This window comes from Oribacterium sp. P6A1 (assembly GCF_000702885.1).
In the GTDB taxonomy this organism is placed as follows: domain Bacteria; phylum Bacillota; class Clostridia; order Lachnospirales; family Lachnospiraceae; genus Oribacterium.
In genome coordinates, this window is sequence record NZ_JNKO01000006.1 from 115,343 (window position 1) to 173,013 (window position 57,671).

60 protein-coding genes and 1 pseudogene (2 of these 61 running past the window's edge) are annotated in these 57,671 nt (G+C 41.1%); 55 read left to right on the top strand and 6 right to left on the bottom strand.

What is annotated here, in order from left to right; all coding sequences use genetic code 11:
- The 51 genes and pseudogenes from T515_RS06040 to T515_RS16490 form a co-directional block, all read left to right on the top strand.
- Positions 1–68, top strand: the final stretch of a protein-coding gene (locus T515_RS06040) for an SGNH/GDSL hydrolase family protein (protein ID WP_036608805.1). The gene continues 523 nt to the left of window position 1, outside the view; only the last 68 of its 591 coding nucleotides appear in the window; the start codon falls outside the window, past its left edge; the stop codon is at positions 66–68.
- A 7-nt stretch (positions 69–75) separates the two neighbouring features.
- Entirely contained in the window at positions 76–1,398 is a 1,323-nt protein-coding gene (locus T515_RS06045; protein WP_036608808.1) for a glycosyltransferase, read from the top strand.
- Positions 1,399–1,426: 28 nt separating this feature from the next.
- Positions 1,427–2,608 carry a glycosyltransferase family 2 protein gene (locus T515_RS06050; RefSeq protein ID WP_036608811.1) on the top strand — a complete coding sequence of 394 codons (1,182 nt, stop codon included), beginning with the start codon at positions 1,427–1,429 and terminating at the stop codon, positions 2,606–2,608.
- A gap of 81 nt (positions 2,609–2,689) precedes the next feature.
- Positions 2,690–3,412: an acylneuraminate cytidylyltransferase family protein gene (locus T515_RS06055; RefSeq protein WP_036608815.1), complete on the top strand. Its 723-nt coding sequence runs from the start codon at positions 2,690–2,692 to the stop codon at positions 3,410–3,412.
- A gap of 15 nt (positions 3,413–3,427) precedes the next feature.
- Positions 3,428–4,111, top strand: a complete 684-nt coding sequence (locus tag T515_RS06060) for a class I SAM-dependent methyltransferase (RefSeq protein ID WP_330372645.1) — start codon at positions 3,428–3,430, stop codon at positions 4,109–4,111.
- A 3-nt stretch (positions 4,112–4,114) separates the two neighbouring features.
- Positions 4,115–5,245, top strand: coding sequence for an N-acetyl sugar amidotransferase (locus T515_RS06065; RefSeq protein WP_036608817.1), 1,131 nt, complete (start codon positions 4,115–4,117; stop codon positions 5,243–5,245).
- Between the two features lie 43 nt (positions 5,246–5,288).
- Complete coding sequence (locus T515_RS06070) at positions 5,289–6,341, top strand: sugar phosphate nucleotidyltransferase (protein WP_036608819.1); 1,053 nt, start codon at positions 5,289–5,291, stop codon at positions 6,339–6,341.
- Complete coding sequence (gene neuC / locus T515_RS06075) at positions 6,341–7,522, top strand: UDP-N-acetylglucosamine 2-epimerase (RefSeq protein ID WP_036608822.1); 1,182 nt, start codon at positions 6,341–6,343, stop codon at positions 7,520–7,522. Before T515_RS06070 ends, neuC begins: the two co-directional genes overlap by 1 nt.
- A 4-nt stretch (positions 7,523–7,526) precedes the next feature.
- A complete protein-coding gene (locus T515_RS06080; RefSeq protein WP_155988293.1) occupies positions 7,527–8,570 on the top strand; it encodes an N-acetylneuraminate synthase family protein in 1,044 nt (347 codons plus the stop codon).
- 55 nt (positions 8,571–8,625) lie between these two features.
- Positions 8,626–9,579 (top strand): NAD-dependent epimerase/dehydratase family protein, encoded by a 954-nt coding sequence (locus tag T515_RS06085; protein WP_197026401.1) that lies wholly within the window; start codon positions 8,626–8,628, stop codon positions 9,577–9,579.
- The gene (locus T515_RS06090; protein ID WP_036608829.1) at positions 9,572–10,777 is read left to right on the top strand and encodes a polysaccharide biosynthesis protein; all 1,206 of its coding nucleotides are present in this window, start codon (positions 9,572–9,574) and stop codon (positions 10,775–10,777) included. Before T515_RS06085 ends, T515_RS06090 begins: the two co-directional genes overlap by 8 nt.
- Before the next feature lie 194 nt (positions 10,778–10,971).
- A complete protein-coding gene (locus T515_RS06095) occupies positions 10,972–11,187 on the top strand; it encodes a hypothetical protein (protein ID WP_155988294.1) in 216 nt (71 codons plus the stop codon).
- Positions 11,188–11,202: 15 nt separating this feature from the next.
- Positions 11,203–11,958, top strand: coding sequence for a DUF4422 domain-containing protein (locus tag T515_RS06100; RefSeq protein ID WP_036608835.1), 756 nt, complete (start codon positions 11,203–11,205; stop codon positions 11,956–11,958).
- Between the two features lie 92 nt (positions 11,959–12,050).
- Positions 12,051–12,878 carry a HipA domain-containing protein gene (locus tag T515_RS06105; protein WP_036608836.1) on the top strand — a complete coding sequence of 276 codons (828 nt, stop codon included), beginning with the start codon at positions 12,051–12,053 and terminating at the stop codon, positions 12,876–12,878.
- Entirely contained in the window at positions 12,853–13,194 is a 342-nt protein-coding gene (locus T515_RS06110; RefSeq protein WP_036608838.1) for a hypothetical protein, read from the top strand. Before T515_RS06105 ends, T515_RS06110 begins: the two co-directional genes overlap by 26 nt.
- 357 nt (positions 13,195–13,551) lie before the next feature.
- Positions 13,552–15,237 carry a methyl-accepting chemotaxis protein gene (locus T515_RS06115; protein WP_036608840.1) on the top strand — a complete coding sequence of 562 codons (1,686 nt, stop codon included), beginning with the start codon at positions 13,552–13,554 and terminating at the stop codon, positions 15,235–15,237.
- Between the two features lie 465 nt (positions 15,238–15,702).
- On the top strand, positions 15,703–16,020 hold the full coding sequence (gene fliE, locus T515_RS06120) for a flagellar hook-basal body complex protein FliE (protein WP_036608842.1): 318 nt from the start codon (positions 15,703–15,705) through the stop codon (positions 16,018–16,020).
- Positions 16,021–16,082: 62 nt separating this feature from the next.
- On the top strand, positions 16,083–17,759 hold the full coding sequence (gene fliF, locus T515_RS06125; RefSeq protein ID WP_155988296.1) for a flagellar basal-body MS-ring/collar protein FliF: 1,677 nt from the start codon (positions 16,083–16,085) through the stop codon (positions 17,757–17,759).
- On the top strand, positions 17,725–18,840 hold the full coding sequence (fliG, locus tag T515_RS06130) for a flagellar motor switch protein FliG (RefSeq protein WP_036608843.1): 1,116 nt from the start codon (positions 17,725–17,727) through the stop codon (positions 18,838–18,840). Before fliF ends, fliG begins: the two co-directional genes overlap by 35 nt.
- On the top strand, positions 18,833–19,714 hold the full coding sequence (locus tag T515_RS06135; protein WP_051671500.1) for a FliH/SctL family protein: 882 nt from the start codon (positions 18,833–18,835) through the stop codon (positions 19,712–19,714). The genes fliG and T515_RS06135 overlap by 8 nt, the downstream gene beginning before the upstream one ends.
- The gene (locus T515_RS06140) at positions 19,714–21,018 is read left to right on the top strand and encodes a FliI/YscN family ATPase (RefSeq protein WP_036608846.1); all 1,305 of its coding nucleotides are present in this window, start codon (positions 19,714–19,716) and stop codon (positions 21,016–21,018) included. The genes T515_RS06135 and T515_RS06140 overlap by 1 nt, the downstream gene beginning before the upstream one ends.
- Before the next feature lie 91 nt (positions 21,019–21,109).
- Positions 21,110–21,562 carry a flagellar export protein FliJ gene (fliJ, locus tag T515_RS06145; protein WP_051671501.1) on the top strand — a complete coding sequence of 151 codons (453 nt, stop codon included), beginning with the start codon at positions 21,110–21,112 and terminating at the stop codon, positions 21,560–21,562.
- A gap of 80 nt (positions 21,563–21,642) precedes the next feature.
- The gene (locus T515_RS06150; RefSeq protein WP_036608848.1) at positions 21,643–23,307 is read left to right on the top strand and encodes a flagellar hook-length control protein FliK; all 1,665 of its coding nucleotides are present in this window, start codon (positions 21,643–21,645) and stop codon (positions 23,305–23,307) included.
- A gap of 21 nt (positions 23,308–23,328) precedes the next feature.
- Positions 23,329–23,550: pseudogene (locus T515_RS18560) on the top strand (flagellar hook capping FlgD N-terminal domain-containing protein); the annotation flags it as partial.
- Between the two features lie 479 nt (positions 23,551–24,029).
- Positions 24,030–24,425, top strand: a complete 396-nt coding sequence (locus T515_RS17060; RefSeq protein ID WP_081832694.1) for a TIGR02530 family flagellar biosynthesis protein — start codon at positions 24,030–24,032, stop codon at positions 24,423–24,425.
- A gap of 157 nt (positions 24,426–24,582) precedes the next feature.
- Positions 24,583–25,602, top strand: coding sequence for a flagellar hook-basal body complex protein (locus T515_RS06165; RefSeq protein WP_036608851.1), 1,020 nt, complete (start codon positions 24,583–24,585; stop codon positions 25,600–25,602).
- Between the two features lie 93 nt (positions 25,603–25,695).
- Entirely contained in the window at positions 25,696–25,911 is a 216-nt protein-coding gene (locus T515_RS06170; protein ID WP_036608853.1) for a flagellar FlbD family protein, read from the top strand.
- Positions 25,912–25,929: 18 nt separating this feature from the next.
- Positions 25,930–26,730 carry a motility protein A gene (locus tag T515_RS06175; RefSeq protein ID WP_036608855.1) on the top strand — a complete coding sequence of 267 codons (801 nt, stop codon included), beginning with the start codon at positions 25,930–25,932 and terminating at the stop codon, positions 26,728–26,730.
- Positions 26,731–26,733: 3 nt separating this feature from the next.
- Positions 26,734–27,783 (top strand): OmpA/MotB family protein, encoded by a 1,050-nt coding sequence (locus T515_RS06180; protein ID WP_081832695.1) that lies wholly within the window; start codon positions 26,734–26,736, stop codon positions 27,781–27,783.
- A 67-nt stretch (positions 27,784–27,850) separates the two neighbouring features.
- On the top strand, positions 27,851–28,960 hold the full coding sequence (locus T515_RS06185; RefSeq protein WP_036608857.1) for a flagellar motor switch protein FliM: 1,110 nt from the start codon (positions 27,851–27,853) through the stop codon (positions 28,958–28,960).
- A 64-nt stretch (positions 28,961–29,024) separates the two neighbouring features.
- Positions 29,025–29,393 carry a response regulator gene (locus tag T515_RS06190; protein ID WP_036608859.1) on the top strand — a complete coding sequence of 123 codons (369 nt, stop codon included), beginning with the start codon at positions 29,025–29,027 and terminating at the stop codon, positions 29,391–29,393.
- 52 nt (positions 29,394–29,445) lie between these two features.
- On the top strand, positions 29,446–29,898 hold the full coding sequence (gene flgC, locus T515_RS06195) for a flagellar basal body rod protein FlgC (protein WP_036608861.1): 453 nt from the start codon (positions 29,446–29,448) through the stop codon (positions 29,896–29,898).
- A 33-nt stretch (positions 29,899–29,931) separates the two neighbouring features.
- Positions 29,932–31,362: a flagellar motor switch protein FliN gene (fliN, locus tag T515_RS06200; protein ID WP_036608862.1), complete on the top strand. Its 1,431-nt coding sequence runs from the start codon at positions 29,932–29,934 to the stop codon at positions 31,360–31,362.
- A gap of 4 nt (positions 31,363–31,366) precedes the next feature.
- Positions 31,367–31,720, top strand: a complete 354-nt coding sequence (gene fliO / locus T515_RS06205) for a flagellar biosynthetic protein FliO (RefSeq protein ID WP_051671503.1) — start codon at positions 31,367–31,369, stop codon at positions 31,718–31,720.
- Entirely contained in the window at positions 31,720–32,376 is a 657-nt protein-coding gene (gene fliP / locus T515_RS06210; protein ID WP_036608996.1) for a flagellar type III secretion system pore protein FliP, read from the top strand. The genes fliO and fliP overlap by 1 nt, the downstream gene beginning before the upstream one ends.
- 57 nt (positions 32,377–32,433) lie before the next feature.
- Entirely contained in the window at positions 32,434–32,700 is a 267-nt protein-coding gene (locus tag T515_RS06215; protein ID WP_036608864.1) for a flagellar biosynthetic protein FliQ, read from the top strand.
- A 1-nt stretch (position 32,701) separates the two neighbouring features.
- The gene (locus tag T515_RS06220) at positions 32,702–33,457 is read left to right on the top strand and encodes a flagellar biosynthetic protein FliR (RefSeq protein WP_036608865.1); all 756 of its coding nucleotides are present in this window, start codon (positions 32,702–32,704) and stop codon (positions 33,455–33,457) included.
- Positions 33,458–33,514: 57 nt separating this feature from the next.
- The gene (gene flhB / locus T515_RS06225; protein WP_036608868.1) at positions 33,515–34,582 is read left to right on the top strand and encodes a flagellar biosynthesis protein FlhB; all 1,068 of its coding nucleotides are present in this window, start codon (positions 33,515–33,517) and stop codon (positions 34,580–34,582) included.
- 295 nt (positions 34,583–34,877) lie between these two features.
- Entirely contained in the window at positions 34,878–37,043 is a 2,166-nt protein-coding gene (gene flhA, locus T515_RS06230; RefSeq protein ID WP_036608871.1) for a flagellar biosynthesis protein FlhA, read from the top strand.
- Between the two features lie 62 nt (positions 37,044–37,105).
- Positions 37,106–37,891, top strand: a complete 786-nt coding sequence (locus tag T515_RS06235) for a sigma-70 family RNA polymerase sigma factor (RefSeq protein WP_155988298.1) — start codon at positions 37,106–37,108, stop codon at positions 37,889–37,891.
- Between the two features lie 80 nt (positions 37,892–37,971).
- Positions 37,972–38,805 (top strand): flagellar hook-basal body protein, encoded by an 834-nt coding sequence (locus tag T515_RS06240; protein ID WP_036608873.1) that lies wholly within the window; start codon positions 37,972–37,974, stop codon positions 38,803–38,805.
- A gap of 49 nt (positions 38,806–38,854) precedes the next feature.
- Positions 38,855–39,643, top strand: a complete 789-nt coding sequence (locus T515_RS06245) for a flagellar hook-basal body protein (RefSeq protein ID WP_036608875.1) — start codon at positions 38,855–38,857, stop codon at positions 39,641–39,643.
- 21 nt (positions 39,644–39,664) lie between these two features.
- A complete protein-coding gene (locus tag T515_RS06250; protein WP_036608877.1) occupies positions 39,665–40,288 on the top strand; it encodes a chemotaxis protein CheC in 624 nt (207 codons plus the stop codon).
- Positions 40,289–40,291: 3 nt separating this feature from the next.
- Positions 40,292–40,774, top strand: coding sequence for a chemotaxis protein CheD (locus T515_RS06255; RefSeq protein ID WP_036608879.1), 483 nt, complete (start codon positions 40,292–40,294; stop codon positions 40,772–40,774).
- An 87-nt stretch (positions 40,775–40,861) separates the two neighbouring features.
- Positions 40,862–41,752 (top strand): chemotaxis protein, encoded by an 891-nt coding sequence (locus tag T515_RS06260; RefSeq protein ID WP_081832700.1) that lies wholly within the window; start codon positions 40,862–40,864, stop codon positions 41,750–41,752.
- A gap of 66 nt (positions 41,753–41,818) precedes the next feature.
- Positions 41,819–42,787 (top strand): hypothetical protein, encoded by a 969-nt coding sequence (locus T515_RS06265; RefSeq protein WP_036608883.1) that lies wholly within the window; start codon positions 41,819–41,821, stop codon positions 42,785–42,787.
- Positions 42,787–43,515 (top strand): late competence development ComFB family protein, encoded by a 729-nt coding sequence (locus T515_RS16485; RefSeq protein ID WP_051671504.1) that lies wholly within the window; start codon positions 42,787–42,789, stop codon positions 43,513–43,515. Before T515_RS06265 ends, T515_RS16485 begins: the two co-directional genes overlap by 1 nt.
- Before the next feature lie 166 nt (positions 43,516–43,681).
- Positions 43,682–45,301, top strand: a complete 1,620-nt coding sequence (gene fliD / locus T515_RS06275; protein WP_051671505.1) for a flagellar filament capping protein FliD — start codon at positions 43,682–43,684, stop codon at positions 45,299–45,301.
- Positions 45,302–45,368: 67 nt separating this feature from the next.
- Positions 45,369–45,770, top strand: coding sequence for a flagellar export chaperone FliS (locus T515_RS06280; RefSeq protein ID WP_036608885.1), 402 nt, complete (start codon positions 45,369–45,371; stop codon positions 45,768–45,770).
- Positions 45,771–45,793: 23 nt separating this feature from the next.
- On the top strand, positions 45,794–46,195 hold the full coding sequence (locus T515_RS06285) for a hypothetical protein (RefSeq protein ID WP_036608887.1): 402 nt from the start codon (positions 45,794–45,796) through the stop codon (positions 46,193–46,195).
- A 175-nt stretch (positions 46,196–46,370) separates the two neighbouring features.
- The gene (locus T515_RS16490) at positions 46,371–48,254 is read left to right on the top strand and encodes a nucleotidyltransferase family protein (protein ID WP_051671506.1); all 1,884 of its coding nucleotides are present in this window, start codon (positions 46,371–46,373) and stop codon (positions 48,252–48,254) included.
- A 120-nt stretch (positions 48,255–48,374) separates the two neighbouring features.
- On the opposite strand, the gene T515_RS06295 is transcribed toward T515_RS16490, so the two are convergent.
- The 6 genes from T515_RS06295 to flgM all read right to left on the bottom strand — a co-directional run bounded on the left by T515_RS06295 (position 48,375) and on the right by flgM (position 53,617).
- A complete protein-coding gene (locus tag T515_RS06295) occupies positions 48,375–48,671 on the bottom strand; it encodes a carbon storage regulator (protein WP_036608889.1) in 297 nt (98 codons plus the stop codon).
- Between the two features lie 44 nt (positions 48,672–48,715).
- On the bottom strand, positions 48,716–49,192 hold the full coding sequence (fliW, locus tag T515_RS06300; protein WP_242839340.1) for a flagellar assembly protein FliW: 477 nt from the start codon (positions 49,190–49,192) through the stop codon (positions 48,716–48,718).
- 70 nt (positions 49,193–49,262) lie between these two features.
- Positions 49,263–50,843: a flagellin hook IN motif-containing protein gene (locus T515_RS16495; protein ID WP_051671507.1), complete on the bottom strand. Its 1,581-nt coding sequence runs from the start codon at positions 50,841–50,843 to the stop codon at positions 49,263–49,265.
- 21 nt (positions 50,844–50,864) lie between these two features.
- A complete protein-coding gene (locus T515_RS06310) occupies positions 50,865–52,679 on the bottom strand; it encodes a flagellar hook-associated protein FlgK (protein ID WP_036608891.1) in 1,815 nt (604 codons plus the stop codon).
- A gap of 172 nt (positions 52,680–52,851) precedes the next feature.
- Complete coding sequence (locus tag T515_RS06315) at positions 52,852–53,283, bottom strand: hypothetical protein (RefSeq protein ID WP_036608893.1); 432 nt, start codon at positions 53,281–53,283, stop codon at positions 52,852–52,854.
- 19 nt (positions 53,284–53,302) lie between these two features.
- The gene (flgM, locus tag T515_RS16500) at positions 53,303–53,617 is read right to left on the bottom strand and encodes a flagellar biosynthesis anti-sigma factor FlgM (protein ID WP_051671508.1); all 315 of its coding nucleotides are present in this window, start codon (positions 53,615–53,617) and stop codon (positions 53,303–53,305) included.
- A 395-nt stretch (positions 53,618–54,012) separates the two neighbouring features.
- On the opposite strand from flgM, the gene T515_RS06325 reads away from it, so the two are divergent.
- From T515_RS06325 to T515_RS06340, 4 genes are all read left to right on the top strand, one after another.
- Entirely contained in the window at positions 54,013–55,428 is a 1,416-nt protein-coding gene (locus T515_RS06325) for a hypothetical protein (RefSeq protein WP_036608895.1), read from the top strand.
- The gene (locus T515_RS06330; RefSeq protein WP_036608897.1) at positions 55,415–55,750 is read left to right on the top strand and encodes an EscU/YscU/HrcU family type III secretion system export apparatus switch protein; all 336 of its coding nucleotides are present in this window, start codon (positions 55,415–55,417) and stop codon (positions 55,748–55,750) included. The genes T515_RS06325 and T515_RS06330 overlap by 14 nt, the downstream gene beginning before the upstream one ends.
- Before the next feature lie 93 nt (positions 55,751–55,843).
- Positions 55,844–57,253, top strand: coding sequence for a hypothetical protein (locus T515_RS06335; protein WP_051671509.1), 1,410 nt, complete (start codon positions 55,844–55,846; stop codon positions 57,251–57,253).
- A gap of 75 nt (positions 57,254–57,328) precedes the next feature.
- Positions 57,329–57,671, top strand: partial view of a hypothetical protein gene (locus tag T515_RS06340; protein WP_036608899.1) — the 5' portion only. The gene runs 854 nt beyond the window's last position; 343 of the gene's 1,197 nt are visible here — the first part of the coding sequence; the start codon lies at positions 57,329–57,331; the stop codon falls past the right edge of the window.

Genomic DNA, 57,671 nt, shown 5'->3' on the forward strand with positions numbered 1-57,671 from the left:
ATACTGATAAAGGAAGAATGGTTCTTGCTGATGCAGTAGCAATGTTCATAAAACAAAGGTTAATATAAATATAATATGAAAAAATTAGAGAATCGGATTCCAGTTGTTTTTACACCTGATGAGAAGTTTGTTATTCCAACATGTGTTGCGATAGCCAGTATGATGGAAAGTAGAAGAGAAGCATATTATTTTTTTTATTTGGTATTGGATAGTAGTTTAAAATGGGCTGAAAGCTATTTTAGCGCAATAAAAGATGTATATAATGAATTTGAATATAAAATAATCTGGATAGAAGAAGCTACCTTTAAACAAGGTGTAATAAAAACAGAACATTTATCTCAAAGTGCTTTTTATAGATTGTTTTTGCCGGATCTGATTAAAACGGAAAATAAGATCATGTATCATGATGGAGATATTTTGGTGTGCGATGATCTAAAAAAAATGTATGACGTTGATTTAAAGGATAATTACATTGGAGGGATACCATCAATATATGCTGCACAAGAGGATGAATGGAGTAAAGCGAAAATAGATAAGTGGGGATTCGCTAGTACAGAAGGATATGTGTTTTCAGGAGATTTGATAATTAATTTACAGAAGTTAAGGACAGATAACATTACAAAGATTTTTTCTTCAGAAATAATGAAAGGATATCCATCAGAAGATCAAGATATAATAAATAAAGTTTGTTATGGACATATAGCATTACTTCCTCTCAGATACTGTATGTTAAATAGATGGACAGAGAATGATACTTTGGAACTGTTTACTAATCCAGTCTATTCATATCAAGAGATATGTGATGCCAAAAACAATCCAGCTATAATTCATTTTGCAGGTGCAGATGCAAAACCATGGTTGAATCTCAGAGTGAGTTATGGTGAATTGTGGTGGAATACTTTAAAAAGAATTGTTGGTGATGAAGTATATAAAAGAATGAGAGATATTGCTCAGGAGAATACAGAATGCAGAGATTGGAGTTATTTATGGTGGAAATTACAACTCTGTATGAATAAAGCTAAGGAGGTTGTTATCTATGGTGCCGGTAAAAATGGTAAGGAACTATTGGAGTCATTGAACAATAATGGTATTTCTGTGAGCGGATTTTTAGACATGAATAGTGAGAAATGTGGTACTTTTGTGGATGGAGTAGAAATTTTCCACGTCAATACTGATAGTTTTAGTAAAAGAAATACTATAGTGATAGTATCTGTAACAAATGGTTTTGATGAGATTAAGAAATATCTAATTCAAAAGGGATACGAAAATGAATTAATTTTAAGATATTATCATAAAAGTAACTTCTATTACCAGTCAATAGCCGCTGAGTATCAAGAATATGAACAGCAGGACGCGTGCCTAAGATGTGGCAAACAAATAGATCAAAAAGTAATATAGAAAGTATAACCATGTAATATGAGGGGTAGTGAACAAATTGCTAAAGATTTCTGTTGTGGTTCCTATATACAATATAGAGAGATATTTGGAAAGATGTATAGAAAGCATTTGCAATCAAACTTATAAAAAATTGCAAATAATACTTGTTAATGATGGTTCTTCGGACAGTTGTGAGAATATAGTTCGAAAATGGCAGTTAATTGATACAAGGATAATCAGCATCACAAAATCAAATGGTGGACTGGTAAGTGCCAGAAAAGCCGGAATCAGACTGGCAGATGGAGATTATATAACTTTTGTGGACGGAGATGATTGGATAGATGATGACTGGATAGAAAAGCTTACAAAAGCCATATGTAATGACAGTATAGATGTGGTTTGTGGGGGGAATTATATTGATTATACAAGTGGAGTAATCAAGGAGAATAGAAACAGATTTGATACGGGGGTATATGATTCCGAAGATATAATTCCAAATATGATTCATAGAAGCGATGGCGCGGAGTTTTCAATTACGCAGTATGTGTGGTCAAAACTGTTTAAAAATAATATCATCAAAGATGTTATAGAAATAGTACCTGAGAGTATAAGCACAGGTGAAGATGTTGCAATAACCTACAACTGTATCCTCAAATCAAAGAAATTATATGTAACTAACGAACTGGGTTACCACTATATGAAAAGAGAGGATTCCATGTGTGCAGTCTATCCGAAGGATGAGCGCAGAAGATGTAATGACCTAATAAATTTTCTGCGAAAACGTTTTTCGGAAGATGTACAGGCAAAAGTACTTTTGCCTCAGCTTAACTGGTATGAAAAAATGATAAGACTTACCAGAGATATATCTTATTTTGATGAAAATAAATGTGAAATTCTCTCAATAATGGGGGGGCTGAAGATTCCATGTGATGTTGTTATATATGGTGCAGGTGCTATGGGAAAGTGTCTGCTCAACTATCTTCAGAATATTTCAGTAGTAAAGATATCAGGATGGTTGGACAGAGAAAAGAATGAAATATGCGCATCGGGGATAAAGATTGAAGACCCTGAAACATATGAATATAAGAAATTTTCAGACAGATACTATGTAATAGCAATAGTTAACACAGAAACAGTAAAACGGATAATAGAATTTCTAGTGAATAATGGTGTAGGCAGAAATAAAATAATATCTATTCCGGAAGAATTTTTTTATGCTGAAAGTACCTGATGACTCGTGAAAATGCAGAGTAAAATAAACATAGTTTTAACTAATGGTTAATGTTAATTAGACTGAAAGGAACATTGCAGTATGTTTGCTGATAAAAAAATTCTGGCTTTAATTCCGGCAAGAGGTGGAAGTAAGGGAATAAAGAATAAGAATATCGTTGATCTGTGCGGAAAACCACTGATTGCACATACTATAGCTTCAGCAAAAAAAAGTTCATATATAGACAGAGTCATTATTTCAACAGACAGCGTAGATATAGCAAGAGTTTCAAAAGACTATGGAGCAGAAGTACCATTTATGAGACCGGATGAACTTGCTTCTGATATAGCCAGAACAGTCGATGTAGTTATGCATGCCGTTAAATATTTTCTAGATATAGGTGATTTGTTTGATGTTTTGATCCTTTTGCAACCAACACAGCCATTGAGAACGGAAACGGACATAGATGGAGCTATAGAGCTGTTTTTTGAAAAGGGAGAAAAGGGATTGGTGTCGGTCTCTCCGGTAGATGATAATCCTATTCTGATAAGGACTATAGGTGATAATGGAGAGCTGAAAGGTATTCTTGAGATGAACAGCACATGTCGTCGTCAGGATATGCCGTCGTATTACAAGGTGAATGGATGTATATATATAAACAGAGTTGAAGATTTAACTCGTCAAACAAGTTTTAATGATAATCCAATAGGATATGTCATGGAATCCTCACATTCCGTGGATATAGATGAACCAAAAGATTTGGTGATGGCGGAGTTTTTTTTGAGAAAGGGGAAAGAAAATGGAGTGCAAGAGAACTCAAGTTAAGTTTTATTTAAAAGAATAGTACAAAAAAATTCAAAAGAGTATTTCAAACTAATTGAAAGTGAGGCAAGAACTGACAGTAAATTAGATAGGATGTCAGAGATATCATGGCTTGATATTGGATGTGAAACCGGAAGTTTTCTGTATTACTTAAGAAATAAGTATCCTGATATGAAACTAACCGGAATGGATGTTATTCCAGAACTATTAGAACATCTCAATGATGGAATTGATGGTAAAAAAATAATTCCATTTTTGGGGGATATAACAAATGAGCAGAAGTTACCAAAAGGGACATTTGATATTGTATCGATGACTGGAGTTATTCAGATATTCGATGAGTGGGAAGGTGTATTGAGAAACGCATTATCATTATTAAATGATAAAGGTGTCATGTATATGCTATCAGTATTTAATCCTGAACCATATGATGTATTTGTTAAATATAAGCCTTCTAATCAGAGTGGTGGGGTGCTTGAAGCAGGCTGGAATATGATTTCTTTAGACAGTATAAAACGATATTGCGAAGAAACTGATTTCGTGGCTGAGGTGATTCCATTTGAGATAAATATCGATATTCCGAAGAACAAAGATGATACAGTTAGAAGTTGGACAATAAAAAAGGATGATGGAAAACGAATGATAATTAATGGACTTCAACTTGTTAACAACCATTATATTTTTAGGATACGAAGGAGATAATATATGAAATTCTGTAAGAAATGTATCATGCCTGATACCAGGCCGCATATTTCCTTTGACAAAGATGGGGTTTGTATAGCCTGCCAAAACAATGAAAAGAAAAAGAGTGTGGATTGGGATCTTAGATATAAGGAATTAGAAAAACTGTGTGACAAGTATCGCAGAAAGGAAAATGGGGTATATGATTGTATCATAGCCGTATCTGGAGGTAAGGATTCGCATTATCAGGTTCATGTTATGAAAGAGCAGATGGGTATGAATCCTCTTCTGATTACTGTTGAAGATTTCTTCACAATGACAGAAGCCGGTAAACATAACATTCAGAATATATCAGAGGCTTTCGGCTGTAATATTATCTCTTTTAAACCAAATCGCAGAGCGGCGAAGGTGATTTCACGGTACATGTTTGAAAAATACGGAAGACCGTTGTGGTATGTAGACAGATTACTGTATACCGTCCCTTTATATTATGCTGCAGCATTAAATATTCCACTTCTTGTATATGGTGAAAATGTATCTTATGAGTATGGGGGAATAAATGATATTGAAACATATTCTGCAAGAGAGCAAGTTTTCAATGGGGTCGCACCGGATGTTGATTTGGAGGAACTTGTTGAAGCTGGGGTTCCAAGAGATGAACTGACTTATCTTGAAGCACCATCCAGAGTACTACTTGAAAAGTTGGATCCAATATATATGTCGTATTTCTTGGAATGGAATAGCGTTAGAAATTATGAATTTGCAAAACGACGTGGATTTAAAGATTTAACACACGAATGGGATAGAACAAATCATATAGAAAACTTTAATCAAATAGACAGCTATGGATATCTTTTGAATGCATGGATGAAATTCCCTAAATATGGGCATGCATATGCGACTGATTATGGTGCTAGATGGGTTAGATATGGATTATTAACACGCGAAGAAGCTGTAAAACTTGCCGAAGAAAGAGATCATGCAGTTGATCCTAAGATAATAGAGGATTTCTGCAACTTTACAGGGATGACTATAGAGGAATTCTATAATGCTCTGGATAAACTATATAATAAAGATTTATTTGAAGTGAATGCTCTTGGACAGTGGAGATTAAAGCAGGAGAATATAGAGGAGAGAAGAAATCCACATTGGTAAATTAGTATGCCGCCAGTACAATCAAAAGAAGATGAGGATATTTATGAATATTGAGAAAATATCAAAATTCATAGGAAATGATTCATTGAGCATCATTGAAGCGATGCGAATGATAGATCTTAATTGTAATGGGATTTTATTTTTAGCTAATCAAGAAGGTAAAATTCTGGCCAGTGTTACAGATGGTGACATAAGACGTTTTTTAATAGATGGTGGAAAAGTAACCGATAAGGTTTCATTGGCTGCAAACAAAGATGTGCTTGTTGTTCATTCACTTAAGGATGCTAAGAGATTCTATCATTCAAAGGATTGTGTTGCAGTACCTGTAGTGGATGATAAAGGAATAGGGATTGATATTTATACAGGAGAAGATTATGAACCGGAAGAAAAAGCCAAACTTAATATTCCTGTTGTTATTAATTCCGGAGGTAAGGGAACGAGATTAGATCCCTTTACAAGAGTATTGCCGAAACCACTGATACCTGTTGGAAAATATCCGATTTTAGAGTTGATCATACAAAAGTTTATGTCATATGGGTGTGATAAATTTCATGTAATTGTCAACTACAAAAAAGATATTATAAAGGCATATTTCTATGATAATGAACTGTCGTATGATATCAGCTGGTATGACGAAGAAAAACCTCTGGGAACAGGTGGTGGGTTAAGTCTTCTTAAAGGAAAGATGTGCGAAACTTTCTTTTTTGCAACATGTGATACTCTTCTTGCTGTGGATTATGAGGAAATAATAAAATTTCATAAAGAAACCCATGATTCTATAACCATGATATGTGCTGATAAGAACATCAAAATACCGTATGGGATCGTTGAAATTAATGCCGATGGTACGGTCAGTAGTATGAAAGAAAAACCGACATTATCCTATTTGACTAATACAGGAATGTATGTTGTCGAACCACATGTGTTGGATAATTTGAAGGAGGATGAACCTGTTGATTTTCCGGATATTATTGAGGATGAAATGAAAAAGGGTAATAAGGTATCCGTTTATGTAATCAATGAAAGAGAATGGATGGACATGGGAGAACTACCAGAGTTGGAAAAAATGAGAAGAAGATTGTTTGGGGATGTTTGATGAAAAAAATAAAAATTTGCATCGTGACAGCAACTAGAGCTGAATTTGGCCTATTAAGACCGATAATAGAAAAAATGAAATCTGTAGAAGAGTTTGAAATCATAATTGTTGCTACAGGAATGCATTTATCACCGGAGTTTGGTCTTACATATAAAGAAATTGAAGAGTGTGGGTTTACGGTTGATAAAAAGATAGAGATGCAGCTCAGCTCAGATTCCACTGTTTCCGTAGCAAAGACAATGGGATTAACTATGATCAGCTTTGCGGATTATTTTGATGAAGAGAAACCGGACTACGTTATTGTTACAGCTGATAGGTATGAAGCTATGGCTGTTGCTTCAACGGCTATGGTCATGCGTATTCCTATTATTCACCTTTTTGGAGGAGAGACAACTGAGGGAGCAATTGATGAAAGTATACGTCACTCAATTTCAAAAATGAGTTATCTGCATTTCACAACGCTTGAAGAATATAGAAAGAGAGTGATACAGCTAGGTGAGGATCCGGAGAGAGTTTTTGCTGTAGGTGGAACCGGTTCTGAAAATATAAGGAATCTAAAACTGTTGTCTTTAGAACAGCTAGAGGCTCAGCTGGATTTTGATCTTACAGGTGATTATGCAGTCGTTACTCTTCATCCCGTGACATTGGAGAATAATAGCGCCGAAAAGCAGGTAAGAGAGTTGTTACTTGCTTGTGATAAGCACCCTGAAATTAAATATATATTCACAAAAGCAAATTCAGACGCAGATGGAAGAATCATTAATAACGCACTTATTCAATACTGTAAGGAACATAAAAATGCAAAAGTATATGATTCTTTAGGGTATATGAGATATTTAAGTGCTGTTAAGTATAGTGCCTTTGTTTTGGGGAATTCATCAAGCGGTATTATGGAAGTTCCTAGTTTTGGAGTTCCTACTGTTGATATAGGAGATAGAGAACGTGGACGACTAAGAGCTGCCAGCGTAATAAATTGTGCGCCGAATCATGAAAGCATAGTTGAAGCGATGGATAAGGCATTGGATTCTGAATTCAGAAATTTTTGTAGAACAGTTGATAATCCATATAGCGGAAAGAATACATCTTCGGAAATTGTACGTATTATAAAAGAACACGTAATAAAATCCGATGTAGATTTGAAAAAGAAATTTTATGATGTTGATTTTGAGGTAAAGAGGTAATATTGTGCCATATAAAACTTTTGAAATCGGAAAAATATCTGTTGGAGAAGGATATGATCCTTTGGTGATTCCGGAGATAGGTATCAATCATAATGGAGATTTGAGTGTAGCCAAAGAAATGGTTTATTCAGCCTATAGAGCAGGTGCTAAACTAATAAAGCATCAAACGCATGTTGTTGAGGATGAGATGAGCCAGGTGGCAAAAAAAGTAATCCCGGGTAATGCAGATATTTCAATTTATGAAATCATGGAAAAGGCGGCATTATCTGAGGAAGAGGAATATGAGCTAATGAAGTACACGGAATCCTTAGGTATGGAATTTCTTAGTACTCCTTTTTCCAGAACAGCTGCGGATAGACTAAATAAGTTTGGCGTTAAGGCCTATAAAATCGGTTCGGGAGAAATGAATAACTATCCGTTGTTAAAGCATGTTGCTTCTTTTGGAAAACCGATGATCGTATCCACAGGAATGAATGCACTTGATGATATAAGAAAAGCAGTTGCGATATTGGAAGAGTACAATGTTCCATATGCACTACTTCACACAACAAATCTTTATCCTACACGACCAGAGCAAGTCAGACTTGGTGCGATGCAGCAGATGATGAAAGCTTTTCCTGAGACTATAATCGGCCTATCTGATCATACAGTTAATAATAATTCCTGTATTGCGGCTATTGCCATGGGGGCAAAGGTTGTTGAAAGACATTTTACAGATAAAATGGATAGAACAGGACCGGATATAGTGTGCTCTATGGATGAGGAAATGCTTAGGCAACTGCTACAGGCAAGCCATGAAGTAACACTTATGTTAGGCGGAGAAAAGCGTGCTCTTAAAGAAGAACAGGTTACGATTGATTTTGCATTTGCGACACTTGTGACAATAAAACCTGTAAAAAAAGGAGAGACGTTCACTAAGGATAATTTATGGGTAAAAAGACCTGGAACAGGTGAAATTTTAGCTGAAGAATATGAAAAGGTGCTTGGAAGGAGAGCTACTGTAGATATTGAAACAGATACTCAGCTTTCTTATAAAATGATTGAATAAAATATAATTTGCCGTGTACAAAAATGAATATGAGATAGAGGATGTGCATATGCATATGCAAAATAAGAAGAAGCTGTTGATATTTGGTGCAAAAGGATTTGTAGGGTCTACCTTATGTGATTATGTTGATCGTTCACGATATGATTTGATTAAAGCTGTACATGGTAAAGAGATTGATAGTGACTCGATTTCAGTAGATATAAGTAAAGCTGATGAAGTAAAAAAAACAGTTGAGGCAGTAAGACCTGATTATATTATTAATTTAGCAGGAATTCATAGTATCGCTGACACTGAAAAAGACATTAAAAACGCTATAGATATTAATGTATGTGGATCTGTGAATATCATGGAAGCAATAAAAATCTATTCACCAAATTCAAAGCTGCTATTGATTGGATCGAGTGAAGAGTATGATTCAAAGCAGGACTTACTTTCGGAATCGGATTTATTAAAGCCTCGAAATATGTATGGGATGACGAAACTATGGCAAGAATATGCTGCAGAGCTTTACGCTAGAATGGATGGTGTAAAGGTTATATGTACGAGATCTTTCAACCATACAGGGATAAATCAAAAAACAAATACAGTAATATCTTCATTTTGCCAACAAGCCGCAGAAATAGCACTAGGAATTAAAGAACCTTATTTATTTACGGGAAATCTGGATGTTGAAAGAGATTTTTTGGATGTAAGAGATGTTGTTGCTGCATATATTAAATTGCTGGAATCGGATATAAATACAGGAATATTTAATGTATGCAGTGGTCGAAAGATCAGATTATCTGATTTGTTAGGAATAATAGTTGGATTTACAGGCAAAAATGTGGAAATCTGCACAGATCCAGCGAGAGTCAGAAGAAACGATATTCCAATAATCGTTGGAAATAATGATAAGTTAAAACATGCTGTATCATGGATGCCAAACTGCTCGTTAGAAGGTACGCTAAAAGAGATATATGAGTTGAAAATAAAGAATTTGATTCAAAAAATGGAGAATTCTAATGTTTAATTTGAAAAAGTTTGTTGCTGAGCATGTGGTAATGCGCACACAATCCATGTTTTTTTCTGATATAGAAGAAAATAGAGATATATTACTAGAGCGAATTAATGGAAAAAAAGTATTAGTGATTGGAGGAGCGGGATCTATAGGTTCTTCTTTTATAAAGGCAATCTTATGCTTTAAACCTGGTGCACTTGTGGTAGTAGATTACAATGAAAATGCACTTGCAGAGCTTACAAGAGATTTGAGATCAACGAACGGAATGTATATACCTAAAGACTATGTGACTTATCCTATGGATTTTTCGTCAAGGGTATTTGAGAAGATGTTTAGGGCACGTGGCGGGTTTGATATAATAGCAAATTTTTCTGCTCATAAGCATGTTAGAAGTGAGAAGGATGTATTTTCTATTGAGGCTATGTTACAAAACAATGTTCTTCATGCAAAAGATTTGCTGGATCTTATCTCTGAATATCCGCCGGAAGTTTACTTTTGCGTATCTACCGACAAAGCAGCAAATCCAGTAAATATCATGGGGGCCAGTAAGCGAATTATGGAGGATGTTATTTTTAGTTATTCTGATAGATTTCCTGTTAAAACAGCTCGGTTTGCGAACGTCGCATTCTCAAACGGATCTCTTCCGGCAGGTTTCATTGAAAGGATACAAAAATTACAGCCATTATCGGCACCGTCGGATATCAAACGTTATTTTGTCAGCCAAGAGGAGTCAGGACAAATTTGCTTATTGGCTGCGATTCTAGGAGGGAATAGGGAGATTTTTTTTCCCAAACTAGGAGAAGCTCAAATGATGTCTTTTGATTCGATAGGTACGGAATTACTCAAAGCTCACGGATATGATGTATTGCAATGTATGACCGATGAAGAAGCTATAGAAAAGGCAGAAGAATTAAAAAGGGGAGCTAATTTATACCCGGTCCATTATTCTAAATCGGATACTTCCGGTGAAAAATTATTTGAAGAATTCGTTACTAATGACGAGCGTACGGATATTGATAGGTATAATTCACTTGGAGTAATAATAAATAAAGAAATTCCCGATAAGAGTAGGCTGGATATTTTTATAAATAAGCTTTATGAATTATTAATGACAAATTTTTTAAAGGAAGAAATTATAGAAATAATTAGAGAGTATCTTCCAGATTTTCGACATATTGAAACCGGAAAATCTCTTGATGGAAAAATGTGAGTGAAAATATTTATCTGGTAATGAAAAATAGCCGAGCTAAAATCTATTTTATAGTCTATGTTCTCTGATGAGGTTATAATATGATAAATGAACCAAAGGGTAATATATATATTTTTGGTGCACATTCACGTTAACAAACTTTGGGTGTATATCTCAAAACTATTTATCCGGACATAAAAATTCAGGCATATCTGGTGGATAATGATGAAATAAATCCTACGACTGTTGATGGTATTCCAGTTATTCGGCTTGACTGTAAATCGTGTGAAGAAAAATTGGATTATATATTAGATTATTCATTGCCTGTATATCTGGGAACCAGAGGTGTATATCATAGTGATATTATTTCGAGAATGAAAGAAAAAGGATTTAAAGAATTTGTTCCTGTGACAGTTGATATGGACAGCTAACTAAGGAACATATTTGTGGGTCGATATTTCAAGAATATCGGTAGAAATTTTTCGAGATTATCAGATAAATGTGATCCTCAAACAAATTGTTGTATTTATGTGGTTAAATCAGTTTATGATAAACAAACAACAGAATCATATGATGAAAAAAAGTGGGAGAGGTATATTCAGGTTGGATGTACACTTACAGATGAGAGACTCGCAGAATGTACTGAGTATGACAATATAGGGGATAATATATCTAATCTTAACCGACAGTTTTGTGAATTAACAGGATTGTATTGGATATGGAAAAATTCTAAGGAAGATATAGTTGGGCTGGAACATTATAGAAGACATTTTACATTGGAAGATGATTGGTTCGATAAGATGCTGGAAAGAAATATTGATGTTATTTTGCCTGTTCTGCTGTATGTTCATCCATCTATTGCGGAGAATTATCGTGGACGACATGAAAAGAAGGTGTGGGATGCGATGATGTCTGTATTACGTCGTCAACCTGAGGTATATGACTCTGCGATGGATTTTTTTGAGAATACCGGTTGTTACTCACCTTGTAATATGATAATAGCCAGGCGGGATGTGCTGAATGATTTATGTGAGTGGTTATTTCCTATAGTATTTGAAGTGGCGGGACGTATCGGTCAAATCGATAATATATATCAAAACAGGTATCCGGGGTTCTTGTCAGAAAGACTCATTACATTCTTTTTTTACCACAATGCGAATAAGTATAAAGTTGTATATGCGGATAAGAATTTTAGCCAATGAGATTTATTGTTGATATGTGATTTAAACAATATCTGTGATAAGCTGATGTATGAAGATGTTATATGGTTTGTAGATACAGAAGGTATTTGGATATGTCATTAAAAGAAAAGAATGATATCATATATAAATTGCAGGATTATACACATCTTGAATGGAATGACAGAACGAGAATATCACAGGGAACACCCGGAAGTTTTTTAAAAACTTATGAAGGTGATGGAGTAGACAGAATATACTATAAGCTTTCAAATTCTGATTATAGAGGGATTTATGGACATGAATCCGTAAATGAGTTGATTGCATCACGTTTGTTAGATGTTTTGGGAATTGATCATGTTTCTTATCGACTTATTCATTCGAGAGTGAAAATTGACAATTCTGAATATGAAACATGGATGTGCTCTTCAAGGAATTTTAGAAAAGAAGGCCAAGAAAAAATGGCCTTTGATGCATACTTTGAACTGATGCGAGAGGATGATGAGCTTCCCATAGATTTTTGCCAAAAAAGAGGGTGGGCTGAGCAGATATATAGAATGATGGTTTTCGACTACCTTATATGTAATAGAGATCGTCATGGAGCAAATATTGAGTTACTTCAGACAGGAGATGAAGTGATGCTGGCACCTCTTTTTGATCATGGACTCTCCCTGATCTTTTCATGCTATGATGATGAAGATGCTGTTCGTGATTTTGATGTCATGAAGGATTATCCTGTAAATAATTACTTTTTCAGCAGGTCGTTGGAATACAATTTGAGATATGTCCCTAAGACATTGGAAATAAATCATCTTCATGAAGATGATTTCGATTACATAATGCACGGAATAGATATGGTTCTTCCAAGGGTGTATGTTGATAAGATATGGAAAATGATAATAGGCAGATGGGAAAAGTATGAAAAGATACAGAATAGCAAATAAGAGATCAAAAAATAAGTCTGTAGCTACACTTCTATATGATGAAGATAAACAAGAGTTTAAGATAGAGATTCCTAAGGAGCAGGATGAACGTAAATTACCTATGCTGCTACGGGCCAGTGTCAGTAAAGGTGAATATGTTATGAATCCTAAATTTAGTTTGTTATGGGTAAGGAACAGACTGGTCCCGAGCGAAAGACAAAACATAGGACAGTTTTTAAAATCTTATGGATTAAATAATTATAGGGAGGATTTGATTCTTGAAAAAACTGAGGGTCGTTCCATTCAGGATGATTTTGTTGTTATCAGGGAGCAGTAGATCACTGACAACTACCTTGACAAACAGCGATATAGTAATATGTAATTTAATATATATTGGTGATATACTGCTGAAGGACCCCCAAAAATAAGTAACGCATAATAAAACTATAAATAAGCCGATAGAATCAGTGTTAGTCACCGGTTCTGTCGGCTTATTTGTATGATGGGGCGGACTGTGGGCGTGCCTATGATTTTTTATTCTCAAATCTCAAATTTTCACTAATAGAACCCCTATTTCATGACGAATAAGTAAATAGAGATGTCAACCGGCACCTCTATAGAAGATATTTAAGTTTCGGGTTCCGGGGGTTCGGCATCCGCTGATTGGTTTAGCCTGTTTAAAGGGGGCAGCACTATGCAAGGTTTTAAGAACATGAAGATCAGAACCAAATTCACAACGACTGTGGTAGTCATCGCATTGGCGATAATCATCCTTGTCGGTACGTCGTTTTTCGCATTCCTCAGGATGAGTGGAATGATGGAAAGTTTTTCCAGAGTACAGTATTCCAACACGAAAGCTCAGATGAATATGCGTAAGGATATTCAGACTGTCAATAAACGTATCCTTCTTGCAATTATGGATCCTGAGGGCAATTCTGTAGCGGATCAGAAGGCTGATTTTGATGAACGTTTCGGTGATATGCAGGGAGATATAGACTCCATAAGCAAGACTCTTGGTGACGATGCCCTCATTAATACTCTCCAGCAGAAGTTTGATGCCCTGAAGAAAGGCTCCTATGAACTTCTGGATGTGATAGACAGCGGAGACAGGGAAGCAGCCATGGAACACTATAAGAGCGGATTCAACGTTGTGACCTCCGAAGAGTTTGTATCAGCACTTAGTGCGGTTGGAAAGCTCTCCGATCAGCAGGCTGCAGATCTTATTGCGGAATCGGATTCCTTTAAGACGAAGGTTACATTCACGCTGGTAATCCTTGCAGTGGTTGTTATCGTATGCGTGGTTATCGTATTCCTTTTCCTTGCGAACACCATCGTGAGCACTGTGGACGTTGCAAACGATACCATGGACAGGATGGCGAACGGAGACTTCCAGATAGATATAGATGTATCAAAGCTGTCAGAGGATGAGTTGGGAAGCATGGTGAGAAACATGTCCGGTATGACATTCAAACTCCGTACTCTTGTTGAGGATGTCAGCTCCATGCTTTCAGCCATGAGTGAAGGAAATTTTGCCGTAAGGATGGAACATCCCGAAATCTATGTTAAGGATACCATGCCCATAAGGCTGGGATTTGAAAAGATTTCCGAGAATCTTTCCGATATGTTCTCTAACATGAACGATGTAGCCACACAGGTTAAGAACGGATCAGAGAAGATCGCCAACGGTTCCATGGCCCTCAGTCAGGGTGCTACAGAACAGGCATCAACACTTGAAGAGCTTTCGGCTACCATCAATGTTTTGAACGACAAGGTAAAGAACAGCGCGAAGTCAGCCAGAGACGTGGAAGAGTTCTCTGCCGGTGTTGCGGATAAGATCACCATACAGAATGAACAGATGAGCAAGGTTCAGGAAGCTATGGATGAGATCGAGAGCAAGTCAAATCAGATTGAAAACATTATCAAGGCTATCGATGATATCGCTTTCCAGACAAACATCCTTGCTCTCAATGCTGCAGTAGAGGCAGCCCGTGCAGGCTCAGCAGGTAAGGGATTTGCGGTAGTTGCAGATGAGGTAAGAAACCTTGCAGGAAAGTCTGCCGCAGCAGCTTCGGAAACTTCAACACTTATTGAATCAACCATTTCAGCGGTACGTAACGGTTCCAAGATGATCGGTGAAGCCGCATCGGAACTCAATGCGGTTAAGGACGATTCCATCAAGTCCAAGGAGCTGGTTGCCACTATAGCATCAGAGATGCAGGAAGAATCCCAGTCAATCTCCGAGATTACCACAGGTCTTGAGCAGATATCCGAAGTTGTTCAGCAGAACAGTGCAACAGCGGAGCAGAGTTCAACCTCCAGCAGTGAGCTCAATGATAACGCCAGTGTTCTTAAGGGAATGGTTGACAAGATCATTTACTGATAATTATTTATTCCGGATTTGCCGGTCTATTTAAGATTTTTGGCATAAGTGCATAGGAATATGTTCATGATGCTAATAATATAGGATTTTTTGTCGATAAATATATCATGGATTTAATAACGATTATCAAGACTAACTTTGACTCTCGTACGTTACATGCTATGTGGTATGTACGTCCATGATATATTTACGACACTTTTGATTAAGCTATTTTTTTAGTTTTAGGGGTAGAGAGTATTTTAAAACGTCAACTGCAGGGAAGCGGTTGAGATCATCTAAAAAGAGAGGGACGATTCAAAATCATAGGCATTCAGCCTCAGGAATCGGTATAACACTCCATGAAAAGTTAGTTTCCAGGGAAGGGCAAACGTTACTAAACGCTATTTATAAAATTTAGCGTGCTATTTGCTGAATTTAAAAATAAGGAGCTTTTGATTATTTTTAAGAAGATAGAGGGCCTAAGAAATGGAAATTAATAATCAATTTATCACACCTATGAGATCATGGACTCTGGAGGATTTGAGAACCCAGAGAAATCAGAGACCACAGGAGTCTGAGGGAGCCACTTTGTTCAAGGACATCTTTGACAATGTGGTGAATAACGTAAAGGTAACTCAGGCAGACGTGGAAAACAAGCAGTACCTTTTGGCTACAGGGCAGCTTGAGGACGCACATTCGCTTCCGATCGCTGAGTCAAAGGCGGCTATCAGTCTGAACATGATGATCACATTGAGGAACAAGGCGCTTAGCGCCTACTCAGAGCTTATCAAGATGAACACCTGATGACCGGCTTTACTGATAAAGATTAGTAGCAATTGGGGATGGGTTTCAGAGTGGAGTGAACTTTGGATAACTTTAAAGAATCATGGGGAAAGATGCCAAAAAAGAGCAGAATTGCGATTATTGGCATCATTGCTGCAACGGTCATTGCCGCTGCAGCTGCAATCATATACTTAAATCTAATCAGTCAAACTAAATACAGTACATTGTTCACCGGCTTAAGTACCGAGGAAGCATCCCAGGTGGCAAATCTTCTGCAGGATGAGGGCATAGTATATACCTACAATGCAACGGACGGTTCCATCAGGGTACCGGAGGACAAGGTAGAGTCTACCAGAGTATCGCTTCTCAGCAAGGGATATCCTAAAAGTGGTTTTACTTATGACATGTACATAAGTAATGCAGGTCTCATGACCACAGAGTCTGATAAAGAGCTGTATACACTTTATGATCTTCAGGATCGTCTGGGGGCCACTATACGTATCTTTGACGGGGTCATGGATGCGAAGGTGACCATAGCCAAGGGTTCAAATGAGAAATTTGCTCTCAGCACTACAAAGACTATAGATGCTTCCGCATCGGTAGTGGTCACCATGAAGGAAGGGGCAACCCTCAGTGATGCCAATGCCAACGCCATCAGGAATCTTATTTCCAGATCCGTAAAGGGTGTGAACTTTACCAATGTTTCCGTATTTGATGCAGGAACCATGGAAGAAGTGGGCGGTGACAACGGAGGGGATACCAGTAAGGTTATTCAGGATCTCACCACTCAGGTAGAGAACAGTATTGCTGCTAACATTAAACGTGTTCTTGCAAAGCTCTACGGAGCGGAGAACATAGCGGTTTCTGTTAAGGGTACTCTGGATATGACCAAGCTCATATCCGAGAACACTGAGTATACGGTTCCGGAGCAGGTGGAAGAGACAGAACGTTCAGGACTTCTCAATCATGAAGATTTCAACAACGAGAATTCCGGTTCCACAACAGACGGGGCAGCAGGCGTGGTTGGTACTGATGCCAATGCAGACACACCGAGATATACAAATCTGAACGGGGCAAATGGAACCACAAACGGATATTCGGCCAATGCCTACTCCAGAGACTGGTTGTTTAACGTACTTAAGGAACAGAGGGAGATATCTCCGGGAGTTCTTAAGGATGCGACGGTAGCAGTCGTTATCATGACTGATGACAGATCTGTACAGCAGCAGGATCTTGTAAATCTTGTTGCTGACGCAGGCGGAATAGGAAGAGCGGATGCGGCGGAAAAAATAACCATCATTCGTTCTACACCGGCAGAAGAGGCACCTCAGGTTGAAACTGAGACACAGCCTGAGCCTGAACCTGAATTCCCGCTTGTTACACTTATCATAGCTATAGCAGCAGGAGTACTTCTTCTCCTTATACTTTTACTTATTATTCTCAGAAAGAAAAAGAAGAAGAGACTTGCGGCACAGAAAGCAGCGGAAGAAGCTGCAGCAGCAGAGGCAGCTGCGGCGGAGGCAGCGGCAGCACAGACGGAGACGGCTGCCGAGAAGAGACAGAGAAACGAAGAGATGGAACTCGGAGCAGAAGAAGATACAAATGCATCAATGCAGCATGGTATGCGCCTGAAGCAGAATATCGGAGAGTTCATAGACAACAATCCTCAGGTAGTTGCAAAGCTGATTCAGGGATGGCTGCGTGAAGAAGAAGAGGAGAGCACCAATGGCAGGAGAAGAGAACGTTCAGGTAGAAAATAAGACAGCAACAGGAGGTGCCGCAGCGGCGGCTCCTGCACCCGCTCCTGCTATAGCTCCGGAGCCAGCTTCCTCAGGCCGGAAGCTTAGTTTTAAGCAGAAAGCAGCGCTGGTAGTGGTTTCCATAGGAGCTGACAGAGCTTCACAGCTTTATAAGTATCTTAACGAAGCCGATATAGAAGATCTGACTTATGAGGTGGCAAGGGTAGGAAAGACCACAAACCAGGAAGTGGAGGACACTCTTGATGAGTTTTACAAGCTTTGTCTCACTCATAAGATGATGACAGATGGTGGTATTGACTACGCCAAGTCGGTACTTGAAAAGGCCTTCGGTGAGTCAACTGCCAAAAACCTTTTGGACAAGGTATCAAAAACCCTTGCATCCAAACCTTTCAATTTCTTTGCAAAGGGAGATCCGAAAGCGCTGTTGTCCCTGCTTGCAACCGAGAGACCCCAGGTTATCGCGCTTATCATGTCATATATGGAAGCTGAGCAGTCGGCAAAGGTTCTTGAGAATCTTCCGGAAGAGAAGCGTATTCCTACCGTTACAGCCATGGCAAACATGGATCGTGTATCCCCGGATGCCATTCAGATCATTGAAAATGAGATGAAGCGTAAGTTCAGCTCTATCATTACCAGTGAGGACAATATGAACCTTGGCGGTATCGATTATGTAGCTGACGTAATGAACCATATCGACAGAAGTTCCGAGAAGAAGATCTTCGACGAACTGGACGTATCGAATCCGAATCTTTCCAAGGATATCAGGGACAAGATGTTCGTATTCGAAGACATTCTTTCCATGGACAACCGTTCCTGCCAGAGATTTATACGAGATTGCGATACCAAGGATATCGTATTTGCTATGAAGACTGCAAGCGACGAGATGAAGGATATCTTCTTCGGAAATATGTCCAAGCGTCAGGCAGAGACAGTTCGTGCAGATATCGAAACTACAAGCAATGTACGTCTCAAGGATGTTGAGGAAGCTCAGCAGCGTATCGTCAACCTCATCCGTAAGCTGGAAGAGCAGGGCGAGCTTGTAATCAACAAGGGAGGTGGAGAAGATACAATCATTGTATAAGAGAAAATCCTCTCGTTCCATCATTAAGGGTGGGAACAATGTGGGTATCCAGCAGTATATCTCTACCATAGAGAAGTTCAGCAAGGGGGAAGATGAACCGGAGGAAACAGAGGTTCAAAGCACCCGCCCGGAAAATACAGAATCCTATCAGTCATACCGGGATATGCCCATACAGCGTCCCGAACAGATTATGCAGAACGGCGAGATCAAGTCAGATGAAGAGATAGCCATCATGCAGAGAAAGATGCTCAGGGATGCGGCGGACAGAGCAGAGAAAATCATCAATATAGCAAAGATGGAGGCTGAACAGATAAAGACGGATGCCTATGAAGAGGGTTACAACAGCGGTCATCAGGAGGGAATGCAGGATGGTCATGAGGCAGCCCGTCAGAAGGCTGAAGCAGAATTTAAGGAAACAGTAGAAAAATATCAGACAGCGGTGGCACATTCCATCATTCAGATAGGAGAGGAAAGGGAAGAGAGTTTTCACAGGTATCTGGATGAACTTAAGAATGTGGCCATAGCCGTGGCTGAAAAGGTTATACATATAAGTCTTGAAACATCGGGAGAGGTCATCAAGCGCATGATCATAGCCGAAGTGGAAAAGATGAAGAAAACCGAGTGGATCAAGATTTATATAGATAAATTTGATTACGAACAGCTTATATCTGTGGATGAGGATGTGGCGGCGGATCTTGCAAGAATTTCCGACAATGTAAAGTTCGTTGTTCAGGATAAGGAGAAGCTTGGTTATACGGTCATAGAAACACCCAGTGAGATGATAGATATAGGCGTTGATTCCCAGATAGACAACATAAGAGAGAACCTGAACGGCGTGGACTTAAATGAAAATAGCGAAGAGGGAATGGAGTAATGTTTGAAAAACTTCCGGAAATTATCAGGAAGACAGAAACCGTCGGACGTGTAGGTAAGATCGAAAATATCGTCGGTATGGCTATAGAAGCTTCCGGAGATAAGGCGAGTATCGGTGATATCTGCATGATCCATAACGAAGAACTGAATAAGAGTATTCCGGCGGAGGTGGTAGGATTCAAGGGGGACAAGATCCAGCTCATGACCTATGAGGCTACATCGGGTATCACCTCGGGAAGCTTTGTAAGAAATACAAAGCACAGGCTGAGGGTTCCGGTAGGAAACTTCCTTAAGGGCAGGATCATCAATGCTTTAGGCCAGCCCATGGATGGCGGAACACCTTTTCCTGTCAATGCCACTACATACACAGTAAACAGTGCGTATACAAATCCGCTGGACAGGCCTCCTATTCGTTCAAGACTGGATTTTGGCATAAAAGCGATAGATGGACTTAATACCATAGGAAAAGGACAACGTATAGGGATCTTTGCAGGTTCCGGTGTAGGTAAGTCCACTCTTATGGGTATGATCGCTAAAAACGTAAAAACAGACATAAATGTTATAGCACTGGTAGGCGAAAGAGGTCGAGAGGTTCTGGAGTTCGCTCAGAGAGATCTCGGAGAGGAAGGGATGAAGAGATCGGTCCTTGTAGTGGCCACCTCGGATCAGCCCGCCATGCTGAGACTTAAGTGTCCGTTAGTTGCAACAACCATAGCGGAGTATTTCCGCGACAGGGGGATGGATGTACTGCTTATGATGGATTCCCTTACACGATATGCCATGGCGCAGCGTGAAATAGGACTTGCTACTGGAGAGCCTCCCATAGCAAGAGGATATACTCCTTCCATTTACGCGGAGTTCCCGAGACTCCTTGAGAGAGCAGGACAGTTTACAAAGGGCTCCATAACCGGCGTTTATACAGTGCTTGTAGAAGGTGATGATACCAATGAACCCATTGCCGATACTGTAAGAGGTATTCTTGATGGACATATAGTTCTTTCGAGAGCCCTGGCGGCGGAGAATCATTACCCGGCCATAAACATTGGCGCCAGCGTCAGCCGACTGATGGTTGAGATAGTATCTCCGGAGCATAACAAATATGCTTCTAAGATGCGTAATCTTTTGGGACTTTATCAGAAGAATGCCGATCTTATATCTATAGGCGCTTATAAAAAGGGTACCAATGCAGCACTTGATGAGGCAATAAGTAAGTATCCGGATATAAATAAGTTCCTGATACAGGGTACAAAGGAAGCTTTTTCCTATGACGAGGTATTGGGACAGATAAAAAGCATTGTCGGGTAGATGGGGTTAACGGGTTTTAGGAAAATCCGTAGTACTAATACCGGTATGGCGGTTTTAACGGGGCTGACATCCCGGGGAAAGGTGGCAACGTATGAAGAGGTTTCAATATAATCTTCAGTCTGTGCTTGAGTACAAACAGAGAGTTCTTGACGATCTGAAGGAACAGTACGCGCTCAGAATGAAGTTTGTAGAGGAAAAGAAGCAGGAGATAGCCGGTCTCAGAGCAAAGGCAGATGCATTGAACCGGGAGTTCGATGAGGTCAAGCAGCAGGGAGCGGTTATCGAGAAGTTTCTGATGTATTCTTCCATGATTGACAATCTTGACAAACAGGTAGAAGTTGAAAAAGAGACACTTAAGATTTTGCAGGCAAATGCCGATAAAAAGAAAGAGGAGGTAATTGCGGCGAACATCGACGTCAACAAATTCGAAAAGCTTAAAGAGAAAAAGCAGGAGATCTTCAAAGCCCAGGAGCAAAAGGATCAGGAAGCTTTCATCGATGAGTTCGTCTCAAATCAGCAAAACTCCATAATCAGATCTGCCTGAGTGAGGAGGACAGAGAAGAGTGATCCCGTGCTATGCATGGATTACATATTTATATCCCAATGAGGAAAGGAGGAAAAAAATTGGAAGCAGTAAACAACTACTTTACAGGTTCTGTTAAAACAGTTTCCTGGGGGGCAGGAACCTCCGGAAGCGGCTATGGTTCTGAAACCGCCGCGACAGGAGGAATTCAGTTCTCAAGTTTGATGAAAGACAGTAAGCCTGTGAAGGGAAAAGACAATTCCGGTAAAGGAACAGTACAGTTCAGTGACAGTTCCGGAGACGGCAGAATGAAGAGCTTAGTCGATAACAAGACAGAAAGAGCAGAGACTCAGGTGACAAATAAGCTAAGTTCTGACGGGCCCGGGGGCCAGGACACAGGAAAGGCAGTCGAAGAAGCAGGACAGACTGATGTGAACTATAATGCCGAAGAGATGGCAGCTATGCTTGCTCTTATAAACAGTCTTCAGGCTGACCGTATCACAACAGTAAGTGATGGCACAGAGACTTTGACAGAAGAAATAAGCACCATTGATGCATCTGATAAAGACGCACACATTTCAGTAAGCATCGGCCAGGAAACTGTGACAAAAGATGCAGGTATCATTGATGCATTACAGGGAGACCGTATCACTACAGCAAGTGAAGGAACAGAGCCGGAGACAGAAGAAACAGGTATCTTTGAAGCACTACAGGCTGATCGAATGACTACCGCCAGTAATGGAGTGGAGCTTGTTACAGAAAGGACAAGCACAATGGCGGCCCCACCGAGTGTGGATGTAAGTGGATTAAACAGTGCAGCGTCTACGGTAGCAGCATCAGAGCTGGTTTCGGCTTCAGGCAGTGAATCGTCCGAAGGAAAGGTAAGAAGTGAGGCAGCATCAAAGACAACAGCACTTGAGACAGAAAGAAACGGTGGAGAAGAGACAGCAACGAAGAGTTCTAATGAAGTGACATCAAGTAAGTATGATCCTGTGGAGGTATTAAAGAGTCTTGAAGGACAGGGACATATGGTTGTAAACAGCAGCAACAGTCCCAGCGGTACTCCATCAACGGATACAAACGGCCCTACAGGAAGAGATCCGGGAGAGAAGAGAAATCCTGAGGAAATTGCAAAAGGTCCTGTTGCAGCAACGACTAACGAAAAGACTGAGACTTCCGAAGAAAGCAAAGAAACTGACCCGATGGAAGGTTTCACAGAGATTCAGGCTTCAGCGCCTACGCCTTTTGCGAACCAGTCCAATCAGGGAGTTCAAACTACACAGACGGCTGAGACAGCTAAATCAACAAAGACAGAAACAGTCGTAAACGAATCTATGATGATGAGAACTTCTGAGACCAGCATGGCTTCGGATCTTACAAATCTTCTTTCATCCAGATTCCCGTCGAAAAACGGTCAGCTTACCATAGAGCTAGATCCCGAGAACCTCGGAAAGATAACTATCAATGTAAGCTACGACAGCGGACATGCAGCAGTTTCCATAAGTGCCACAAACCAGAAGACAGTAGAGATACTTACACAGAACGCTTCTGCCATGGCAAACATCATACAGCAGAAAACAGGGCAGGAGACGCAGGTCTACATACCGAACGCACAAGAGAGCAATACAAAACAGGATATGGCAAGCGGCAGAGAATCCAACGAGAATGCGGAGCAGCAGCAGGCGAGACAGCAGGCTCAGCAGTCAGAGAGAAGCGAGCAAAGCAGTTCGGCATTCTTACAACAGATGAGACTCGGACTTGTCTGATAATCAGAAAGGAGCGTACATATGGCGGATGTATCAAGCATATCAAGTTCGACCAATCCTTATGTTTCGAAGACAGCTAGTCCGGAATCCAATGAAAAGAATACCTTGACTATAAGCAGTTACTTCAAGCTTCTTGCAGCACAGCTTGCAAATCAGGATTATACGAATCCTATGGATAACAGTGAACTTTTGGCACAGATGTCACAGATGGCCATGGTTCAGTCTCTGACATCCATGACAGAATCCGTAGAAAGTCAGATAGCATTTGCACAGCAGAACTATTCTGTTGGCATGATAGGCAAGGAAGTAACAGTACTTACTGAACCGGATGCGGGAAGCGGACAGACGGCGGAAGCAAGGACGGGAATCGTTGAAGCGGTGTATGTTACCGATGATGAACCTGTGCTTAGGTTAAAGGGTGATACAACGGATTATAAGATATCCCAGATTGCAAGTATCAGGAATTCAGGAACATCGTCAGGGATAGCATCAGGTACAGGACCCGGAAGCACCACATCATCAGGTTCAGTAGCATCAAGTGACGGGCCAGTAACAGTGGATAACGGAAGTGACGGACCTGTAATTAACGATACCTACAGTGGCGGACCGGGAACGCAAATCTGATGACGTACAATGAAAACTTATGATGGTTCATACCTGCAAAGTCAGATATAAATCGGAAAATTATAAAAACTAAATATGGAATTTGGAAAGGAACAGCAATGGATTTTGATCTTACCTCGAGAAAGATTCAGTCCGTGCAGTATCAGAACTTAGTTGATAAATCGGCTAAGGCTACAGGTATTAGTACCGAAGGAACTTCCTTTCAGGAACAGTTAGATAAACTGCAGCATGAAGTAAAATCTGAACTCAGTTTCAGCAAGCATGCGGCAAAACGTCTTGAGGAGAGACACATAGAGATGAACGAAAGTCTCATGGACAATCTCCGGGATGCAGTTTCAGAGGCGAGAAAGAAAGGCGCCAGAGATGTAGCGGTGATAGGCCGGCAGGGAATTTTTATAGTTAATGTACCAAACAATGTTGTGGTGACTACCATGGCAGAGGATGATATGAAGAACAGGACACTTACAAATATAGACAGTGCGGTATTTATGTAGGCAGGACCTTTAAAGGATGCCTGAGGCGCGCCCTGAAGTGACGCGTCCGGTATCGCACTATTCTATCTAATATTGGTCAGGATCAGTCATGAAGGACCGGGATGAAGTTATCCCCTGAGTAGTTCTTTGGGACATCCGGATAGAAAGGAATATAAATATGTTAAGAGCAATGGATTCAGCAGTAGCAGGTTTGAGATCACACCAGAACAAGCTCGATGTAATCAGTAACAACATCGCCAATGTTAACACCTATGGTTTCAAGTCACAGTCATACAGCTTTAAAGATACCATGTATCAGACTTCCACGGCATCAGCTCAGGGCAAGCAATCAACTACCACAGCCGGTCAAGCGGTTGAAGGTGGTCTCAACGGTGCCCAGTATGGTTATGGCTCTCTTACAGGAAGTATAGCGACTGATTTTACCTCATCGACACCCTCATACATAGGAGGATTTAATGCATGCATCAATGGCTCAGGATTTTTTATTACAAATTCATCTAACGAAACAGCTGGGATAACCATTAAACCTAAGGATGATAGTACAACTACCACAAATATGAAAGATAAAGATTTTGCATATACCAGAGTCGGACAATTTAAGGTAGATTCTAACGGTTATATCGTTGACAGTAACGGGAACTTTGTTTATGGTTACAGGCCAAATACATTGGTTGATCCTACAGCTTATGGTGCTGCAGACGAAAACACTGCAAAGGAAACAAGATTACTATACGCATTAAGAGCACCGAACGAAACAATTACTGATTTTACTCAAACATCTGGCTTTTCATGGGAAGGTACTGCTATACAACTTAAGAGCATTGAGATAGGAAATGACGGTATAATTAAGGGTGTTATTGAACATAACAGTGAAGAGAAACATATCGTTATAGGAAAGGTCGCAATTGCTTCTTTCCAGAATCAGGAAGGACTCATGAAGGCAGGTAACAATACCTTCAATGCTGCTCCAGGTGATAATACAGGTAAAGTTACCGTTACACTGCCGAAAGAAGGAGCCACTCCTTCACTTATGGCAGGTTATCTGGAAGGTTCCAATGTGGATCTCGCTAAGGAGTTCTCGGATATGATCACCACCCAGAGAGGCTTCCAGGCCAATTCAAAAATCATTACGGTTTCTGACGAAGTATTACAAGAACTTGTAAATATGAAGAGATAAACTTATAATAGTTCTTAAATAATTAAAAATATTTGATAGCGGCGTTATACATAGCGCCGCTATAGCCGATAAAATGGAAGGGTGTATAAATTTATGATTGAACTCATCCGACTGAACGGGGAACCGTTATATGTGAGTTATCTTCAGATTTTGACTATAGAGAAAATTCCGGAGACGAAAGTAAAGCTCACCAGCGGGGACTACTATATCGTCAGGAACACCCTGGAAGACATAGAAGCCCAGATAGTCAGGTTTCTTCATGATGTTGTTGTATTCAAGGGCTTTGCAAAATCGGACGAGAGTAGTTGAGGGTTACAGGAGGCATAAATGGATTTCACGATTCTGATCGGTTGGATTATAGCTGCGGCACTAATCGTTAATGGTATCGGAACAGATAAACTTGGAAACTTTGTAGATATACCGTCACTGGTCATCGTAGTAGGTGGTACCATAGCCTGTCTTATAGCTTGTTACCCTTTCAGGATGCTTAAGGATATACCGAAGCATATCGGAACCTGTTTAAGAGGCAGCAAAAAGTATGATGTTCCCAAAACTGTAGAGCAGCTGGTGGATCTCGCCATGATAGCGAGACAGAGCGGACTCCTTGCACTGGAAGAAAAAGCAGGTGAGATCAAGGAACCTTTTTTCAAATCCGCTGTTCTTATGATTGTAGATGCCAACGATCCTGATAAGGTCAGGTTCATACTTGAACGTCAGGTTGAGGATATGATGACTCGTCATGATGAGGCGAGAGGAATGTATGTTAAGGGTTCGGCTCTTGCACCAGCCTTCGGAATGATCGGAACCCTTGTAGGACTTGTAAACATGCTTAGAGGTATGGATCTTTCCGGTTCGGGAGGCGCCAGTACACTTGGACAGGATATGGGTGTCGCCATGATCACAACATTCTATGGTTCGGCACTTGCGAACGTTATCTTCCATCCTATAGCACAGAAGCTGGCTGTACGTGAGGGAGAAGAAGTCCTCTACTGTTCTACAGTCATAGAGGGTGTTATCTCCATACAGGCGGGAGAGAACCCCAAGTATATAAGAGAGCATCTGCTTGCATCACTGCAGCGTGGTCAGCAGACCAAGCTTCTCAAGAAAGCCGACGGAGGAGGTAAGTAAAAGATGAAAAAGAAAGGCGGAGGAGGGGACGAAGGCGGAAGCTGGATGGACACATATGGTGACCTCGTAACCCTGCTACTATGCTTTTTCGTTCTTTTGTATTCCATGTCAAGCGTGGACAGCGCCAAGTGGGATCTTTTCGTAAGAAGTATTTATCCCGATGGCAAGACCCCCAGTGAACGTGCTGCGGAAGCTAACAAAGATACGGCACTCATAAACGCCCAGGTAGTAGAGGATGGTGTGGAGCCTGAGGGTATCATAGGTAATCCTGAGATCGAACAGAACCAGCTTATGGAATCGGACCTTTCCCAGATTTATCTCCAGATCGCCCGGGCTCTGAACGAAGCCGGAGTTGAAGGTGTAACTGTTACAAGAGGTGAAGACTATACCTTCGTTGTTTTTAAGGATAAGGCGTTCTTTGCCGGCGACAGCGCGGTGCTGACAGAACAGGGACAGAAAACCCTTGATATTTTCTGTGATGTCATTAGCGGTGATAACGAACTTATATCCCAGGTTAATGTAATGGGTCATACGGCACAGGCTGACCCGAATCATATAAACAGTGCAAGAAATGACCGTATGCTGAGCTCTATGAGAGCCGCAGAGGTTTGTATATATGTACAAAATAAAAATTTCCTTGATCCTGACAAGCTGGTAAGTATCGGATACGGACAGTTCAGACCTTTGGAGGATAACAGCACCAGTGAGGGACGTGCTGCCAACCGAAGAGTTGAAATCCTTATCATTGATAAGGACGGCGAAGTGAGAGATATGGATCAGTACTATAAGGAACTTAATGAAGGTGTGAACGCTGACACCACCATCATCACTACAGGTGAAAGCGTTACAACGGCAGATGAAGGAGTATCTGCCGGAATAAGTGAAGATACGGTTGTACTTACTCCTACAGGAGATACAGATACATCCAACATTAGCTCATCTGTCGAAGGAGTGGCGGGGCAGGCTGAATATCAGGAATATGCAGAAAAAGCAGTGGAGGATATGAATTCACTGGATGCAGCTTTACAGGCCGGTCAATCCGCTACAGGATAGTACCCGCCGGATAGTAAAGAAGAGGGTTGTTGAGCAGAGTGTGAGAATGATGTGGGGTGTTTAACATATGGCAGACGTACTATCGCAAAGTCAGATTGACGAACTCCTTAAATCTATGGCTGGCGGTGGCGGAGGAGGTTCTGCACCGGCAGAAGAGAAAGCGGCAGAAACCAAAACGGTGGTTGCCGAAGTAGAAAAGAAGGAAGAAGAAAACTATAACAAATATGATTTCTACAGTCCTCGTAAGTTCACGAAGGAGAAGATAAAGCTCCTCAGAAGTATATATGAGAACTATGCAAGAATCCTTACATCCCAGGTAAACGGTGTGTTCCGTGTCATGACGGATATAACGGTTATAGAATTAAGGGAGAGCCGTTACTATGAATATGTGAACATGTTCCATGAGAACGACTGTATGTCCATAGTTGATGCCCACTTCACCGATAAGGGAAAAAGTAACGTTCCGCTGATGGTCTATGCTACTCCGGGACTGATCATTACCCTTGTAAACCATATGCTGGGAGGCGGAGATTCGGTTATCCGTGTAGAAGAGAACTATCGTTACACAGATGTCGAGATGGCACTTTACAGACGTGTTCTGGATTATATCATCCATTCCATGGATGACGGATTCTCAAACTATATAAACATCAATTTCAAGATGCAGAGAGTTGAAGAGAACCCTTCCATGACCCAGGAAATCGGTCTTGATGAGACAGTGGTTATCATAGTTTTGAATGTTGACGTATCCGGACTTGCAGCAGAGAAGATAAGGCTCTGTATTCCGGGAACTCTTTTGGAACACATCTTCAAGATTATTGATAATCGTAAGCACATCGCAAGAGGATTCTCATACGAGAACAATTCTGATGTGATCATGAACCACATCAAGGATACGAGATTCCCGATTACAGGACAGCTTGGAATCATAAGACTTGATATAAGTGATATTTATCATTTGCAGGTCGGTGATGTTATAGATATGAATAAGTCCTCAAAAAGTCAGGTAAAGCTTTTCGTAGGCAAACAGCCATGGTTTATGGGAACCATGGGGGTTTACAAAAAGAATATAGCTGTACGCATTGATGACCGCATAAGGCCGACAGGCAAAGAGAAAAATACGGATGAGGATATAGAAACACTGTTGGATGAATCTGTGGAACAGAAGACAGGATAGAGTCTCTCTACACAGTTCATAATATAAATGTAAACTATTAAATAAAAGCTAGGAGAAAAAAAGTATGGCAAAGATTATGCTGGTTGATGACGCTGCATTCATGCGCATGATGGTTAAGAATTCACTTACAAAGGGTGGCTTTGCTGACTGTGAATATGTTGAGGCACAGGATGGCGCAGAAGCAGTAAAGAAGTTTGATGAGGAGAATCCGGATCTTGTTATCATGGATATTACCATGCCTAACATGGATGGTCTCCAGGCACTTAAGAAGATCAAGGAGAATCATCCTGATGCAAAGATCGTTATGTGTACAGCCATGGGACAGGAATCAATGGTAGTTGATGCTATAAAGTCCGGCGCAAGGGATTTCGTTGTTAAGCCATTTAATGCAGAAAGAATTACTTCCACTGTAAAGAATATTCTTGGCGCTTAAATGAAACGGCACGGCATCGTCCTTTGTGTCTTAATAAGAAAGAGGGATGAAGATGTCTTATTTGAGCTCTTTTGATATTTGTGCATCCGGAATGAGCGCCCAGCGTATCAGGATGGATGTGGCTGCAGAGAATATTGCCAATGTTGATACGACGCGTACCGAAAACGGTGGCGCGTATCAACGTAAGGATGTTGTGTTTGAAAGCTATGGTGAGGGATCTTTTGCTGAAGCATTCAGAAATGCTCAGCTGGGAAAAGGCTTTCATACAGCAAAAAAATCGGGAGTCAGGGTGTCTCAGATTATTGCTGATACACGCGAGATGAAACGAGTATACAATCCGTCACATCCGGATGCCGATGCAGATGGATATGTGGAAATGCCCAATGTTGATGTACTGAAGGAAACAGTAGACAGTATGTCCGCTACCAGATCTTATGAAGCGAACGTTACTGCACTTAATGCTATGAAGGCGATGGCACAGAAGGCACTTGAGATAAAGGTATAACTTGTAGTATGAAGGGGTAAAGGAGAGTAGCTAATGGGTGCTGGTCGCTTCAATAACATGGAAATAGACGCCATAGGCGAGATAATGAATATCAGCCTTGGCTCATCGGCAACAGCATTATCAACAATGCTCGGCACAAAAGTAAATATCACTACGCCTGTTGTAAAGGTACAGAACAGGACAGAGTTTGAGTATAGGGAACTTGAACCTGCAGTAGGAGTAGAGATCTCTTATGTAAAGGGACTTGATGGAAGAAACGTCATGATGTTCAGCAGGAATGACGTGCGTATCATCGTTAGTATGATGATGGGTATGGATATTCCCGAGGATGAGTTCGTGATGGACGAGATGAATGCATCTGCCATCAGAGAAGTCATGAACCAGATGATGGGTTCCTCTGCAACAGCTCTTTCAGAGTTTCTTGGGGTAACTGTCGATATATCTACACCGGTATCTTTTGAAGTTCCAAATGAAGAGGAATTCAAGGATAAGTATTTTCCGGGAGATGAAGAACAGGTAGTTGTCTGCTTTACTCTTGAGATTGAGGATAAAGAACTGGAAAGTGAGTTCCTCAATATCATGTCTGTATCCCTGGTAAGGCGTTTGCTTCAGCCTTTTGCAGAGCAGTTTGGCATAGAACTAAGCGAAGATGCGGATAATGCCGGGGCAGCTTCTGCTGAAGCACCCGCACCGGCACCTGAGCCTGCACCCGCAGCTGCTTCATCCGGCGGACAGCTTGATCAGTCAGCTGTAGATGCACTTTTGAACGGAGGAGCTTCGGCAGCACCTGAGCCTGCACCTGCTTCATCCGGTGGACCACTTGATCAGTCAGCTGTAGATGCACTTTTGAACGGAGGGGCTTCGGCTTCACCGGCACCTGCAGCGGCAGCACCAACTCCTGCACCTGCACCGGCCCCTGCAGCACCGCCGCCAACTCCTGCACCTGCACCCGCTCCTGCACCGGCAGTTGCAGCGGTACCTCCACAGCCTGCAGCAGCACCTCAGTATGTACCCGGTGTTGCGGCAGCACCGGATCCGATGACCTTGCAGCTTCTTAATCAGATGCAGCAGTCTCAGACACAGATGATGCAGCTTATCAAGGACATAGAAGAGGACAGAAAGGCCGGAAGAAATCAAAGACAGGGAGTAAAGGTTCAGTCTTTAAATTCTCCGGAATATGGTGAGAGTGAGGATAACGGCGAGCAGGAAGAAAATAAAGAGATGCTCATGAAGGTTCCTTTGGAAATCTCCGTAGAGATAGGAAGAACCAAGAAACTTGTTAAGGATATCCTTGAGTTCACACAGGGTTCTCTTGTTGTTTTGGACAAGATGGCCGGTGAACAGGCAGACCTTTATGTAAACGGTGAATGTATCGCCCGGGGTGATATCGTTGTAGTTGAAGATAACTTCGGTATTCGTATCACTGAAATAGTTAGCAAGGAAATAAATCCGGAAAGTCTGTGAGCTTATGCATAGCACTATTTCACTTGTATCCGGATTTCTGGTATTTGTTCTTATCCTGCTGCTGGCTTATGCCTGCAGCAGGTTTCTGGGCAAAACCTGGCGGATGAGAAGTTCCGCAAAATATATGGAAGTCATTGATCAGCTGGCAGTTGGACAGGATCGTCTGCTTCTGATCGTTAAGATAGATAAAAAGTACTATCTTATGAGCTCAAGTTCTCAGGGGGTTTCTTTCCTCAAAGAGCTCGATGGCGATTTCTCGCTGGAAAGGAGTATCGAGGCTCCGGTTCAAAGCGATTTTTCTCAGTATCTGAACAGATATTGGAAGCAGTTCAGAGACGGAAAGGATAGCAGTAAATGATAGGGGATTTACTGACCGGCTTAAATGGCGGCAATGTGCCGACTCTTGATCTGATATTCATGCTGACGATGGTGGCTATGGTGCCATCCATTGTTGTCATGATGACGTCGTTCACTCGGACAATCATCATTTTATCTTTTACACGTACTGCAATGGGTGTCCAGAATACACCTCCCAATATGGTCATCGCAGGCATAACTCTGTTCCTTACCCTGTTCATCATGAGCCCCACCATAGCACAGATCAATGAAGTTGCCTACCAGCCCTATCGTGCCGGACGCATAAATCAGGAAGAGTGTATAAAAAGGATGGCAGGACCTGCCAAGGAGTTTATGCTTAGAAATACGGAAAAGGAAACTCTTGACCGCTTTGTGGAGATGGCGGATATTGCTGTACAGGATGATGTCAGGGATTATCCTCTTACTGTAATCACACCTGCTTTTATGACCTCTGAGTTAAAGAGAGGTTTCACAGCAGGATTTCTTCTTTATCTTCCGTTTCTTTTGATAGATATCGTAGTTTCCACGACACTTATGGCCATGGGTATGGTTATGCTGCCGCCCACCATGGTATCTATGCCCTTTAAGCTTTTGCTTTTTATCAGCATAAACGGATGGGAACTCTTGTTCTCTACCATCATAAACAGTTTCCGTTAGAAAAAAGCTGACATAAGGCATAGATTCAGGCTGTAATAAGGTTTGGAGGATAAAAAGATGACTACAGAACTAGCCCTTGATACATTGAGACAGACATTTCAGCTTGCGTTGGAGATAGCGCTGCCGCTTCTCCTTATAAGTATGATCGTTGGTATCGTACTTGCCATATTCAGTGCTGCCACCTCTATAAGTGAACAGACATTGACATTCGTTCCTAAGCTTTTATCCATACTTACGGTTCTGGCACTTCTGGGAAGTACCATCCTTGTTAAGATGCAGGAATTTACGATAGAGATATTTCATTTGATCGCATCCGGAGGTTGAAATGATTATTCTGTTCAGCTTTATCTTTATGCGAGTCACAGGGATAATCGAGTTGAATTCTGTTTTGTCCAGGTCAGAGCTTCCCAGAACTGTAAAAGGAATGCTGATTTTTATGATTTCTGCCCTTATATTCATCTGGACAGACGGTCACTTTATGGCAGAGCCTGAGACATTGTTGGAATATGCGTTTATGCTCGTGAAGGAGCTTGCAATAGGTGCCTGTATCGGATTCGGTATGGAGCTTACATTGGCGGTAATTCGCTTCGGCGGTACCGTCATTGATTTTATGATGGGTCTTAACATGGCACAGATGTATGATCCCTCCACTCATCAGCAGACTACTCCCAATGCAAACAGATTCGCGATTTTTATGTGCCTTGTGTTCTTCACTACAGGAGCGCATCTCAGATATTTTGAGATTCTTTTCAATTCCATAAAGCTCATTCCCTTTGGAATGGTGAAGCTTGATTACAACATTGCGGTATATATGCTGGAACTGTTCAATGGCTGCATGGTGCTGGGACTTGAATTTGCCTTCCCCATCATTGCCATAGAACTATTGACCCAGATATGCCTGGGAATACTTATGAGAGTCATCCCGCAGATTAATATCTTTTCTGTGAATTTTCAGTTAAAGATAATTGCAGGAATGGTGATGCTTCTCATACTTTATACTCCCATGTCGGAGATGATCATCAGAATTCTGGATAACATGTTTACACATCTCGACGAGATAACCATGATACTTGCGGGATAGATGCAGAAATAAACATTATGCCAGTAAATAGCATATCATCTTGAGAGGAGAAAACCTATGGGTAATGATGGCGCCGATAAAACCGAGGAGCCTACATCGCATAAGATAAGTGAGGCAAGAAAAGAAGGTAACGTCTGTCAGAGCAAAGATGTTGCCACAGTAGTAATGTTGCTTGGAGTCTTTGTGATGGTGAGGCTCATGCTTCCGACTATATATAATTACATAGTCAGTATGTTCAGATATGTTCTTGATTGCATAGCCCATTCCGAATATGACCCTATAAGCGGTACCCTGTTTTACAGATTTCTGGTATATGCCCTGGTATGTTCCCTGCCAATTCTATTGGTGGCAGTTGTGCTGGCCGTCCTTTCTCATGGGGTTCAGACCAGATTCAATTATTCGAAGAAGGCTACAAAAGTAAAATTCAGTAAGCTTAATCCGATCTCGGGAGTAAAGAAGTTATTCTCACTCAATAAAGTTGTTGAGGTGATTAAAAATCTGCTGAAGATAAGTATCCTGATTATACTGTTGTATTTTGTGATAAATGAAAAGCTTTTGCCTATTGCAAGGACACTGGATATGCTTCCATTTAACTCGACACTTATGCTTCTCGGATTTGTCTGGGATCTGATAATCAGGGTGGTGATAGCCTTTTCACTTATAGCTTTCCTGGATTATCTGTATCAAAAATGGAAGTATCATAAAGACCTCATGATGACAAAGCAGGAAGTAAAGGATGAAATGAAGATGCTTGACGGAGATCCTCAGGTAAAAAACAAAATGAAGCAGAAGCACAGAGAGATGACCAATCGTCGTATGATGCAGGAAGTTCCTCAGGCGGATGTCATCATCAGAAACCCGACCCATGTTGCTGTTGCTTTAAAGTATGATCCGGACAGGCACGGTGCTCCTTATGTGGTGGCAAAGGGACTGGATTTTATCGCACTTAAGATCGTGGAGACGGGTGAAGAGCATGATGTGCCGTGGATAGAGAATAAGCCACTGGCCAGAGCACTTTATGCTTCCTGCGAGATAGGTCAGGAAATCCCCGTAGACTATTACAGCGCGGTGGCTGAACTTCTTGTATTTATCTACAGGCAGAAAAACGGAGAACTGCCGGCATAAATCCCTATTCCGAAGGAATAGGGATGCCGCCCAGCCGGCGAGGCTGGTTTTGGCTTTAGCCAAAATCAAACGAAAATGCCGGAGCGAAGCGACTTCAAATGGCATTTTCTCATTTTTTATCCTTAAAATTTATCACATTTTACAGAAATTAAAGAAAATTTTAAAAAAATTAATAGAATTTATAATTTTATCGAGACAAGTTGATAAAAAGCAATTATAATAAACATATATCTAATTTATGTACGTAAGGTATAGAGAGTAGAATAAAAAAGAATAAGAAAACAGATCACAGACTATGAAATGGACGAAATTTATTGCAGATAATTCCATAGTTGTTATGGCACTGGTTATCATATTGCTGCTGATCATCCCGCTTCCGCCGTTTATGGCAGATATGTGTATAGTCCTGAATATGGCTATATCCATGATGATTCTGGTCATCACTATGACGATCCACAGCCCGTTGGAATTTTCGATTTATCCGTCATTGCTTCTGTTAACTACACTGTTCCGTCTTGGCATCAATGTTTCTACAACCAGAAACATCCTGTCCACTGGCGGTTTCTCTGGACAGGTCATTAAGTCATTTGGTGACTTCGTTCTGCAGGGAAATGTTGTTGTCGGTCTTGTAATCTATATCGTCATCGTTCTCATGAACTTCACGGTCATCACGAAGGGTGCTGAACGTGTAGCAGAGGTTTCCGCAAGATTTAACCTCGATGCTATGCCGGGAAAGCAGATGGCTATCGACTCGGATCTTAACGCCGGTCTCATCGACGAGCAGGAAGCTGCCCGCCGAAGGATGAATGTTCAAAGAGAATCCGATTTTTACGGCTCCATGGATGGTGCTACGAAAATCGTAAAAGGTGACGGAGTCATGTCACTGATCACCACCGCTATCAATCTTATAGGCGGTAGTATCATAGGTATCGTTCAGTCCGGACAGGACATAGGTACCGTATTAAACACATACACTATTGCAACCGTTGGTGATGGTCTTGTGGGACAAATCCCATCACTTCTTATTTCTACCGCAACCGGCATGATCGTAACCCGTGCCGTGGCAGAGGGATCACTTAACGAGGACATATCAAAGGAGTTTTTGGCACAGCCAAGATCGTTTATGATCGCAGGCGGTGTCATTTGTGTACTCTGCATCATTCCGGGCATGCCTCTTTTCCAGATTCTTTTAATCGGATTTGGATTTATGCTGGCAGGATATATGATGCAGCGCAGGATACTTGAAGCCCCTGAGGCAGTTAGAGCTGAAGCTTACAGAGCGGCCAGTCACGGCGCAAGACAGAGAATCGGAAATGTTGGCGTAGAAGAGCCGTCAGCTGAGGAACTTGAAGAAAAAACCGAAAAAGCACCTGCTCAGACTCAGGAGGAGTACTTCAAGGATGTAAACAATGTTTACCACTTACTTCAGGTGGAGCCTATCGAGGTTGACTTTGGATACAGCCTTATACCTTTGGCGGATGAGACCGTAGGAGGAAGACTCATAAGCCGAATAGTGGTATTCAGAAGACAGTATGCTCAGGATATGGGATATGTTATTCCTTCCGTAAGACTGAGAGACAGTGCAAAACTCGGCACAAATGAATATGTGATAAAGATAAAAGGAGAAGCTGTTGCGGTTGGAGAGATCCTGACGGATTTCTATCTGGCCCTTGAACCGGAGAATGTTGAGAGGGAAATCGATGGAATAGAGACTATCGAGCCCGCATACGGCATCCCCAGCAAGTGGATAAAACCGGAACAGAGGGAGAGGGCTGAGATGTACGGATATACAGTCATTGATCCTTTGTCGGTGCTTGTATCACATATGAGTGAAGTCATAAAGCAGCACAGCTATGAACTGATCACAAGGCAGGAAGTGTTCAGACTTGTTGAAAACTTAAAGAAATCGGCACCGGAACTGGTAAGTGAGGCCTTTCCGGCACTGGTATCATACAATCTTTTACAGAAGGTACTCACCCTTCTTCTCAAGGAGGGAGTATCCATTAAGGATCTTGAGACCATAGTTGAGACCATGGTTGACTCCATTACAGAGAACGGACTTCCGGTTAAGGATATAGATTCTCTGGTGGAACAGGTCAGAATATCACTCAAGAGAACCATCACCAGAATGTACTGTGAGGATGGAAACATGAAGGTTGTTACGCTGGATGCAGACCTGGAAAGGTCTATGGTCAGCTCACTTTCAAAGGGAGAAAGCGGATATTATCTGGCTTTGAGCCCTGAGATATTACAGAGTCTTGTAAGACAGGTTTCCGAGGAGATGAAGAAATTCAAGGATCTGTCACAGACGCCGGTTATTTTGACATCGGAGGTCATGAGAGCTCATTTTTATCATCTTATAGAGCAGTTCTATCCTCAGGTAAGAGTCCTTTCATTCAACGAAGTCGCAAACAATGTTCAGATTCAAGCTATAGGGAGTCTGAAGCTGGAAAACAAATAATAAGTAACAGGGGAAAGAAGATAAGTAAGAGAGTATAAGAATAGTTAGAGGGGATGAGTTTTATGATGGATACAATTTATAGGGAGCAGGTTGAAGATCTCGAAACAAGAAGCAATGAAGATTTGTTTTTGATCTACAAGAGAACAAGGGACAATAGTGTTAAACAGGAACTTACCATGCGCTACATTTACATAGTTAAAAGTGTAGCGTATCAGATGAGGGATGTTTATAACGATACGATGCAGCCTGAAGATATCATCAATGAAGGCGTAATTGAGATCATGAAGGCCATCGACCGTTATGATGTGGAGAAGGATAACAAGTTCGAGACATTCATCTCCAGACGTATAAGAGGCATGGTCATAGATCTGATACGAAAGAATGACTGGATGCCCAGAAATTATCACAGGGACCGCAAGAACATCGAGGATGCAAGGGACGAGCTTCAGAGAAAGCTGGGACATTCTCCCAGTGATGAGGAGATTTCCAAGTATTACAAAATGGATGTTAAGAAGATCAAAAAAGTTGATCGTATGCGGACCATGGTCAATGTCCTTTCACTGGACATGACCTATGATGATAATGATGAGACGCTGTTCCAGGTAGCGTCGGACGATTTAAATACACAACCGGAGGGAAGTTTCTTGCAGGGCGAAACAGTAGCAACCTTGGCCAGAGCCATCGATTCTTTAAAAGATAGTGAGAAAAAGGTTATATCTTTGTACTATGTTGACGAATTAAATATGAACCAGATTGCAGAGGTTATGAATATTAGTCAGCCAAGAGTGTCTCAGCTTCACTCTATAGCAATTGAGAAGCTGAAGAATTACATGGCAAAGATGTCATAACTCTGAATCAAGTTTTTTGACATCCGCTATTTAAAAAATTAAGTGCGGAATTTAAAGGGTGTTGCCCGGACAGGAGTATTATGTATCAGGGATTTTACAATCTGACATCCGGTATGCTGACACAGCAGAGAAGATTGAATGTTGTCAGCAACAACATGGTCAATGTACAGACGGCAGGTTATAAAAAAGACACTATGACCCAAAAGACGTTTCAGGAGGAGATGCTTGTCCGCACAGGAAAATACAATAAAGACAATCCTTCAGATCTTACAACTACATCAAAGATAGTGACTGCGGAGCAGACCTATACAAATTATGATCAGGGTGCCTTTGAGCAGACTGATGATATCTATGATTTTGCAATAGGCGGGAACGGCTGGTTCTCCATACAGACGACTGCCGGAACCAGATATACGAGAGATGGTTCCTTTTCAGTTGACAGTGAGGGGTATCTGGAACTGAACGGTCTCGGAAGAGTGCTGGGCTCCGACGATCAGCCTATTCAGATTCCGACGGAAAACTTTACTGTTGATTCAGCGGGAAATATCCTGGTGAATACTTCTGCGGCTGCGCTTGAAACCGGAAAGCCGGGAGATAACACAGCAGAAACCACGACAGAAACAGCCACTCAGCCGGAGTCCTACGGACAGATAAAGCTTGTGGATTTTCAGGATCTTACACAGCTTCATAAAGAGGATAACGGGCTTTACTCCACCAATCAGGCAGCTACTGTTGTAAACGGTGCAAACGGTACCCAGCTTATGTGGACCATGCTTGAAAAAGCCAATGTGGATCTGGTGGATGAGATGACCTTGATGATTTCTTCCCAAAGAGCCCTTCAGGGAGCTGCTCAGATGCTTAAGATGTATGACACGGTTATGGCAAAAGCTTCTTCAGATGTAGGAAAACTTTAATAAAAAGCTTTTTTTGAACTAATCGTGCTGATGTTTTGGAGGATTGGATATGAATATGTCATTTTGGACAGGGGCGGTAGGTGCCGACAATTTCACCAAGAAGCTGGCTATCACTTCCAACAATTTAGCAAATATAAATACTACGGGATTTAAGGCAAAAAGTGCGCCATTCAGAGAACTTATAAATTATAATATAAATGACTCCAGAGAGGCTGTTACAGAGCTTCAGGCAGGGGCAGGTGCAGTAGTGCATCAGACCAATATGAATTTCAAGTTATCCGGTCTCAATATCACCAATATGGAATCGGATTATGCCCTTATGGATGACAATGCTTTCTTCATGCTCCAGGATCCCGGAGATGACTCTATTACATATACAAGAAACGGTCATTTTCACAGTGGCCTTATGCCGGATGGCGAATTTTATCTTATGACTGAGGCAGGCAAATATGTTCTCGATCAGAATGGACAGAAGCTGAAGGCATCGGTTCTTGATCTTAAAACACTTGTGGAAAAAGATGAGAATGAAGAGGAAAATACCGAGACAAATACTGAAGAAAAGGAAGAAAAACCTACGATTGGAGTTTATACTTTTCCGCATCCCAGCCGATTATTAAGTAAAGGAGACAATGAGTTTATCGTGCAGGAGGGTGATACTCAGAACACGGCAGCTCTTATAAAGACTCCGCATATTCAGCAGGGGGCTTTGGAAAGTTCAGGTACGGATCTTGCAAAGGAAATGACAAAGGTCATAGAGAGTCAGAGAGCTTTTCAGTATGCATTAAAGATGGTTACAACATCTGATGAGATAGAATCGACTATCAACAGTTTAAGATAAATATAAAGTGGGGAATGGGTAATGAGGATAAAAGACTATAGTGAGATGAACCTTCAGGATCTGGATGTCATGAGGGAGATTGGAAGTATCGGAACGGGGCATGCAGCAACATCGCTGTCACAGATGCTCCAGAAAGAAGTCCGTATTACTATTCCGCAGGTAAAGATACTTGGTTATGATGAAGCCATAGAGGCCATCGGAGGAGATATAGAACAGATCGTCGGTGCAACACTTGTTAAGATGGACGGCGATATAAACGGTCTGATGCTGTTCCTTTTTAATCTTGAGTTCGCTAATACCATTTTTGACAAGATGATGGGCATTTCCTATGCGGGTTTCGAGCAGATGGATGCCATGGCACATTCGGCCCTGACAGAGATTGGCAACATTATCATCTGTTCTTATGTCAATGCATTTACGGAACTTGTGGATATGAATATCTCACTTTCGGTTCCCAGTGCTGCTGTGAATATGCTTGGAGCTATCCTTACGGTGCCTATAGCCGAATACGGATATGAGACAGATAAGCTTATGTACTGTAATGCAGACTTTGTTATGGACGGTAAGACATACAATGACTGGCTGCTTATGCTGCCGGATATTGCATCCCTGAATCGTATATTGGAAAAGTTAGGGGTTTCATAATTTATGGATAGACAACTGAAAGTCGGGATCGGCGACATGAAGCTGACACGCGGACAGGGTGAGATAATCACCTATGCGCTTGGCTCGTGTATAGGAATAGCCTTTTATGATCCTGTTTTGAAATTAGGAGCATTGCTTCATATCATGCTTCCTATACGACAAAACAAAGATGATGCTAATTTACTGAAATATGCAGATACCGGTCTTGCAGAGACTATTCGTAAGCTGACAGCCTTTGGGATGGTCAAAAGCAGAGCCATCGTTAAGATTGCAGGTGGAGCCAAGATGTTCGAGATCAGCGGTAATGCCAGTTTTGGTAATATTGGAGAGAGGAACGCGCAGACTGTACGACAGATACTGCAGAGAGAAGGATTCCATATACGCGCAGAGGATTGCGGCGCAAATTACGCTAGAACTATGAGCCTGGATGTGGCAACAGGTGACGTCGTGATAAAAACCTTTGGTCATCCGGAGAAACATTTATAATTTTTACCCGTTAGGAGGAAACCTGAATTGAAGAACAATAAAAAGGACGGAATTCTGCTTGAGTCCGGTACAAATGAAATTGAGATCATGAAGTTCAAGGTCATGAATGAGTACTATGGTATCAACGTTGCCAAGGTAGTTGAGATCATGATGACCGAAAAAGTAAAGCCGATGCCACATTCCCATCCTGCTGTTGAAGGCTTTTTCAAACCAAGAGATGTTCTTATTACAGTTATAAATCTCGGGCAGTATCTTACGGGAGAGCGTAAGGACTACGGAGACAGAGACCTCTTCATCATCACCGGTTTTAATAAGATGATGGTTGCTTTCAGAGTTGACAGCATCGAGGGTATCAGCCGTATTTCATGGAAGAGCATTCAGAAGCCTGACAAGACCCTTGGGTCAGGTGATGAGTCTGTAGCAACAGGTATCGCACAGTGCGATGACCAGCTGGTAACAGTTCTGGATTTCGAGAAGATCGTAGCAGAGATCTCTCCGGAAACAACGATTCAGGTATCCGAAATTGATGAGATGGGTGACAGACCTATCAACCAGGCTCCAGTTGTTATCGCTGAGGATTCTGTTCTTCTCCAGAAGATGATTCTTGATTCTCTTCAGAGAGCAGGTTTCACTGATATAAGCATGTTCAATAACGGACAGGAATGCTGGAATTATCTTGATGGAATAAAGGATGACCCGCATGTTTATGAGAAGGTCAGCATGGTCATCACGGACCTTGAGATGCCTATGATGGACGGTCACAGATTAACGAAGCTTATCAAATCGGATCCTCATCTTCGTCATCTCCCTGTAGTTATCTTCTCATCTCTTATCGATGAGCAGATGCGTGCCAAGGGCAAGGAGCTTGGCGCTGATGAACAGCTTTCCAAGCCTGAGATCGGTCATCTCGTACATATCATGGATACTCTTATCGGACGATATGAGGAACAAAGAAAATCGAATTTTAAGGGAATGTAAATTCTCAGGTAGTTAAAGGCAGGCATGGTATGCCTGCCTTTAACTGATAAAAGGAGGGGCGCCTTCATGATGAGAGCAAAAAGCCGGGATGCGAGATTTACTGCAGGAGCTGTCATTAGCCTGTTATTTATATTGATAATCCAAGTAAAAGGATATGCAAACAACTGGCTGTTTAAAGACGGTAAATGGTACTATTACTATACATACGACGATCCGGTTGAGAATGAGTGGATAACCGATGGCGGTAATGAATATTACATCGGAAGCAAAGGTCTCATGTCTACCGATAAGTGGGTTAGTGATAAATCTACTGGAGAAAAGTACTACGTTGGTCTTGACGGGATAAAAAAGAAAAATTCCTATACTGCCAGCAAAGATAAGTTTGTGGGACCTGACGGTACGGAACTTGAATCCTTTGACGAGTGGAGAAAAAGTGCTAAAAAGAACCTGAAAAAGGTTATTTCGGCATTGAACAGGAAAGTAACCGTCTCATCGGAACAGACGGCCTATCTTAGCACGTTAAACGCGTCAAATGCTGCTTTTACATTATATGATCTGAATGGTGACGGATATAAGGACTTTATAGTCATTAATAAGGAATCTGACGCAGCACAGGTTCTGGATATCCAGCTTTGGAATCCGGAGGAAGAAGAGTTTTATGCATTAATGGAGCTTGATTTCACTTCTGATGAAACTGCGGTACTGAGACGTGAAGAGAACTATGGAGATGCGTGGCTTATCATTTCACGTGATATCAACGATTTTGATTTCCAGAGACTCCCCAGAGAGGAATATTATTTTCAGGATGTGGAGCATTATCATTTCGGTTATAATGAATACGGTGATGTGATTTACTACATAAATAATGATAAGGCGGATCCTGAGGAATGGAATTCATCGCTTATTTACAGAAGAAACAGCACGGGTTCCGGAATCTTTGCAGTATATCATGACCTTAATGAGAGTACAGTGGACGAACAGGTAGATATGTATCCATCAGAGGAAGAGATCGCACTGTTCAGTGAAAAAGGATAATGGGTATAGAATCAATGGAAGAGAATAATGATCGTAAAGATATGTTTGACACAGCGGGTGATGCTGCGGATTTTGCGGAGAACATCGCCGCCACCATCAGGAAGGGACTGAAAGAGGCGTCGGAATCTGTAAAGAAGGAAGATTTGGAAGCCATCAGTGTCATGCTCGGAAGAGGGACAGATGAAGATCATGACGAGCCGGAAGCTGAAGATATGCAGGAAGAAAAATATGTGAAAAACCAGAAGAAGTCAAAAAAGGTGGTTGGTTCAAAATATGGAAATGCACATGCCTATGGTATAGACAATATCGAACTTCGAAACGAGGTGGTTCAGGATAAGAGAAGGGCCATAAGAGTTGAGTCTGCAGAGGAAAGCAATGTTCTGTCTGATGCCATCCAGAAGCATCTGGAGGAGAGTGTTTTCGGAGAAGCCAAGATACAGGAAGGTTTCCATATCGTAAACATAATGCAGGAATGTCTGAAGAGTGAGAATATCCTGGAGTATATGCAGAATATGTCCTGCTGCACCTGTGAGCGCTGTCAGGCGGATGTACTTGCAGCTACTCTGTCTCATCTTCCGGCCAAGTATGTTGTTATGTATAAAAAGTCTACAAATGCACGTATAAGCTTTTATCATGACAACTATAAAATGGACATCCTTTCTTCCATAATGAGGGCTATAAGAGATGTAAAGGAGCATCCTCATCACGGAAACGACCGTATACAATAATTAGTGATATTTATATAATGTCAGCACTATCGGGATAGTATTTATTATTTCGATAGTGTTTTTTTGTTATTTAGTTTATTTATTTCAGTTTTGTGCCGATAAGAAAGGTAGGACATAGTGTAAATAGGCCATGGAAGGTCTCTGTATTATAATGAAGGAGCATCATATGAACGTATCATCAAGCAGCAGCTCATCAACGAGCGCATTGGGAAATACCTCCTTAAAAGGTTTTGGAGGACTTGCATCCGGACTTGACCGAGATGCTTTGATAGAGCAGTTAACACTCAACACAAACAATAAGATAACAAAGACACAGCAGAATATCACAAAACAGGAATGGCGTCAGGAGGCGTACAGAAGCGTTACCGATCAGATGATTGATATGGAAGATGAGTATCTGAGCTATTCCGGAAAGACCAGCATAGTACATAATGGTCTTTACTCAAAGTCGGTTGTTACAGCAAATGGAAACAGTGCCTCAGCGGCTCTTGTTTCTGCATCCGGTTATTCTAACGTTCTTGATTATGTTTCAGTAAAGGGTGTAAGTCAGCTTGCGTCATCTGCTTACTTTACATCACAAAAGATGACTGACAGTGAGGGTAATACCGCATCAAAGTCTACAAAACTCAGCAGCATTACCGGGTTTACCGACGATAAGCTTTCTTCCATGACTATCAACGGTAAAACTTTTGAAGTGACCGGTGAGTCTACTGTAAATGACCTTGTAAATGCTATCAATAACAGCGATGCAGGAGTAAAGGCGACTTATGTAGAGAGTACCGGAAAGTTCATGTTTTTTGACAAGGATACCGGTGAGGAAAGCGCAGTCGAGTTAAATGATACGGCAAAAGAGCTGTTTGGAGGAGAAGAATCCCAGTTCACAGCCGGTAAAGATGCTGTAATGTATGTAAGCTACGGCGGTTCAGAGCCTGTTGCCATAAAGAGCCATACAAACACCTTCAATGTTGACGGCCTTTCAGTTAAAGCAAGCGGAACCTTTGGAGATATAAGTGTAGGTGAAGATGGTAAAGTATCCTACGATGCATCAGCCAGTGTGAGTTTTACGGCGACTGCCAATGTTGATAAAGCCACAGAACGAGTTAAAGCATTTATCGAAGCTTATAACAAGATGGTCGATGAGGTCAATACTCATGTAACAACGAGACCTACAAGCGGTTATGATCCTCTTACTGAAGAGCAGGAAGATGAGATGACCGAAAAGGAAATCGAAAAGTGGACGAAAAAAGCAAAGGAAGGAATCCTTTATAACGATAATGAAATGAGAGACTTTGCTTTTGAGCTTCATGGCATGATGAATGATATAGTTGCAGGTGGAATCAGTTATGACGATCTTGAAAGTATAGGTATCACAATAAGTTCTGATCATGTAGACGGAGGACAGCTTACATTTGATGAAGATAAGTTCCGTAAAGCTATGGAAACTGATGCGCAAAAGGTTGAAGATATCATGTGCGGAACAGAAGAAAAAAAAGGGTTTGGTCAGATTATTAATAATCAGTTAACTCCGTATGCAACAAGATATGCATCAAGAAATGGCAATTCATATGGAAGACTTATAGAAGTTGCAGGTTCCGAAAAGCTTGTAGCCACTAAGAATAAAAATGAAATTTATGACAAGATAAAAGGTTATAATGATGAACTGGAGAAATGGAAAGATAAATTGAAGACAGAGGAGGACAGATATATCAAGCAGTTCTCAAATCTTGAAACACTCATAAACAAGATGAATACTCAGGCAAGTTACTTGTCCAGCTTATCATATTAAGTTTTCTGTCGATATAACATATAGTAATCGAAGATAACTACTAAAATACAAAGAGAAGGTGTCATTCATGATTTATGAAAAATATAAAGAGGATACAGTTTTTTCCATGTCTCCAGTGGAGCTTTTGATTCTTTTGTACGACGAGTGTATGAAGGATCTCAGAAAGGCTCAAATAGCTCTTGAAGATGGCGACATGACTATGTTCGAGGAGTTTATAGGAAAATCACTTAAGATAATAAGATATCTTATTCAGACTCTTGATATGTCGATACCTGTCAGTAAGGATCTGAGAAGGCTGTATGATTATATCATATTTGATCTTTCAAAGGTCAGAGCAGCCGGTAAACGTATGCCAGATGAGATACCCAAGCTTATAGAAATCATTCAGAATCTGAGAGATGGATTTGACGGGGCAAGCCAACAGGTTCAGGATACACATGAGGTTCATGAGGCAAGTATAGTAGGCTGATTAGCCATATTCCGGGAGCACATATGGAAGATGTTTTAAATGTTGCTGATTTAGCTATATTATTTCAAAGAAGGTATAGCTTTATAAAAGATGTGAAGGATATTACAGATAAGCTTTCGGAAGCCATATCCGGGAATGATGGATATACTGCTGAAGTGATCCTTGAAGAGCGCGGGGATGCTATACGAAAAGTTGAGCATGCCACAGAACAGATTCGGCTTCTCGGAGAGGCGGGGCCTAAAGCTGCATTTACTGCACATAGACTTATATATACGGAACCTGATGATATCGCGCCTGAAACAGACGATGAAAAACTGGTCCGGGAGATAAGACTGAAAACAAAGGCTTTGGTAGAAGTTCTTCAGAAGCAGGATAAAATGTTGAATAAACGCCTTACAAGGGATCAGTCTTTCTATAAGGACTAATACAACACTAATTGAATGACCGGGACATGATGATAAAGATAATGGTATACATTTAAAAAACAGAGAATCACAGAGAGTATATCCCTGTGGTTCTCTTGTGTTATAATAAAGTTATTCATAATAAATGGTAACGACTATAAAAGCATAATAAATATGCTTTTACGGGAGGATGGGGATGAATCGTACAGTTTTTGAAGGCAGATATCTGATAAATCTTGTTGGGGCAGTTATCAAACAAAAGGAGATTCCAAAAAAATCCATGAAGATGGATTGGGAGAGACTGTTTCGTCTTGCTGATTATCATAAGATTGCCAATGTTATTTATCTGGGTATGCTTGGAGCTTCAGAGCATGTGCCGCAAAAGTGGGGGGAGAGATTTTTTGAACGTTACCAGGAGAGTCTGATGTATTCCTCAAGCTACGAGAATTCCGAGCTTGAGATCCTCACACTGCTTAACATGCATAAAATAACAGCAACTGTTCTTGAATCATCTGCCACGAGGCGTCTTTACAGGATCCCTGAGAGTGCAAGCAACAGCCCTCTGAGGCTTTTACTCAGTGAGAAGGATTATAGTCTTGCTAAGGGATTTCTTGTGGATCTTGGATATCTGACTGATCATTTTTATCCAAAGTTCGGTGAGCATATGCGGGCGGGAAACGGATTTATGGTAGAGATATACTATAAGCTCCCATTTATTACGAAGAACTATCAGAAGTGCATGACATCCCTCATGGAGAGAGCATATATTGACAGAACCTTCAATTCCATGCACACCTTTTCCCTTGAGTCCAGTTTCGTATTTCGCATGGCAGAGGTCTGTTATAACTATTGTGAAAATGCTCTTACAGTGCGTAAATTGCTGGATGTTTTCCTGTTTTACCATCAGTTCAAGGGCAAGATGAATCAGAATTTTATCTGGACCAGATTTAAAGAGTTCAAAATTGATGTGCTGGTTCAGTGCATGATTCATATTGCAGCCATGTGGTTTGGATCCAAGGCAGACGATATCCTGGATCTTGCCATAGAGGACGGAGAGGTTTACGACGGTGTGGAAAGCCGTATACTTACCAGTGGAGTCATAGGTACTGAGATGGTGCCTCAGGCCAATTCTCTGAGAAATGAAATCCAGAAGGAACTTGAAAAAGAGAAACGTGAAGAGGAGAAGGAGCTCAGGAAAAAGCAGAGAGATGAATACTGGAAGAGAGTTAAGCAGCAGATACTTTGGGTATTCCCTGAGTACAAGTACATGATCTCTTTATATCCTTCATTGGAAAAATTTCCGTTTCTGCTTCCGTTATACTGGATTTTCAGAGGCATTCGTATGATTAAGGCTTCTCTTAAAGTTCAGTTTGATTCCGGAAGAGATAAGAATGATGATAAAGCTAAAGCTTCAGGAAAGAAGAAGTCCGGAGATATATCGTATCTTCCAAGAGAGACAAAGACTACCAGAGCTTTGGAAAACGATGGCATGGGAGATGTTGCTGTATCTATAGAAAATGGTAACAGAACAGGAAAGATTTACGATTCAGTTCTTGCGGAAGAACAGCAGAGGTCTAAGCTTGAAGAAGAGATCAAGGCAAGTGCCGATGAGAATGTCACAGAAGATGATTTCAGAATCGATGAGAATGCCGAAACAGAAATCGGTCTCTGGGAGTTCCCTAAGCTGGAATCAGTATCTATGCCTGGATTTAAGCGGGAGGATGAAAATGAGGCAATAAGTGAAGATAGTGATACATCTTCACAGGAAAAGGTTCCAGCTTCATTAGGAGGAGATACACTTTCAGGTATGGATGTTTCTCTGTTCAACAATCTTATGTCAAATGACAAAAACAGAACTTCTGACAAGGTTACTATCACTTCACAATATACTGATTCCGGAAATATAGAATACGGTTTTACTAAGGAAAACGAGGAGAATGACTCAGAACCATTAAGAACATCAAAAGAGTCTTTGGAACCGGATATAATTGTGGCACAGGATGAAAATCATAATTCGGTTGGAGTTCGTAAATGGCATTTCCCAACCATAGAAGAGGTTGAGGAAAAGGAAGATACATAATATTTCCTGATAATCAAATTTGTAAACCGTATATCTAAGGGAGTTATTCCTGTAAATTTTTTAATCAAAAACCCTTCGCCTAAGACGGCGAAGGGTTTTAATTATCATATAAAACAAGTATTAATTGTTCTCGTTTTTTTCATCTTTGTCTGATGATTCAGATGAATCAGCAGCCTTATGCTTCTTTAAGGTGATTTGCTTTAGTGAATCCTGCAAACCTGTAATTGCAGTAGGATGAGGTGATGTAGCACTCTTGTTTTCCTGTTCTGCGATAGAAAGCTCTTCACGGAGAATGGAAATCTGTTTAGGAGCATCTATGGCAAGTCTTACGCCATCAGAAGCACTTTCTACAACAGTTATTCTGATATTGTCTCCAATAAGTATACTTTCATTTTTTTTTCGTCTTAATATCAGCATCTGATCACCTACCCTATACTTAATCTTATCGGTCCTACCGACTGTTAAGCGTCTGGTGTCTCTTGAGGGGCACCTTCCTGACCGGTAGTGAAAGAACTTAATTTCTTTCTGAACTCATACTCGGATTGATTGAGTATGACCTGCATACCGATACGCTTATCAGGATTTATTACAACAGGTGCTTTCATATTAACAGTGTTTTCGAGATGATTGGTTCGAAGAACACAAATCACATAATATGAAAGATCATCCTCTGATTTGACACCAAGATACGAAAGCTCTTCTGGACTCAGAACCGGATTATAGTCCGGATCCAGCGAAAACGGGTTGATGATAACAAAAGCAACGTCAGTGTTTTCGATGGACTGAAGCATGAGAATCGTATTATCCTCATTTTCATCGAGAACGAGAGGGATGAAATACTTTAAATCATTAAAACCAAACAGCCCGTCTGTAAAATGTATAAGATCGGACTCTTCGTACTCAATTGTGCCATAGTCTTTGGTATCTAATGTCAACATGAATGACAACCTCCATTAAGTATATCTTATAAAATTAATAATTACTATATTTTTCGTAAAATTATCACTTTCAACGTACAAAATCGAATAAAGAATTCTGCATGATCTTTGATCCTACCTGCATGGCAGCATTGTAGGAGAACTGATTCTGATACATCTTAACAATGGCATCATAGGTATCTATGGCCATATGATCGTTATATTCTTTTTGATAGCTGTCCTGAGCAGTCTGTAGTCTGGACTGTACTTCTTCAAGAGAAGCGTAGGTGACACCTATGCGCCTGAATGTGTTACTTACATCCTGCATAGCATGATCCCATTTTTCGATTACATATGTAACATCTTCATTCAGTTCATCGGAGGAATAAACAGTTTTGACTTTTGAAGAATTTGTAGTATATGTTCCGGGAACTGTAGAGCCTCCCATAATTCCAGAAGTAGTACTGTCAAGCGTTACATTAGAATCTGAACCGGATGTTTTTGACGTAAAAGTGAATGTACCGGAAGTTCCGTCAAAAGAAGCTGTCACTCCGGCAGCGCTGCTGTTAATGGCAGACTTTAAAGCCGAGACTGTGGAATCGATTGTAAGGCCACTGACAGGAGTACCATTAATGTTCATCTTACTTAAAGCTGTATCTGTGAAACCAAGGTCTCCCAATTTTGAACCATATGTGGCTGTATTTCCCGTTGAACGATCAGTCAACGAGTTTGAAGTATACGTTGCAGGTGTGGTGCTTATTGAATTGTACGTAGTAGAGTAGTAATCATTTAAATCTGAAAAGGAATTAAGATAGGAATTTGTAGCATGAATAACCTGTGAGTTTAAGGCAAACACAGATCGGTTCATAGCTTCCTTAAAGGTAGCTATATTATCTGTGAAATTCGGGGTAGTAGAACCGACGGGATCCTGAGCTCTGAGTTTTTCAGAGGTGATACCGGTCACCATGTTAAGTCCACCGTAATAAGTATCCGGAAGAGTAGAGATGTTTGTGATATCTCCGTAGCCGAGAGACATACGCCCCTGTTCTCTCATGGCAGTCACTATACACTTTAGGGTCTCGTCTTCGTCCATAGCTGCCCCTGAAGCGTCTGTTCCGCAATAGGCATAGGACTTAGATGTTGGATCGTAGGACATAATCATGGTAGTTTCACTGTCATCTCCTGGGAACTTATGATGATAAGTCAGAGTCATGCCGTCATCAGACATAGTGAAAGGAACGGTGGTAGCATCATTTCCGCCCATTACATAATAGCCTTCATAGCTGGCATTTAAATCCTGTGCCATGGTCTGCTGAGTAGTTCTCATAAGGGTATTCATAGTATCAACAGTGCTTTCAAGGCCCTGGAAAGAAGCAGATGCTATCTGCTCGTATTTTACATTAAGTACACCCATCTGCTCATACATGGAACGGGAAGATGCTTCCTGCTGTTCAAGACGATTCATAACGTCTTTTATCATGGTATCCTTGGTGACAGCATCAGTATACAGGTTGTCGATTTTCTTGCCCGCATAGTAGTCAAGAGGACTCTCTCCCATGGTCTCGAATTTTCTTCCGGTTGAGACCTGCTCCATGCTTCTGTTATATTTTGATTTAAGATCCTGAACGGATCTTGCGTAATCCTTATAAAAGGTAGAAGATGTGACACGCATGATTTATCTCCTTTCTGCCTATCAGACCAAACCAAGTAGCGTCTGCAGAGTTTCGTCAAAGGCAGTCATGATTTTTGCTGCCGCATTGTATGATGATACATAGATCATCATATTGGCGGCTTCTTCATCAAGGCTGACACCAGACAGCTGATCCTTCGCACTGGTGATGCTGTTAAGCACGTTTGTGTTGGTATCAAGGGAATCCTTGTTGCTTTCCTGGTCGTTTGCAAGTCTTGTTGAAAGACTGTTCATGTAGTTGGCAAAGGTCTTATCCTTAAGCTCTGAATGAGGCTGGGTGAACGAGTTGATCATATTGAGTATGGTAAGATTGGAATCAGAACCTCTGAGACCTATCTTTGTTTCTCCGTTTACCCATTTTTTGCTGAGAGAAATGTTTTCTGCATTGATGTCATTGCCGGTCTGATCGCTTCTGTTAACAAGCAGAATATGATCCGTAGTTCCATTGGCTTTTATCGCAGTTGTAGAGTTTGCCTTTGCTGTCTCTTCCGGCTCATAAGGATAGTTCCAGGTATTACCCATATGGTTGTAGGTGTTCATCTCATCCGCAAGAGTTTGAGCCAGATTATCAAGCTGATCCATATAGTAGTCGAAACCATAGTAGATTCCCTGCTTTAGACCAGTGGTGGCGGTTTTTGATGGATCAGACTTTGCAAGCATATCAAGACCTGCCTGAACAGATCCTCCGGAGAAAGTGATATGTCCACTTGATGAATCAGATTGGCTGTTTGCAGTGATGACATCAGTTGGAGTTGTTTTAGTGCCATCTTTTTTCGTCCCGGCAGATGTAAAAACGAGCTGAGTGTCCAAAGGATTTGTTGAAGTATTTGTTGTATCGGACCATTTGGAATAATAAGGCTCCGACGGAACTTTAGTTTTATCTTTCAGTAAATCTACGGAACCGTAATTCAGACCGTTAGCATCTTTGTATGTGCCGTTGACTAAAATGATACTGTCTTGTGTCCCATCCTTTTTTGTGAAATTCAGAGTTATACGAAGATCTTCAGGCCAGTCAGCCCTTCCGCATGGATTTCCGTTAGCATCATAGGTATAGATGCGGTAACGGGGATTTGTCTCTCCGGCAACTGTATACTCTTCTGAGTAATACTCAACGGTTATGGGAATGTATTTTGACAGTTCATCGATCTTCAGGTTTCTTTCGTCTTGAAGCTCCAGAGCAGGGTTGCCTATAAGCTGATTATGTTTGATTTTATTATTCAAATCACCAATTTCACTGAGCAGAGTATTGATGGTCTCTACGGCACCGTTGCCTGATGTGCCTTTACCGTAAAGTTTTTCAAATTCATTATCTTCCGCAGTTTTTATCTGTCTTGCGGCAGAGTTTAAAAGAACTGCTGTGGCGTTCATATCAGACTGAAGCTGCCCTTCATAAACAGGATCCTGAACCTTGGAGGTGTCCTGCATGGTGGTGAGAGCTGTCTGTATGGCATCAAGAGATGCTCTCAGACCATCATGAGTTGTTTCGTCCATGAATCTGGAAAGTGAATTCAGTGACTCTTCTATAGCGGTATTATAATTTGTTGCAGTGTTCTGATCTCTGTACTGTATATCCAAAAACTTGTCACGAATCTGCAGAACTTCGTCCATGGACACACCAAAACCAACATTTACATCGTTTTCATTCATATAGAATGAAACGGGATTTTCATAGTTTACGCTGGAAGTCTTTAACTGCTGTCTTGTGTAACCCTCAACATTCATGTTTGCAAGGTTTTGAGAAGTTACATCAAGTTTTTTTGAGTTCGCCTGCAGCGATGTCAGGGCTGTCTGAAAACCAGCGAATGTTGCGCGAACCATATATACCTCCTATATAGAAAGAAAACTAAATATAATCATCGTATTTCTGTATCTAATATCGGCGGATTTTTTAGAAACATTAGTTAATCGGGGTAAAAAATATAGAAAAATAGCGGTCGTACATACAACAGTACGACCGCTTTCTGAAATGATGAAGATTTAAAGGGTAAAATCAGGCCAGCGTATCCTGGAAAAGTTTCGGCACAGGCTGACGGGATATGACTGTTTCCACATCATGAAGCCGAACCCTCATGATACGGTCTGCCGTTTCCTGTGCTTCTTTGAGACTATAGAGAGCGATCCTGAGTTCCTCGAAAAGAGGATTTAAAACGAGCTTTTGATCTTCGGATGCCTTGCTGAGGATCTGAGAAAACTTTAATCCCTTCCATCCAAGCTGTTCGGCAAGTTTAATACGTTTCTTCTCAAGACCACGAAAATTCAAAAGATCCGGCTGGGCTTCCTTCACCAAAGATTCCAGCTTCGAAGGATCGTCTTCGGATGCGGAAACGGTGAAATCACGCTCCAGCTTGATAAGTCTGTTTACAACTGTTGCCTGAGATGCTAGCACCTCTGTAAAATCGTTAAATACTGCAGAGTCTGACATAATGTCTCCTTTTGCGGGATCATCCCCTGTATCCCAACATACGCTCCGCTATCCTGGTAGAATCCACATTGTATGTGCCGGACTGAACCTGCGCTTTAAGTTCTGCAACTCTTGCGTCACTTACACCTGACTTCATGGAAGAAGCAGTTTTTGATGCGAGCATGGATGCGAAACTTTCATTGCTGACTGAGTCGGTAGCTGAAAAAGATGCTTTATCATAACTACTCACATAAGATGCGGATGATGCGGAAGAGGATCTGTCTTTTTTGATTTTCTTGTCCTGACCGGAATAGCCCACTTTTCCAATCAGAGTTGTACGTAAATTGACGTCCATAAAATGCCTCCTTGCATAAACGCACAATTAAATTAATGAGTTCCGTCTGCTTATAATATCGGCGACGGCTTCAAAAAAATAACTCCTATTTAAAAATAATTCCATTAAAAAACTGTGCATCTGGTTTTGATTTAAACATAATATCGTCCTTTGCCTTGGTAATATAACATCAAGAAATGAATAATGCTATAAAAAATTTAAATTGCAGATATCTTACGGCAAAAAAAGAAAAAAATATAAGGGGAAATTTACAAATTTTCTAATAGTTCAAGTTGGATATGACGATATAATATCATTAGAAGAATGAGAATCGTGATTTATTTATAAAAAGAAAATTAAAAATATGTAATGAGGCACTGATATATCAGGTCTCATACAGTTGGGAGATAAAATATATGCCTAATATTTTGCAGGTGCAGAATACCTCATTAAACAACCAGCAGGTAACCAATACACCGGGAATTCATCCACATATAGGCCAAAACCCGCAGATTGTGACTCCGGGAAAGGTCGAGCCTTCTCCTGCCGGCGATTATAGCGGGCAGATAGGCGCTGAAAGTGAAAACGGCAACGTAAATTTTGAATCAAATTATACCGGATTCATTCAGAGGATGCATGAAGGCATGCAGCTTCCGATAGAAATGGAAGAGCTTCTGTTTACTGACGGAGTTGCCCTTCAGACCCTGGGGGATACGGAACTGCAGGGTCTGTTAAATGAACTGTTCGCAGAGATAGAAGCAAAGGACCCCGAGGAGCTGATGAACTTTATAGAGTCACAGCAGCAGGCCCAAGTGAAATTTTCAGGTGAGCTTTTCGACGGATTACGAAATATTCTCAACCATGAGATATCACCTGCTTTCAGAGAAACCATTCTTGATTTTATAAAATCATATAACAATTATGCATCTAGTGAGCATCTGCTAAATCAATTGGCGTCTCTCGGAGATGATATCGAGAGTCTGCTGCTTCCTTCCCAGCGGGATGGCTTTGAAAAACTGATGGACCAGTTGGATCTCAGCGCACCTCCGGGAGATACCGAAAAAAACACAGAAGTCATAAATAAGCTTATCATTCCGTTCTTATCCGGATATGTTTCAAGAACCCATAATTATGGTGCTGTCAGAACAGCCAGTGTTCTCTTTTCTTTATATGCGGTGAAGTATGAAGACGGCAAAGAAGAAGGCGTCAGGCAGTTGTTTTCAAAGCTTATGAAGAATGGGGATTTCCGGATGCTTTTCAAGGGAGATCCGGAAAAGGCTTTGGAAAAGGCCATGGAAGAATTGAGACCTCAATCGGAAAGGGCTACAAAATTCCCCGAGATGCTTACAAAGCTTATCCAGAAAGGCACTGAGGGAAGTGCAGGATCTGAAAATGTGGAAAGATACTATCAGGTGCTTAATCACCTTCTGATGAATGAAAGCGTATATATGCCTCTTCTTCACATGCTGATTCCTTTCAGGTATCAGGATAAAAATGTCATGTCCGAGATGTGGGTTGATCCGGATGCAGAACGTGACAAGCCGGATGCGGCAAAGAAGCAGAAGATATTCATTAAATTCAGCATTCAGAATGTGGGAAATTTTGAGCTTATTTCCATGGTAGATAACGGAAATGTGAATATGCAGGTATATATTCCGCCTACATTAAAAGAACCTCCTGAAAATATATCCAGAAATATACAGGATATATTGAAGAAAAACGGATTTAATGTAAGCAATATGGAACTTGGAGTCCTCACCAGAAGTCATAGGGTTGATGAGGTATTTCCTGAAATAAAAGAAAAGGAGAAGGGTATAAATGTCGCAGTCTGATTCTATAAGAAAGAAAAAAGCAGCTGCTCTAAAGTATGATCCCGATAAAAACGGAGCTCCCGTCATAGTGGCTTCCGGAATGGGGTATACTGCGGAGAAGATAACCGAGACTGCCATGAAGGCGGGGGTTCCGGTTTATGAAGACGATTCTCTGGCATCTCTCCTTACCCAGCTGAAGCTCGGGGCAGAGATACCCCAGGAACTTTTCAGCGCAGTGGTTGAGATATATGTTTATTTTCTGAAGTTTGCGGATAAGAATGAAAAAGAGGCTGAGGCAGAGCTTCCGCAGCCACAGGATCTGATGGATGAAGGTATCAGATGATGTGAGTGTAAAAATATTTGCTACTCGCTTATAGTACCCACCGTACACATTCGTGTGCAGTGTACATCATCAAATAGAAAGGAAGAAAGCTGCATGAGAGGCAGGAAAGCCGTATCTGAAGGGTACGGTCCGGTTAGTAAGATAATTGTATATTTACTTCTGTTTTTACTGTTTATACTGATTTTCGGTATGCGGGTAATGGCAGCAACACAGCCCATCAATACAGTCAGTATAAAGATAAAGTCCAAGATTGAAGCGGGAAGAAAACTTCCATCAGATATTCTTATAGAGAAATCTTCGGTTGATGACAATGAGATAGCTGTATCGACTTCGGGCAGTAAGTATAAGATCACTAAAGCAGAGTGGACAAGCGGCAGTGATATGAGGGTGAAAAGCGGCGATAAACCGGCTATGAGGGTTGAACTTGAGTCGGAGGATATCAGTAAAAATTATTTTTTAAGCAGTTACAGAAGCTCCAATGTGACAATAACCGGGGGAACCTTTTCAAGTGCCAGTAAGGACGGTGACAAGCTCATCATTAATTTAAAGCTTGATCCAATAAAAGGAAAGTTCGATGAGCCTACTGACGTATACTGGAATGATGACAAGCTGGGAGAGATTCGCTGGACAAGACCCGACAATACTTCCGGTACCTATGAGCTTCAGCTCATGAGGGACAGTACCAAGGTGACCTCGGTTACCACCTCGGGTCTTCTTTATAATTTTTATCCCTACATGACTCAGGCAGGAAAGTATTATGTAAATATAAGGACCATTCTTACTTCCACAGAACAGAGGCAGTACGCACAAAACAGTGAGTGGCTGTCTTCAGCGGAACTCACTATAACCGACAGAGATGTTTCTGATGGAAAAGGTAAGGAGGGAAGCGGAGGAACCGCAGGAAGTCTCTACAAGTTCGGATGGTATAAGGAAAACGGTTTCTGGTACTACAGATATCTGGATGATAACCGTCTTCAGGGAGCCGGATGGGCGTATATAGATAAAAACTGGTATCTGTTCAATCAATACGGTCAGATGCAGACCGGCTGGCAGATAATCAATGACAAGACATTTTTCCTTCTTAAAGACGGTTCCATGTATACAGGATGGATGAAGAACGGAAATGACTGGTACTATCTGATTCCCAAGGAGGAACTTCGAAATGGAGAGGTGTGGGGACAGACTGCAAACAACGGATGGCGTATGATCAATACCCACTATTATTATTTCAAGAGCAACGGAGCCATGTATACAGGATGGCTATATGAAAACGGAAAGTATTATTTCTTAAACGATATAGACAATTCACTTTACGGAGTCATGTTCACGGGATGGATACATAGAAATGAGAAAACTTATTACTGTGATTATGACGGTACGATGGTAGAAGGCTGGCATGCAATCAATGGAAATTTCTATTATTTCTATCCGGGCAGTGGACAGATGGCTACCAATGCCTACATTGACGGTTATTATGTGAACAATGATGGTATAAGACAATGAGCCTATCAAATAGGAATCCGTAAGTCAGATATTCAGGCTGAAAAAAAGCCTTCAATAGATGAGTAGAGGTGAGTGATGGCAAACCTGACCAATAGAAACAGAAGCTCATACAGAGACCGTATAAGAGAACAGCGGGAGACAAATCTTGAAAGACTTGAGCGTGAGGCAAAACGCAGCAATAAGGCGGCAAAGCTTTTCATGCTTCTTCTCCTTGTGGGATGGTTTGTGCTTACCCATATGAAAAGAGCTGATGCTGCGGATGGCAGCATCATAGATAAGATCAATGTAAAATTCACTCAGAATTATGGCGATGGGGGTGAAACCCTTGAACCAACTATCGAAACAAGTACAAGTAATATTTCAATTGAAGATATAAGCTATGCAAAAGATCCCGACAAATGGAAACCGGGATCCAGAG

Bases quoted from the DNA above. Each gene is read 5' to 3' on its own strand.
- T515_RS06045 (WP_036608808.1), top strand. From the start codon at position 76: ATGAAAAAATTAGAGAATCGGATTCCAGTTGTTTTTACACCTGATGAG.
- T515_RS06055 (WP_036608815.1), top strand. From the start codon at position 2,690: ATGTTTGCTGATAAAAAAATTCTGGCTTTAATTCCGGCAAGAGGTGGA.
- T515_RS06065 (WP_036608817.1), top strand. From the start codon at position 4,115: ATGAAATTCTGTAAGAAATGTATCATGCCTGATACCAGGCCGCATATT.
- T515_RS06070 (WP_036608819.1), top strand. From the start codon at position 5,289: ATGAATATTGAGAAAATATCAAAATTCATAGGAAATGATTCATTGAGC.
- neuC (WP_036608822.1), top strand. From the start codon at position 6,341: ATGAAAAAAATAAAAATTTGCATCGTGACAGCAACTAGAGCTGAATTT.
- T515_RS06085 (WP_197026401.1), top strand. From the start codon at position 8,626: ATGCAAAATAAGAAGAAGCTGTTGATATTTGGTGCAAAAGGATTTGTA.
- T515_RS06090 (WP_036608829.1), top strand. From the start codon at position 9,572: ATGTTTAATTTGAAAAAGTTTGTTGCTGAGCATGTGGTAATGCGCACA.
- T515_RS06105 (WP_036608836.1), top strand. From the start codon at position 12,051: ATGTCATTAAAAGAAAAGAATGATATCATATATAAATTGCAGGATTAT.
- T515_RS06110 (WP_036608838.1), top strand. From the start codon at position 12,853: ATGAAAAGATACAGAATAGCAAATAAGAGATCAAAAAATAAGTCTGTA.
- T515_RS06115 (WP_036608840.1), top strand. From the start codon at position 13,552: ATGCAAGGTTTTAAGAACATGAAGATCAGAACCAAATTCACAACGACT.
- fliE (WP_036608842.1), top strand. From the start codon at position 15,703: ATGGAAATTAATAATCAATTTATCACACCTATGAGATCATGGACTCTG.
- fliG (WP_036608843.1), top strand. From the start codon at position 17,725: ATGGCAGGAGAAGAGAACGTTCAGGTAGAAAATAAGACAGCAACAGGA.
- T515_RS06140 (WP_036608846.1), top strand. From the start codon at position 19,714: ATGTTTGAAAAACTTCCGGAAATTATCAGGAAGACAGAAACCGTCGGA.
- fliJ (WP_051671501.1), top strand. From the start codon at position 21,110: ATGAAGAGGTTTCAATATAATCTTCAGTCTGTGCTTGAGTACAAACAG.
- T515_RS17060 (WP_081832694.1), top strand. From the start codon at position 24,030: ATGGATTTTGATCTTACCTCGAGAAAGATTCAGTCCGTGCAGTATCAG.
- T515_RS06165 (WP_036608851.1), top strand. From the start codon at position 24,583: ATGTTAAGAGCAATGGATTCAGCAGTAGCAGGTTTGAGATCACACCAG.
- T515_RS06170 (WP_036608853.1), top strand. From the start codon at position 25,696: ATGATTGAACTCATCCGACTGAACGGGGAACCGTTATATGTGAGTTAT.
- T515_RS06175 (WP_036608855.1), top strand. From the start codon at position 25,930: ATGGATTTCACGATTCTGATCGGTTGGATTATAGCTGCGGCACTAATC.
- T515_RS06180 (WP_081832695.1), top strand. From the start codon at position 26,734: ATGAAAAAGAAAGGCGGAGGAGGGGACGAAGGCGGAAGCTGGATGGAC.
- T515_RS06185 (WP_036608857.1), top strand. From the start codon at position 27,851: ATGGCAGACGTACTATCGCAAAGTCAGATTGACGAACTCCTTAAATCT.
- T515_RS06190 (WP_036608859.1), top strand. From the start codon at position 29,025: ATGGCAAAGATTATGCTGGTTGATGACGCTGCATTCATGCGCATGATG.
- flgC (WP_036608861.1), top strand. From the start codon at position 29,446: ATGTCTTATTTGAGCTCTTTTGATATTTGTGCATCCGGAATGAGCGCC.
- fliN (WP_036608862.1), top strand. From the start codon at position 29,932: ATGGGTGCTGGTCGCTTCAATAACATGGAAATAGACGCCATAGGCGAG.
- fliO (WP_051671503.1), top strand. From the start codon at position 31,367: ATGCATAGCACTATTTCACTTGTATCCGGATTTCTGGTATTTGTTCTT.
- T515_RS06215 (WP_036608864.1), top strand. From the start codon at position 32,434: ATGACTACAGAACTAGCCCTTGATACATTGAGACAGACATTTCAGCTT.
- T515_RS06220 (WP_036608865.1), top strand. From the start codon at position 32,702: ATGATTATTCTGTTCAGCTTTATCTTTATGCGAGTCACAGGGATAATC.
- flhB (WP_036608868.1), top strand. From the start codon at position 33,515: ATGGGTAATGATGGCGCCGATAAAACCGAGGAGCCTACATCGCATAAG.
- flhA (WP_036608871.1), top strand. From the start codon at position 34,878: ATGAAATGGACGAAATTTATTGCAGATAATTCCATAGTTGTTATGGCA.
- T515_RS06235 (WP_155988298.1), top strand. From the start codon at position 37,106: ATGATGGATACAATTTATAGGGAGCAGGTTGAAGATCTCGAAACAAGA.
- T515_RS06240 (WP_036608873.1), top strand. From the start codon at position 37,972: ATGTATCAGGGATTTTACAATCTGACATCCGGTATGCTGACACAGCAG.
- T515_RS06245 (WP_036608875.1), top strand. From the start codon at position 38,855: ATGAATATGTCATTTTGGACAGGGGCGGTAGGTGCCGACAATTTCACC.
- T515_RS06250 (WP_036608877.1), top strand. From the start codon at position 39,665: ATGAGGATAAAAGACTATAGTGAGATGAACCTTCAGGATCTGGATGTC.
- T515_RS06255 (WP_036608879.1), top strand. From the start codon at position 40,292: ATGGATAGACAACTGAAAGTCGGGATCGGCGACATGAAGCTGACACGC.
- T515_RS06260 (WP_081832700.1), top strand. From the start codon at position 40,862: ATGAAGTTCAAGGTCATGAATGAGTACTATGGTATCAACGTTGCCAAG.
- T515_RS06265 (WP_036608883.1), top strand. From the start codon at position 41,819: ATGATGAGAGCAAAAAGCCGGGATGCGAGATTTACTGCAGGAGCTGTC.
- T515_RS16485 (WP_051671504.1), top strand. From the start codon at position 42,787: ATGGGTATAGAATCAATGGAAGAGAATAATGATCGTAAAGATATGTTT.
- fliD (WP_051671505.1), top strand. From the start codon at position 43,682: ATGAACGTATCATCAAGCAGCAGCTCATCAACGAGCGCATTGGGAAAT.
- T515_RS06280 (WP_036608885.1), top strand. From the start codon at position 45,369: ATGATTTATGAAAAATATAAAGAGGATACAGTTTTTTCCATGTCTCCA.
- T515_RS06285 (WP_036608887.1), top strand. From the start codon at position 45,794: ATGGAAGATGTTTTAAATGTTGCTGATTTAGCTATATTATTTCAAAGA.
- T515_RS16490 (WP_051671506.1), top strand. From the start codon at position 46,371: ATGAATCGTACAGTTTTTGAAGGCAGATATCTGATAAATCTTGTTGGG.
- T515_RS06295 (WP_036608889.1), bottom strand. From the start codon at position 48,671: ATGCTGATATTAAGACGAAAAAAAAATGAAAGTATACTTATTGGAGAC.
- fliW (WP_242839340.1), bottom strand. From the start codon at position 49,192: ATGTTGACATTAGATACCAAAGACTATGGCACAATTGAGTACGAAGAG.
- T515_RS16495 (WP_051671507.1), bottom strand. From the start codon at position 50,843: ATGCGTGTCACATCTTCTACCTTTTATAAGGATTACGCAAGATCCGTT.
- T515_RS06310 (WP_036608891.1), bottom strand. From the start codon at position 52,679: ATGGTTCGCGCAACATTCGCTGGTTTTCAGACAGCCCTGACATCGCTG.
- T515_RS06315 (WP_036608893.1), bottom strand. From the start codon at position 53,283: ATGTCAGACTCTGCAGTATTTAACGATTTTACAGAGGTGCTAGCATCT.
- flgM (WP_051671508.1), bottom strand. From the start codon at position 53,617: ATGGACGTCAATTTACGTACAACTCTGATTGGAAAAGTGGGCTATTCC.
- T515_RS06325 (WP_036608895.1), top strand. From the start codon at position 54,013: ATGCCTAATATTTTGCAGGTGCAGAATACCTCATTAAACAACCAGCAG.
- T515_RS06330 (WP_036608897.1), top strand. From the start codon at position 55,415: ATGTCGCAGTCTGATTCTATAAGAAAGAAAAAAGCAGCTGCTCTAAAG.
- T515_RS06335 (WP_051671509.1), top strand. From the start codon at position 55,844: ATGAGAGGCAGGAAAGCCGTATCTGAAGGGTACGGTCCGGTTAGTAAG.